Source organism: Pseudomonas sp. DTU_2021_1001937_2_SI_NGA_ILE_001, assembly GCF_032463525.1.
In the GTDB taxonomy this organism is placed as follows: domain Bacteria; phylum Pseudomonadota; class Gammaproteobacteria; order Pseudomonadales; family Pseudomonadaceae; genus Aquipseudomonas.
In genome coordinates, this window is the sequence record NZ_CP135971.1 from 2859684 (window position 1) to 2917354 (window position 57671).

At 65.7% G+C, this 57671-nt stretch carries 39 protein-coding genes (2 of these 39 cut by a window edge); 14 read left to right on the forward strand and 25 right to left on the reverse strand.

Going from position 1 to position 57671, the window contains the following annotated elements; translation table 11 throughout:
- The 5 genes from RRX38_RS12195 to RRX38_RS12215 all read right to left on the reverse strand — a co-directional run.
- Positions 1 to 6413 carry the 5' portion of a non-ribosomal peptide synthetase gene (locus RRX38_RS12195; protein WP_315959436.1) on the reverse strand. Its footprint begins 4639 nt before the window's first position, so only the first 6413 of its 11052 coding nucleotides appear in the window; its start codon is at positions 6411 to 6413; the stop codon falls past the left edge of the window.
- A gap of 338 nt (positions 6414 to 6751) precedes the next feature.
- Positions 6752 to 7498, reverse strand: a complete 747-nt coding sequence (locus tag RRX38_RS12200; RefSeq protein WP_315959437.1) for a thioesterase II family protein — start codon at positions 7496 to 7498, stop codon at positions 6752 to 6754.
- 10 nt (positions 7499 to 7508) lie between these two features.
- Positions 7509 to 7751 (reverse strand): MbtH family protein, encoded by a 243-nt coding sequence (locus RRX38_RS12205; protein WP_315959438.1) that lies wholly within the window; start codon positions 7749 to 7751, stop codon positions 7509 to 7511.
- Positions 7752 to 7859: 108 nt separating this feature from the next.
- Complete coding sequence (locus RRX38_RS12210) at positions 7860 to 9257, reverse strand: aspartate aminotransferase family protein (RefSeq protein ID WP_315959439.1); 1398 nt, start codon at positions 9255 to 9257, stop codon at positions 7860 to 7862.
- A 306-nt stretch (positions 9258 to 9563) separates the two neighbouring features.
- Positions 9564 to 22457: a non-ribosomal peptide synthase/polyketide synthase gene (locus tag RRX38_RS12215; RefSeq protein ID WP_315959440.1), complete on the reverse strand. Its 12894-nt coding sequence runs from the start codon at positions 22455 to 22457 to the stop codon at positions 9564 to 9566.
- Positions 22458 to 22719: 262 nt separating this feature from the next.
- Between RRX38_RS12215 and RRX38_RS12220 the strand changes: the two genes are divergently transcribed.
- Positions 22720 to 23262, forward strand: a complete 543-nt coding sequence (locus RRX38_RS12220; RefSeq protein ID WP_315959441.1) for an RNA polymerase factor sigma-70 — start codon at positions 22720 to 22722, stop codon at positions 23260 to 23262.
- Between the two features lie 16 nt (positions 23263 to 23278).
- Here RRX38_RS12220 and RRX38_RS12225 read toward each other — a convergent pair whose 3' ends face one another.
- The 6 genes from RRX38_RS12225 to RRX38_RS12250 all read right to left on the reverse strand — a co-directional run bounded on the left by RRX38_RS12225 (position 23279) and on the right by RRX38_RS12250 (position 31159).
- Positions 23279 to 24205, reverse strand: a complete 927-nt coding sequence (locus RRX38_RS12225; protein WP_315959442.1) for a cation diffusion facilitator family transporter — start codon at positions 24203 to 24205, stop codon at positions 23279 to 23281.
- Between the two features lie 3 nt (positions 24206 to 24208).
- Positions 24209 to 25726 (reverse strand): APC family permease, encoded by a 1518-nt coding sequence (locus RRX38_RS12230; RefSeq protein ID WP_315959443.1) that lies wholly within the window; start codon positions 25724 to 25726, stop codon positions 24209 to 24211.
- A 281-nt stretch (positions 25727 to 26007) separates the two neighbouring features.
- The gene (locus RRX38_RS12235) at positions 26008 to 26763 is read right to left on the reverse strand and encodes a gamma-glutamyl-gamma-aminobutyrate hydrolase family protein (RefSeq protein WP_295473033.1); all 756 of its coding nucleotides are present in this window, start codon (positions 26761 to 26763) and stop codon (positions 26008 to 26010) included.
- Between the two features lie 112 nt (positions 26764 to 26875).
- Positions 26876 to 28153, reverse strand: a complete 1278-nt coding sequence (locus tag RRX38_RS12240; protein WP_295473035.1) for an NAD(P)/FAD-dependent oxidoreductase — start codon at positions 28151 to 28153, stop codon at positions 26876 to 26878.
- Between the two features lie 21 nt (positions 28154 to 28174).
- Positions 28175 to 29668 carry an aldehyde dehydrogenase gene (locus RRX38_RS12245; RefSeq protein ID WP_315959444.1) on the reverse strand — a complete coding sequence of 498 codons (1494 nt, stop codon included), beginning with the start codon at positions 29666 to 29668 and terminating at the stop codon, positions 28175 to 28177.
- A gap of 108 nt (positions 29669 to 29776) precedes the next feature.
- Positions 29777 to 31159: a glutamine synthetase family protein gene (locus tag RRX38_RS12250; RefSeq protein ID WP_315959445.1), complete on the reverse strand. Its 1383-nt coding sequence runs from the start codon at positions 31157 to 31159 to the stop codon at positions 29777 to 29779.
- 232 nt (positions 31160 to 31391) lie between these two features.
- On the opposite strand from RRX38_RS12250, the gene RRX38_RS12255 reads away from it, so the two are divergent.
- On the forward strand, positions 31392 to 32264 hold the full coding sequence (locus tag RRX38_RS12255; RefSeq protein ID WP_315959446.1) for a LysR family transcriptional regulator: 873 nt from the start codon (positions 31392 to 31394) through the stop codon (positions 32262 to 32264).
- A 514-nt stretch (positions 32265 to 32778) separates the two neighbouring features.
- Here the strand turns inward: RRX38_RS12255 and RRX38_RS12260 are convergent.
- The 4 genes from RRX38_RS12260 to RRX38_RS12275 form a co-directional block, all read right to left on the reverse strand.
- A complete protein-coding gene (locus RRX38_RS12260; RefSeq protein WP_315959447.1) occupies positions 32779 to 33942 on the reverse strand; it encodes an MFS transporter in 1164 nt (387 codons plus the stop codon).
- A gap of 82 nt (positions 33943 to 34024) precedes the next feature.
- Positions 34025 to 34507: a DUF3237 domain-containing protein gene (locus tag RRX38_RS12265; protein WP_315959448.1), complete on the reverse strand. Its 483-nt coding sequence runs from the start codon at positions 34505 to 34507 to the stop codon at positions 34025 to 34027.
- A 26-nt stretch (positions 34508 to 34533) separates the two neighbouring features.
- The gene (locus tag RRX38_RS12270; protein WP_315962673.1) at positions 34534 to 35865 is read right to left on the reverse strand and encodes an alginate export family protein; all 1332 of its coding nucleotides are present in this window, start codon (positions 35863 to 35865) and stop codon (positions 34534 to 34536) included.
- A gap of 133 nt (positions 35866 to 35998) precedes the next feature.
- A complete protein-coding gene (locus RRX38_RS12275; RefSeq protein WP_410524823.1) occupies positions 35999 to 37258 on the reverse strand; it encodes a serine hydrolase domain-containing protein in 1260 nt (419 codons plus the stop codon).
- 145 nt (positions 37259 to 37403) lie between these two features.
- Here RRX38_RS12275 and RRX38_RS12280 point away from each other — a divergent pair, with 145 nt between their 5' ends.
- From RRX38_RS12280 to RRX38_RS12315, 8 genes are all read left to right on the forward strand, one after another.
- The gene (locus RRX38_RS12280) at positions 37404 to 38027 is read left to right on the forward strand and encodes a TetR/AcrR family transcriptional regulator (RefSeq protein ID WP_315959449.1); all 624 of its coding nucleotides are present in this window, start codon (positions 37404 to 37406) and stop codon (positions 38025 to 38027) included.
- A 544-nt stretch (positions 38028 to 38571) separates the two neighbouring features.
- On the forward strand, positions 38572 to 39810 hold the full coding sequence (locus RRX38_RS12285) for an OprD family porin (protein WP_295473048.1): 1239 nt from the start codon (positions 38572 to 38574) through the stop codon (positions 39808 to 39810).
- A 98-nt stretch (positions 39811 to 39908) separates the two neighbouring features.
- Positions 39909 to 40715, forward strand: a complete 807-nt coding sequence (locus RRX38_RS12290; protein ID WP_315959450.1) for an NAD(P)-dependent oxidoreductase — start codon at positions 39909 to 39911, stop codon at positions 40713 to 40715.
- A 24-nt stretch (positions 40716 to 40739) separates the two neighbouring features.
- Entirely contained in the window at positions 40740 to 41633 is an 894-nt protein-coding gene (locus tag RRX38_RS12295; RefSeq protein WP_315959451.1) for a glucurono-1,5-lactonase, read from the forward strand.
- A gap of 58 nt (positions 41634 to 41691) precedes the next feature.
- A complete protein-coding gene (locus RRX38_RS12300; RefSeq protein WP_315959452.1) occupies positions 41692 to 42663 on the forward strand; it encodes a TRAP transporter substrate-binding protein in 972 nt (323 codons plus the stop codon).
- 64 nt (positions 42664 to 42727) lie between these two features.
- Positions 42728 to 43255, forward strand: a complete 528-nt coding sequence (locus RRX38_RS12305) for a TRAP transporter small permease (protein ID WP_315959453.1) — start codon at positions 42728 to 42730, stop codon at positions 43253 to 43255.
- Entirely contained in the window at positions 43256 to 44536 is a 1281-nt protein-coding gene (locus tag RRX38_RS12310; RefSeq protein WP_315959454.1) for a TRAP transporter large permease, read from the forward strand. It abuts the gene before it with no gap.
- 58 nt (positions 44537 to 44594) lie between these two features.
- Positions 44595 to 45515: a DMT family transporter gene (locus tag RRX38_RS12315; protein WP_315959455.1), complete on the forward strand. Its 921-nt coding sequence runs from the start codon at positions 44595 to 44597 to the stop codon at positions 45513 to 45515.
- A 50-nt stretch (positions 45516 to 45565) separates the two neighbouring features.
- On the opposite strand, the gene RRX38_RS12320 is transcribed toward RRX38_RS12315, so the two are convergent.
- Both RRX38_RS12320 and RRX38_RS12325 read right to left on the reverse strand, forming a co-directional pair.
- On the reverse strand, positions 45566 to 46870 hold the full coding sequence (locus RRX38_RS12320) for an MFS transporter (protein ID WP_295473061.1): 1305 nt from the start codon (positions 46868 to 46870) through the stop codon (positions 45566 to 45568).
- A gap of 306 nt (positions 46871 to 47176) precedes the next feature.
- A complete protein-coding gene (locus RRX38_RS12325) occupies positions 47177 to 47542 on the reverse strand; it encodes a general stress protein (protein WP_315962675.1) in 366 nt (121 codons plus the stop codon).
- 248 nt (positions 47543 to 47790) lie between these two features.
- On the opposite strand from RRX38_RS12325, the gene RRX38_RS12330 reads away from it, so the two are divergent.
- Together RRX38_RS12330 and RRX38_RS12335 are read left to right on the forward strand one after the other, a co-directional pair.
- Positions 47791 to 48576, forward strand: a complete 786-nt coding sequence (locus RRX38_RS12330; protein ID WP_315959457.1) for a sulfite exporter TauE/SafE family protein — start codon at positions 47791 to 47793, stop codon at positions 48574 to 48576.
- Positions 48577 to 48757: 181 nt separating this feature from the next.
- Positions 48758 to 48955, forward strand: a complete 198-nt coding sequence (locus RRX38_RS12335; protein WP_315959458.1) for a hypothetical protein — start codon at positions 48758 to 48760, stop codon at positions 48953 to 48955.
- A gap of 129 nt (positions 48956 to 49084) precedes the next feature.
- Here RRX38_RS12335 and RRX38_RS12340 read toward each other — a convergent pair whose 3' ends face one another.
- Complete coding sequence (locus RRX38_RS12340) at positions 49085 to 49279, reverse strand: hypothetical protein (protein WP_315959459.1); 195 nt, start codon at positions 49277 to 49279, stop codon at positions 49085 to 49087.
- A gap of 167 nt (positions 49280 to 49446) precedes the next feature.
- Between RRX38_RS12340 and RRX38_RS12345 the strand changes: the two genes are divergently transcribed.
- Complete coding sequence (locus tag RRX38_RS12345; protein WP_315959460.1) at positions 49447 to 49824, forward strand: termination factor Rho; 378 nt, start codon at positions 49447 to 49449, stop codon at positions 49822 to 49824.
- 45 nt (positions 49825 to 49869) lie between these two features.
- Here the strand turns inward: RRX38_RS12345 and RRX38_RS12350 are convergent, their stop codons facing one another.
- Positions 49870 to 50085 (reverse strand): PLD nuclease N-terminal domain-containing protein, encoded by a 216-nt coding sequence (locus RRX38_RS12350; RefSeq protein WP_295473070.1) that lies wholly within the window; start codon positions 50083 to 50085, stop codon positions 49870 to 49872.
- A gap of 200 nt (positions 50086 to 50285) precedes the next feature.
- On the opposite strand from RRX38_RS12350, the gene RRX38_RS12355 reads away from it, so the two are divergent.
- On the forward strand, positions 50286 to 50906 hold the full coding sequence (locus tag RRX38_RS12355) for a Yip1 family protein (RefSeq protein ID WP_315959461.1): 621 nt from the start codon (positions 50286 to 50288) through the stop codon (positions 50904 to 50906).
- A 214-nt stretch (positions 50907 to 51120) separates the two neighbouring features.
- On the opposite strand, the gene garD is transcribed toward RRX38_RS12355, so the two are convergent.
- The 6 genes from garD to RRX38_RS12385 all read right to left on the reverse strand — a co-directional run.
- Positions 51121 to 52674, reverse strand: coding sequence for a galactarate dehydratase (garD, locus tag RRX38_RS12360; protein ID WP_295473074.1), 1554 nt, complete (start codon positions 52672 to 52674; stop codon positions 51121 to 51123).
- A 16-nt stretch (positions 52675 to 52690) separates the two neighbouring features.
- The gene (locus RRX38_RS12365; RefSeq protein ID WP_295473077.1) at positions 52691 to 54064 is read right to left on the reverse strand and encodes an MFS transporter; all 1374 of its coding nucleotides are present in this window, start codon (positions 54062 to 54064) and stop codon (positions 52691 to 52693) included.
- A gap of 160 nt (positions 54065 to 54224) precedes the next feature.
- Positions 54225 to 55136 (reverse strand): 5-dehydro-4-deoxyglucarate dehydratase, encoded by a 912-nt coding sequence (gene kdgD / locus RRX38_RS12370; protein ID WP_295473078.1) that lies wholly within the window; start codon positions 55134 to 55136, stop codon positions 54225 to 54227.
- Positions 55137 to 56159: 1023 nt separating this feature from the next.
- Entirely contained in the window at positions 56160 to 56909 is a 750-nt protein-coding gene (locus tag RRX38_RS12375; RefSeq protein WP_315959462.1) for a FadR/GntR family transcriptional regulator, read from the reverse strand.
- Between the two features lie 187 nt (positions 56910 to 57096).
- Positions 57097 to 57666 carry a response regulator transcription factor gene (locus RRX38_RS12380; RefSeq protein ID WP_315959463.1) on the reverse strand — a complete coding sequence of 190 codons (570 nt, stop codon included), beginning with the start codon at positions 57664 to 57666 and terminating at the stop codon, positions 57097 to 57099.
- Positions 57663 to 57671 carry the final stretch of an ATP-binding protein gene (locus tag RRX38_RS12385; RefSeq protein WP_295473084.1) on the reverse strand. 1251 nt of this gene lie beyond the right edge of the window, so the window shows 9 of its 1260 coding nt (coding positions 1252–1260); its start codon lies beyond the right edge, outside the window; it ends in the stop codon at positions 57663 to 57665. Before RRX38_RS12385 ends, RRX38_RS12380 begins: the two co-directional genes overlap by 4 nt.

The window sequence follows — 57671 nt, forward strand, 5'->3', positions numbered from 1 at the left end:
ACGCTGGCCAGGCTGGCGATGGTCTGGTGCTGGAACAGATGCTTGGCGGTGAAGCGCAGGCCGGCCTGCCGCGCGCGGCTGACCACCTGGATGGAGGTAATCGAATCACCGCCCAGTTCGAAGAAGTTGTCTGCCACGCCGACCCGTTCGAGCTTGAGCACATCGGCCCAGATCTGCGCCAGGCAACGCTCCCGGTCATTGCCTGGCGACTGGTAGGTAACCTGCGCGACGCTGGCGTCAGGGGCTGGCAGCCGCTGGCGATCGAGCTTGCCATTGAGGGTCAGCGGCAGGCTGTCGAGCAGCAGGATGTGCGCCGGCACCATGTAGTCCGGCAGGCCGGCCTTGAGCCCGGCGCGCAGGCTGTCGCGCCAGGCGGCCTGGGCCTGCGGGTCGGCCAGCAACCCGGTGGCCTCGGGCACCACATAGCCCACCAGCTGCTTGCTGCCGCCGGTCTCCAGCGCCAGCACCACGGCGTGGCGTACACCGGGCTGTTGCTGCAGCAGCGACTCGACCTCACCCAGTTCGATACGGAAGCCGCGAATCTTCACCTGATGGTCGATACGGCCACGGTATTCCAGCACGCCCTGTGCATCGAAGCGCGCCAGGTCGCCGCTGCGGTAGAGTCGGCCACCCCCTGTGGTACTGCTGTCGAAGGGGTCGGGAATGAACCGCTCGGCGGTGAGTGCCGGACGGTTGAAGTAACCCCGCGCCAGGCAGGCCGGGCCACCGATCAGCAGCTCGCTCTCGACGCCCACCGGAGCCTGTTGCAGGCCCTGGTCACAGACCTGCACACGGCGCCCGCCCAGCGGCTTGCCGATCGGCATGTTGCCCTGCGCCAGGCTGCCCGCGTCGACCTCGGCGCAGTCGAACACCGTGGTCACCACGGTCGCCTCGGTGGGCCCGTAGGTATTGAGCAGGCGTACATGGCCCAGCCCCGACGCCAGCCAGTCGCTCAAGCCTTCCGGCGGCAGCGCTTCGCCGCCGACATGCACCTGGCGCAGGCTCGGGCAGGCGCCGGCTGGCCAGCGTTCGGCGGCCAACAGGCGCCAGTAGGCGGTCGGCAGGTCCGCCACGGTCACGCCGTGGGCTTCGATGCGCTCCCGGAGGGTGGCGATGTCCCAGACTTCCTGACCGCGCATCACCACCTGGGCGCCGTGGCAAAGCGCCGGGTACAACTGTTCGACGAAACCGTCGAAGCTCACCGTGGCGAACTGCAGCACTCGGTCTTGCGGCGACAGCCGCGAGTAATCGGCGGCCACCTGGCTGAACGCGGCCAGCTCGGCGTGGGCGATAGCCACGCCCTTGGGCCGGCCGGTGCTGCCAGAGGTGTAGATCACGTAGGCCAGGCTGGTCGGCAGCAGCGGCGTGGCGAGGTCGCTGTCGGGGTAGCCGGACCACTGCGGGTCGCCGACTTCCAGCACCGCGCAGTCCGGCGCCAACGGCAGGCGTTCGCGCAGGCCAGCCTGGGTCAGCAGTACTCGAATACCGCTGTCATCGAGCATGTAGGCCAGGCGCTCGCGCGGGTAGTCCGGGTCCAGCGGCACGTAAGCACCGCCGGCCTTGAGCACCGCCAGCAGCGCCACGATCAATTGCAGGTCCCGTTCCAGGGCGATGCCGACCCGCACTTCCGGCCCCACGCCGCGCTCGCGCAGGGCATGCGCCAGGCGGTTGGCGCGGCGCTCGAGTTCGCCATAGCTCAGGCGCTGCTCGCCGAGCACCAGGGCGATGGTATCGGGGCGCTCACGCGCCTGACGGGCGAACTGCAGGTGCACCGCCAGTGGCGCATCGGCCCGCTGCCAGGCCGGATTCCAGTCCTGCGACATGCGCTGCGCGTCGCTGGCCGGCAGAATCGGCAGCTCGCCCACGGCCTGCTCGACGTCTTCGGCCAGGCCATGCAAGGCCTGCAACCAGTGTTCGGCCAAGGCCTGGATGCGCGGCGCCAAGAACAGATCGGTGGCGTAGGTGAACGAGGCCGTTACCCCGTTGCTGCGCTCCAGGGTGTCGAGCGCCAGGTCGAACTGGGCGGTGCGCTCGCCGAGTTCGATCTCTTCGGCGCGCACGCCCTGCACGGCATCAGTGCCGATCTGCTCGCCCACGTCGCGCAGATGGTTGTACATCACCTGGAACAGCGGGTTGTGACCCAGCGCCCGCTCGGGCTTGAGCGCGTCGACCACCGCATCGAACGGCACGTCCTTGTTGGCCTGGGCCTGCAAGGTGGTTTCCCTGACCGCCGCCAGCAGCGCGTCGCCACGCTGTGCCGGGTCGATGGTGATACGCGCCACCAGGGTGTTGACGAAAAAGCCGATCAGGCCTTCCAGTTCCTCGCGGTTGCGGTTGGTGACCGGTATGCCGACATTGACCTTGTCCTGTCCGCTGTGACGGGCCAGCACCAGGGCGAAGCCGGCGAGGAATACATGAAACAGCGTGGCATTGGCTTGCACGGCGCGTTGTCGCAGGCGCGCCGTAAGGGCCGCGGGCAGGTGCAGGTCGATGCGCGCGCCACGGTAGCTCTGCACCGGCGGGCGCGGATGGTCGCTGGGCAGGGCCAGCACGCTGAAGTCATCTTCCAGCGCGCGGCGCCAGTAGGCCAGTTGCTGCTCGGCCAGGCCGTCGGCCAGGCGCTGGCGTTGCCAGGCGGCGTAGTCGGCGTATTGCACCGCCAAGGCCGGCGTGGCCTCGGTGCGCTGGGCGGCATGGGCGTTGTAGACGGCAGCCAGCTCACGGACCATCACGCTCATCGACCAGCCGTCGGACACGATGTGATGCAGCACCAGGCACAGCACATGCGCCTGCGCAGCCGTCTTGAACAGGGTGATGCGCAGCAGCGGGCCGTGTTCCAGATCGAAGGGCTGGCCGACCTGCTCCTGGATCCGCGCGTCGAGGGCACTGTCGTCAGCCCCCAGCAGGTCGACGAAATCAATTTCGATACCGCTGGCCGGCAGGATGCGCTGCCAGGGCTGGCCGTCACGCTCGACGAACACACTGCGCAGGGTTTCATGCCGCGCCAGCAGGGCATCGAAGGTCGCCTGCAGGGCCTGGCGATCCAGCTCGCCGTGCAGGCGCACCGCCAGGGGCGTGTTGTACGCCGTGCTTGCCGGGTTGAGCTTCCAGAACAACCACTGCCGATGCTGGGCGTGCGACACCGGCAGCGGCTGGCTGCGATCCACCGGCCTGATGCTGTCGTCCTGCACCGCCTCGACCGCCGCCAGCGCCTGACAGAAGCCTTCCAGGTCGGCGCTGTCGAAAAGCGCCCGCAACGGCACCTCCAGATGCAGCTGCCGGCGCAGCCGCGACACCACCTGGGTGGCCAGCAGGGAGTGGCCGCCCAGGGCAAAGAAATTGTCGTCCAGGCCGACCCGCTCGACCCGCAGGACCGCGGCCCAGATGGCCGCCACGCTGATTTGCAGCGGGGTCTGCGCGGCGCGGTGGCTGGCCTGCATATGCATCGGTGCCGGCAAGGCCCGGACATCCAGCTTGCCGTTGGCGGTCACCGGCAGACGCTCCAGCACCTGCCAGTGCAACGGCAGCTGATGCTCGGCCAGCGCGTGCCGCAGCGCCTCGCGCACGCACAGCACCAGGCCCTGGCGCGCCGTGTCGTCCGCCAGCGCACCGCTCGGCACCAGCCAGGCCGCCAGGTATCGGTCACCCTCCTCGCCCAATACGCGAACCACAGCCTGCGCGATACCCGGCACCTGCAGGATGTGCTGTTCGATCTCGGCCAATTCGATGCGGTGGCCGCGAATCTTCACCTGGCCATCCATGCGCCCACCGAACGCCAGCAGACCGTCGGAATTACGCCGCACCCAGTCGCCCGAGCGGTACAGGCGCGCGCCCGCCGCCCCGTACGGATCGGGCACGAAGCGCTCGGCGGTCAACGCCGCACGGCCCAGATAACCGCGCGCCAGGGTCGTGCCACCGATGTACAGCTCGCCCCGAGCAGGGCCGGGCACCGATTGCAGGCAGGCGTCGAGCACGTGCACGCTGACGCCGGGCAGCGGGCTGCCGAGCAGCGGCTGGCCGTGCAATTCATGGGTGAGCACGCCGACCGTGGTTTCCGTCGGGCCGTAGTGATTGATCACGCGCAGGGCCGGTGCCAGTTCGGCGATCCGCTTCAGCAGCGCCGCCGGACAGGCTTCACCGCCGAGTACCAGGCAGCGCCCTGGCAAGGCCGCCGCACCGGCGGCGAGCATCGCCTGCAGGTGCGAAGGCACCATCTTCACCGCATCGATGGCGTGCTGCTGCAGGTAGGCAGCGAACCCCTCGGCGTCCAGCACGCGGTCCTTGTCCAGCAGGTGCAGGGTCTTGCCGTGGCACAACGCGCCGAACAGCAGGGTGTGGCCCAGGTCGGCGGCCGGCGTGGTGACCATCGCCAGGCTGGCCAGACCCTCGAGGTCCAGGCGCTCGACCACGCCATGCAGGTAGTGGGCCAGCGCCCCATGGGTGACGCCGACGCCCTTGGGCATGCCGGTGGTGCCGGAGGTGTAGATCACGTAGGCCAGCTGATCGGCACTCAGGTTCAGCGCCGGCGCATCCGCCTCGGGGTAGGCCGCAGCGATATCGATCGTCTCGATGCCATCGGGCAGCTCATCGGCCTGGCCCAGCACCCAGCGCACCTGGCTGTCGGCGAGCATGAAGGCCTGGCGTGCCGGTGCCTGGCCCGGCTCGATGGGCAGGTAGGCCGCGCCGCTCTTGAGCACCGCGACGATCGCCACCAGCATGTCGACGCTGCGCTCAGCCATGACCGCCACGCGCTCGTCCGGCTGTACGCCGCGCTGCAACAGAACATTCGCCAAGGCATTGGCACGCTGCTCCAACCCCTGGTAGCTCAGGCGGCCATCGGCACACACCGCCGCCAGGCGCTGCGGATGCGCCTGCGCCGCTCGTTCGATGAGGCGATGGACACAGACCTGTGGCGGGGTGATGGGCTGGGCTGGCGCCGGGGCCGGTAGATCCAGGGGCAACTCGCCGACGCGCGAATCCGGCGCGGCGGCCAGGCCAGCGAGCAGACGCAACCAGTGCCGACCCAGCTCGCCCAGGTTCGCCGGCTCGAACAGCTCCACTGCGCCGGTGAGCACCGCGTGCAGACGCCCGGCGCTTTCATAGGTATCCAGGGCCAGCTCGAAGCGCGCACTGTGGCTGCCCAGCGCCAGCTTCTCTACCCCCAGCCCGGAAGCCGTACGGATCTGCCCGGCATCGGCAACCTTCGGCTGGTGGTTGTAGAGCACCTGGAACAAGGGGTTGTGCCGCGCACTGCCCTGCAACCCCATGGCCTCGACCAGGCGTTCGAAGGGCAGCTCCTGATGCGCCTGGGCGCCCAGCGCGGTGTCCTTGACCCGCTGCAGCAGCTGGCGCACGTCCAGCAGTGGGTCGACCTCAGTGTGCAGCACCTGGGTGTTGATGAAGCAGCCGATCAGCCCTTCGACCTCCGCCCGGTTGCGGTTGGCCACCGGCACGCCGACGCGAATCGCCTGGCGACCGCTGTAGCGCTGCAGCAGCACCTTGAAGGCCGCCAGCAGCACCATGAACAGCGTCACGCCCTGCTCACGGGCCAGTTCGCGCAGGCGCTCGGCCAATGCCGGCTCGACCTCGAAGGCGTAGCGGTTGCCGCGATAACTGCGCGACAGCGGACGCGGCTGATCGGTGGGCAGCTCCAGCGGCGTGTGGTCGTCACCCAGCTTGGCACGCCAGTAGTCCAACTGGCGCTCCTGCTCGCCGGCCTCCAGCCAGCTGCGCTGCCACAGTGCATAGTCGCGGTACTGGATCGGCAACGCCGGCAGCTCGGCCGCGCCGCCGACACACGCCGCGTCGTACAGGCGGATGAATTCCTCGATCAGCACGTTATACGACCAGCCATCGGCCGCGATGTGGTGCAAGGTCAGCAACAGCACATGTTCCTGCTCGGCCAAGGCCAGCACCTGCACACGCAGCAACGGCCCATGGGCCAGGTCGAACGGCGCCAGCGCCTCGGCGTCGGCCAGGCAGCGCACTTGCGCTTCGCGCTCGTCAGCCGCCAGGGCGCTCAGGTCGTGGCGGGCGATGGCCACGGCGAACGGCGCGACGACCTGCTGGCGCACCTCGCCATCCACCTCGCGGAAGCGGCTGCGCAGGGTCTCGTGGCGCGCCACCAGGGCATCGAAGGCGTTTTGCAGCGCCTGTTCGTCAAGCGTGCCGCTCAGGCGTACGGCCATCGGCAGGTTGTAGGCGGCGCCCTGCGGATCGAGCTGCCAGAGGAACCACATGCGCTGCTGGGCGTACGACAGGCCATCACGCTCGGCCACCGGCACCTCGGCAGGAATCGGCAACAAGGCGAAGTCGACGGCCTGCTGTTGCAGGCCGGCCAGGAACAGGCGGCGCTTCTCCGGGGGCAGTTCGATGAACCGGCGGGCGAGTTTCAGTGCGTCTTGAGCGTGCATGCAATGCGTCCTTGTCGATAGGAAGCGGGGCCGAGTGGCCCGGTCGATCCCACAAGGACGAAGCAGCAGAGGGTTGATTTAGCCGCCGGCACGGCCAGGGGCAGGGGCAGGGGGCAGGGGGCAGGGGGCAGGCTGACTGACAGGTAGGGGGGATAAAGGGCAATACTGTTCGATTAGGCGCTTTGCGGCCCTGTGGGAGAGCTTGCTCGCGAAAAGCTGGCAAAGTCACTGCATCTGTTGTGAACGTGACGCCGCCTTCGCGAGCAAGCTCGCTCCCACGGACTGAACTGTATCTGGATAAAGGGCGTCGGCCGCCGGGAAAAGCGCTGCCCGAGGCTTCAGCCGGCCAGCGCGGCCCGGCGCTGGCCGCGCTGGCGGTGCAGGTCGACTTCCAGGTTCGAACGCAGAATACGCAACACCATGCCTTCGTGGTCGTGAATGAAGAAGTGCCGGCCGGGCAGCATCTCCAGGGAAAAATTGGCGTCGCTCTCCTGCTGCCAGGCGATCAACTGCTCTTGGGTGGCCTTGTCATCCTTGCCACCCAGCACATGGATCGGACAACTCAGCAACGGCCGCTGACGACGCTGATAGAGGCCGCACAGCCGGAAGTCGGCGCGCAGCACCGGCAGGGTCAGGGCCATCAGCTCTTCGTTGTCTAGCACCTCCTGCGGCGTGCCGTTGAGGTCTCGCAGCTCGGCCTTGAGCTGGGCGTCGGTCTTGGGGTCGGCAAAGCCGCGTGCGTAGTCATCACGCATCGACGGCGCTGCGGTGCCGGAGGCGAACAGTGAAACGGGCGGCGGCGCGCCCAGCTCACGCAGCACGTGGGCGATCTCGAAAGCCAGCAGCGCGCCGAGGCTATGGCCGAACAGCGCATAAGGCGTCTTCAGCGCTGGCAGGATTTCCAGTGCCAGCTGCCGCGCCAGCGCTGGCATGTCGGTCTGCAGCGCCTCGCCCAGGCGCGCACCGCGCCCGGGGATTTCCACCGGCTGCACCTGCAACCACTGCGGCAGGTGGCGCCGCCAGCGGCTGAACACCATGGCGCTGGCGCCCGAGTAAGGCAGGCAAAACAGTTGCACGGTTGCCATAGCGTAGACCTCAGTGGTTGGCTGGCGCCTGCTGCAGACGCGCCTGTTCTTCCATGTGCTTGCGCAGGCTCAACGGGCGCATGTCGGTCCACACCTCTTCGATGTAGGCCAGGCATTCCTTCTTGAAGCCGCTCTTGCCAACGGTGCGCCAGCCGTTGGGCACTTCCTTGTAGTCCGGCCAGATGGAGTACTGCTCCTCGTGGTTGACCACCACCTGGAAGAGGATGTCGTCGCGATCGAATATTGAGGTCATGCTTTGCTCCCTGATAAGGCTGAAGTCGTGGGCAGCGGCCAGGCCGCTGCAGGAATGAACGATTGGCCGGTGGAAAAATTAACCACTGCGGCGCGACTGAAAGCATGCCTAGCGCTGGACGATGGCCGACTCTACGGCCCTGGCGAAGATCCGCGCCACCTGATCGACCTGCTCGGCCGTGATGATCAGCGGCGGCAGGAAGCGCACCACACTGCTGTGCCGTCCACCCAGTTCGAGGATCAGCCCGCGCTTGAGGCATTCGCGCTGGATGCGGCTGGCCAGGGCACCGTCATGCGGGGCATGGCCCTGCACGTCCGGCTGGCCGGCCGGGTCGACCACTTCCACACCGAGCATCAGGCCCAGGCCACGCACGTCACCCAGTTGCGGGGTGCGCTGTTGCAGCGCCAGCAAATGCGAACGCAGGCGCTGGCCCATCTCGGCAGCGTGCTGGACCAGATGGTGCGCTTCGATGTAGCGGATCACCGCCGAGCCGGCGGCCATGGCCATCTGGTTGCCACGGAAGGTGCCGGCATGCGCACCGGGCTGCCAGGTGTCGAGCCAGTCCTGATAGACCATGACCGCCAGTGGCAGGCTGCCGCCGATGGCCTTGGACATCACCACCACGTCCGGCACGATGCCGGCATGCTCGAAGGCGAACAGCTTGCCGGTGCGGGCAAAGCCGGTCTGGATCTCGTCGACGATCAGCGGAATGCGATGCCGCGCGGTGATTTCGCGCAGGCCCTGCAGCCAGGTGCTGGCCGCCGGAATCACCCCGCCCTCGCCCTGCACCACTTCGACGATGATCCCGGCTGGCGGCTGGACACCGCTTTCCGGGTCGCTGAGCAGGTTGTCCAGGTAATGCAGGTTGGCCCGCACACCGGCCTCGCCGCCCAGGCCGAACGGGCAGCGGTAGTCATAGGGGAACGGCATGAACTGCACGGCCTGGCTGAGCAGCGCGCCCAGCGGCGTCTTGGCCTTGAGGTTGCCCATCAGGCTCAGAGCGCCCTGGCTCATGCCGTGGTAGCCGCCGTGGAAGGCCAGCACCGTGCTGCGCCCGGTGGCGATGCGCACCAGCTTGAGCGCCGCTTCCACCGCGTCGGTGCCGGTGGGGCCGGTGAACTGGATGCGCGCCTTGGCCGACAGGGCCGGCGGCAGCACGGCGAACAGGTCCTGGACGAAGCGGTCCTTGACCGGCGTGCTGAGGTCGAGGGTGTGCAGCGGCAGTTCGTCGTCGAGCACCTGGCGAATCGCGTCGGTGACCACCGGGTGGTTGTGCCCCAGGGCCAGGGTCCCGGCACCGGCCAGGCAGTCGATGAACACCCGGCCTTCGACGTCTTCGACATGGATGCCACGGGCCCGCTTGAGCGCCAGCGGAATGCGCCGCGGGTAGCTGCGGGCATTGGACTCCTGCTGCTTCTGCCGGGCCAGGATGGGATGGTCTTCAAAGCGGTAGTGCTGGTCTTCGTCCTGGGCCTTGATCGGGCTTTCGGCAAACGCTGTGCTCATGGTTGCGCTCCTGAATGAGATGAAAAGCCGTGAGTCCTGGGCAATAGACGAAGAGGATGGGAGCGGCTTTAGCCACGAAAGCGCCAGAAAATTCAGTGCATCTGCTGTGAACAGGCGATTGCTTCGCGGCTGAAGCCGCTCCTACCCGGCCTTTAGCCACAATACTGCCCCGGTGGGAGCGGCTTTAGCCGCGAAAGCGCCAGGAAATTCAGTGCATCTGCTGTGAACAGGCGGTCGCTTCGCGGCTGAAGCCGCTCCTACCCAGTAGTGGCTTCAGCCGCGAAAGCGTCTACCGCGTCGCCTTTGCTACAACGCCTCCAGCTGCGCCATCAGGTCGTCGAGGGCGCTGACTTTCTGTTCGGTGAGCGCCGCGCCGTCGAGTGTTCCGATGTACTGCGCCAGCTCGCGCACCGTGCTGCACTCGAACATCGCCCGCAGCGGCACGCTGCGTTGCAGGGTCTGCTGTACCCGCGAGGCGATCTGCGTGGCCAGCAGCGAGTGGCCGCCGAGGTCGAAGAAGTTGTCGGTGACCCCGACCTGATCCACGCCCAGCACCTCGCCCCAGATCCGCGCCAGGGTGCCTTCCAGTTCACTGGCCGGCGCCTGGTAGTCGCGGCCGGCGTTGAAGTCCAGCGCCGGCAGGGCCTTGCGGTCGAGCTTGCCATTGGGGTTGAGCGGCAGCTTGTCCAGCACCTGCCAATGGCGCGGCACCATGTACTCCGGAAGGCCCTGGGCGAGGTGCGCCTTGATGGCCTCGACGTCCAGCTGCGCCGCCTGCGCCACCACGTAGCCGACCAGGTACTGGCCGCTGGTGGTGCTCTGCACGGCCACGGCCGCGTCACGCACCTGTGGCCACTGGCGCAGGCGGGCTTCGATCTCGCCCAGTTCGATGCGGTAGCCACGGATCTTCACCTGGTGATCGACCCGGCCGACGTACTCCAGCACCCCGTCGTCGCGGCGCCTCGCCAGGTCGCCGCTGCGGTACAGCCGCTCACCCGGCGCCCCGTAGGGGTTGGGCAGGTAGCTGGCGGCGGTGCGCTGCGGGTCGTTGAGGTAGCCGCGCCCGACCCCGGTGCCGGCGATGAACAGCTCGCCCTGGGCCAGGGCCGCCACCGGCTGCAGTTCGTCGTCCAGCACATAAAGGCGGTTGTTGTCGGTCGGCGTACCGATCGGCAGGTAGCTGCCGACCACGGCAGCGGCATCCACCGCGAACAGCGCCACGTCGTCGGAGCACTCGGCCGGCCCGTAGGCGTTGACCAGAGTGATCTGTGGATAACGCTGCAACCACTGCGCGGCCAGGGCCGGCGGCATGGCTTCACCGGTGGGCAGCAGCCAGCGCAGACCCTCGAGTTCGGCCGGCGGCTCGGCCAGCAGGCCCTGGATCAGCGACGGTACGCTTTCCAGCACGCTGATGCCGGTGTCGCGAACATGCCGTAGCAAGGCGGCCGGGTCGTGGGCGATCAGGTCGGGGACGATCTCGACCCGTGCGCCGCACAGCCCGGCAGCGAGGAACTGCCACACCGAGATGTCGAAGCTCTGCGAGGCGGTCTGGGCGATCACCGAATGCTCGTTGAGACCGAAGTAAGGCACCTTGCTCAACTGGTTGTTGAGCATGCCGGCCTGGTGCACCGCCACGCCCTTGGGCACGCCAGTGGAACCGGAGGTGTAGATCACGTAGGCCAGGTGCTGGCCGCTCACCGCGATGCGCGGTGCGCGTTCAGGTGCTTGGCCTTGCTGAACCTCATCCCAGACCAGCAGGCGTGGCCGGGCAGTGGCGCAGCCCAGCTCTTCGAGCAGTTGCAGGGCCTGCTCGCGGCAGGCGGCGTTGCACACCAGCAGCGGCGCGGCACTGCTATCCAGGATCTGCGCCAGGCGCTGCGGCGGATGCGCCGGGTCCAGCGGCAGGTAGCCGGCACCGGCCTTGAGGGTGCCGTGGATCATGCCCAGCAGCGCCAGGCTGCGCTCGGCGAGCAAGGCCACCGGCTGGTCCGGCTGCACGCCGGCGGCGAGCAAGGCATGCGCCAGGCGGTTGGCACGCACGTCCAGCTCGGCATAGCGCCAGTGCTCGCCCAGGCAGGTCGCGGCGATGCGCTGCGGGTGCGCGGCCACCGTGGCTTCGAACAGCGCTACGTAGCCCTGCTGCAGCGGGTAGTCCCGGGCGCTGCGGTTGCAGCGTTCGAGCAGCCACTCGCGTTCCTGCGCGGCCACCAGTTCCAGGCTGGCGAAGTCCTGTTCGAAGGCCTCGGCGATGGCCAGCAGCAGCCGCTGGAAATCGCCCAGCAGGCGCTGCACGGTCGGCTCGTCGAAGAAACGCCGGTCGTAGGACAGGTGCAGCCCCAGGTCATCGCCGGGGTAGCAGACCACGGTCAGCGGGTAGTTGGTGTGCGTGCGCCCCGAACCGGAGCGCGCCTTCAGCCCTGCGGCGCCCTGCAACACGCTGGCGTCCACTGGCGCGTTCTCGAACACGAACAAGCTGTCGAACAGCGGCTGGCCCTTGGGCAGTTCGCTGCATTCCTGGATGGCCACCAGCGGCAGGTGCTCGTGCTCGCGCAGCTCCAGGTTGCGCTCGAACAGCTGCTGCAGCCACTGGCGCACACTCAGGCGCTCACCGGCCGCTGGCATCGGCACGCGCAGGGCCACGCTGTTGATGAACAGGCCCACGCAGTGCTGCATCTGCGGCAGGCTGGCCGGGCGACCCGCCACCGTGACGCCAAACAGCACGTCGCGCTCGCCGCTGTAGCGGCGCAAGACCAGGGCCCAGGCGGCCTGGGCGAAGGTGTTGACGGTCAGCTGGTGCTGCTGCGCCAGCTCGCGCAGGCGCGCGCCCTGCTCGGGCAGCAGGCGGCTGTATAAATCGCCGACCTGCATGCCGCCGTTGTCGTGGAGGATCGGCCGGTCGCTGGGGATCAGCGTCGGCCGCTCGAAGCCGGCCAGGGCCTGGCGCCAGTAGGCACGCGCCTGTTCCAGGCCCTGGTGGTGCAGCCAGGCGATGAATTCGCGGTAGCGCGGCGGCGTTGGCAAAGCCGCTTCGCGGCCCTCGCCGAGGGCCTGATAGAGGGCCAGGAAATCGCCCATCATGATCGAGCGGCACCAGGCATCGATGAGGATGTGATGGTTGCTCATGATGAACCAGTGCCGGTCACTGGCCAGGCAAATCAGGCGCAGGCGCAGCGGTGGTCGCTCCAGCAGCGCGAAGCCGGCCAGGCGTTCGTCTTCCAGCAGCTGTTGCAGGCGCGCCTCATGCGCGTCTTGCGGCAGCGCGCTCCAGTCGAGGAATTCGACGCCGTCACCGTCGCCACGGTGGATGATCTGCAGCATCTGCTCGCCGGTGTTCCACACGAACGAGGCACGCAGCGCCTCGTGGCGGGCCACCACCTGGCGCCAGGCACGGTCGAAGCGCGCCACGTCCAGTTCGCTGTCAATGCTGTAGCGGTCCTGCATGAAGTAGATGCCGGTGCCGGATTCGAGCAGGGTGTGCAGCAGCATGCCTTCCTGCATCGGGGTCAGCGGGAACACGTCGTCGATGGCCGCGAACGGCAGCGGCAAGGCATCCAGTTGCGCCTGGTCGAGACGCGCCAGGGGGAAGTCCGAGGGCGTCACGCCACCGGCCTCGGGGGCCAGGCAATGGGCGATCAGCGCCTGCAGCTCGGCCTGGTAAGCCGCCGCCAGGCGTTCGATGGTCTCGGGGTGGAACAGCCGCTCGCTGAAGGTCCAGTGCAGGGTCAACTGCCCGCCATACACCTGACCATCGACGCTGAGCCAGTTCGGCAGCGCCGCATCGCGGGCGTGCTGGGCACCACCGGCTTCGTCCAGCGGTCGCCATGGGCTGTCTGCGGCGAAGCCCTGGTCGAACTGCCCCAGGTAGTTGAAGGTGATGCGCGCCTCGGGCAGCGCCGCCATGGCCTGGCGTGTCGGGGCATCGGCCAGGTAGCGCAGCACGCCATGGCCCAGACCCTTGTGCGGCACCTCGCGCAGTTGCTCCTTGATGGCCTTGAGGCTGGCGCCCGGCTCGCTGGCCGGTTGCAGGCGCAGCGGGTAAGCGCTGGTGAACCAGCCCACGGTGCGGCTCAGGTCGATGTCGTCGAACAGCTCTTCACGGCCATGGCCTTCCAGTTGCACCAGGAGCGAATCCTGCCCGGTCCAGGCGCACAGGGTACGCGCCAGGGCGGTGAGCAGCAGGTCGTCGATGCGCGCCCGATAGGCTTGCGGCGCCTGCTGCAACAGCTGGCGGGTGGTCGCCGCATCCAGGGTCAGGCTGACGCGCCGGGCATCACGCTCCAGGTTGGTCTGGTCGCAGCCATCGAGCGGCAGATCACCCGACGGCCCTTGCAGGCGGCCTTGCCACCAGCGCAGTTCCTCGCGCAGCGACTCGCTGCCGGCATAGGCCTGCAGGCGTGTGGCCCAGTCGCGCAGCGAACTGGTCTTGGCCGGCAAGCGCACGGCCTGGCGGTTTTCCAGATGGGTGTAGAGCGTCTGCAGATCTTCCAGCAGCACTCGCCAGGACACGCCGTCGACGGCCAGATGGTGCACGACGATCAGCAGTCGCTCGGGCGTACCGGGCAGCAGCAGCGCACGCAACAGCGGACCCTGTTGCAGGTCGAGGCTCTGCTGCGCCTGTTCGAACCACGCCTGACGCTGCTCGGGCGTGTCGGCCTGACCGACCCAGAGCAGCTCCTGGCCCGCTGGGTGCGGCACGAACTGCGCACGGCCGTCGGCAGCGAAGCGCAGGCGCAGCGCGTCGTGGTGGGCCACCAACGCGTGCAGCGCCTGCTCCAGCAACGCCGCCTGCACGGGGTGGCTGGTTTGCAGCAGCAGCGACTGGTTCCAGTGCTGCGGCTGGGCGTGGCGCTGGGCGAAGAACCAGTGCTGGATCGGCGTCAGCGGCGTCTCGCCCACGACCGGCCCCTGGTCGATGCTCAGCCGCTCGCTCTGCCGTGCGGCCGCGGCCAGGGTGCGTACGCTCTGGTGCAGGAACAGGTCCTTGGCACTGAAATGCACCCCGGCCTGGCGAGCACGGCTGACCACCTGGATGGACAGGATCGAGTCGCCGCCCAGGGCAAAGAAGTTGTCGTCGATGCCCACCTGGGGCACGCCCAGCACTGTCTGCCAGACTTCGACCAGACGCTGTTCCAGCCCATTGCGCGGTGCCTGGTAGGCGCTTTGCGCAGCACTCAGGTCCGGCTGCGGCAGCGCACGGCGGTCGAGCTTGCCATTGGCGGTCAGCGGCAAGGCGTCGAGCAGCATCAGGTGCGCGGGCACCATGTGCTCGGGCAATGCCGACTGCAATTGCGCCTTGAGCTGTTCTACCAGCAGACCGCCCTCTGTGCCCGCCTCGGCCAACAGATAGCCGACCAGTTGCTTGCCCGACGGCCCGTCGACGGCCAGCACCGCCGCTTCGCGCACCTGTTCATGGGCCAGCAGGCAGGCCTCGATTTCGCCCAGTTCGATGCGGAAGCCGCGCACCTTGACCTGCTGGTCGATACGCCCCAGGTATTCCAGTTGGCCGTCGTGGCCCTGGCGCACCAGGTCGCCGGTGCGGTACATGCGCCCGCCGTCGGCGGCGAACGGATCGGCGACGAAACGCTCGGCGCTCAGCCCGGCGCGCTCCAGGTAGCCACGCGCCAGGCCCTGGCCGCCGATGTACAACTCACCCGGCGTACCGGCCGGCAACAGCGCCAGGTCGGCATCCAGCACGTACAGGCGACGGCTGCCGACCACCCGGCCGATCGGCACACTGCCCAGCCCCACCGGCAGCACCTGCGGGGCAGCGCAGGCCGTGGGCATCACCACGGTTTCGGTCGGCCCGTAGGCGTTGAACACCGTCTGCGGGGTGAAGCTTTCGCGCAGCGTGTGCAGATGTTCAGCCGTCAGCGCCTCGCCACCGGTGATGATCAGCCGCACCGGCAGCTGTTCGCCCTGGCTGCGCAGCCACTGCGCCAGTTGCCCGCCGTAGCTGGGGGTGAAACCCAGCACGTTGATGCCGTGGGCGCGGATCAGCCCGCACACCGACTCGGCATCCCACTGCCCCTGCTCGCGCAGCACCACTTCGGCACCGAACAGCAGCGGCACCAACAGGCGCTCGCTGGCCGCGTCGAAGTTGATCGAATAGAAGTGCAGCTCACAGTCTGCCGGGGTGCTGCCGAACAGCTCACCGACCGCCTGCAGGTGCATGGCCAGCGGCCCCTGGCTTACCGCCACGCCCTTGGGCAGGCCGGTGGAACCCGAGGTGTAGATGACATAGGCCAGGTGCTCGGGCTGGCTGCGCTCGGCAGGGTCGACGCTCGGATATGCGCCCAGTGCCGGGCCGTCCTGCTCCAGGCTCCAGGCCTGCACAGCCGCCGGTAGAGGGGCCAGTTGCGCAAACAGCGCGTCGTGGCCGAGCAGCACCTGAATGCCGCTGTCTTCGACCATGTAGCGCAGGCGCTGCTGCGGGTATTCCGGGTCCAGCGGAACGTAGGCACCGCCGGCCTTGAGCACCGCCAGCAGGCCGACCACCAGGTCCAGCGAACGACGCAGGGCCAGGCCGACGCGTACTTCAGGGCCGACGCCCAGCTCGATCAGGCGGTGGGCCAGGCGGTTGGCGCGGGCGTTGAGTTCGGCATAGGTCAGCGACTGGCCGGCACAGGTCACCGCCCGGCCCTGCGGCGTCGCCTGGGCCTGGGCCTGGAACAGCGCCTGCACGCTGCGCGGCGCGGTGTCGGCCAGCGCTCCACGACCGCTGTCCAGCAGGCGCTGGCATTCGGCCTGGCCGAGCAGCGGCAGTTCGCTCAGGCGGCAATCCGGGTCGGCGAGCATGCCGCGCAGCAGTTGCTGCCAGTGCCCGGCCATGGCTTCGATGCGCCGGGCATCGAACAGGTCGGTGCTGTAGGTCAGGCAGCAGCGCAGCTGGGCGTCGAAGTCGGTGACCTCCAGGTTGAGGTCGAACTTGGTCGCCCGGGCATCGTTGACCAGGTAATCCACCTGCACGCCACCGGCCAGCTCGCGCTGCTGCTGGAACTCCCAGCGCTGCACGTTGCACATCACCTGGAACAGCGGGTTGAACGCGGCACTGCGCTGCGGCTGCAAGGCCTCGACCAGTTGGTCGAAGGGAATGTCCTGGTGCGACTGGCCGTCGATGGCCACCTGGCGAACCTGTTCGAGCAGTTCGCTGACCCGCATCTGCCCATGCGGCTGGATACGCAGCACCTGGGTATTGAGGAAGGCACCGATCAGCCCTTCGCTTTCCGGGCGAATACGGTTGGCCAGCGGCACGCCGATGCGCAGGTCGTGCTGGCCACCGTAGCGGTACAGCAAGGTGGCCAGCGCGGCGGTCATGGTCATGAACAGGGTCAGGCCGCGCTCGCGGTTGAAGCGGCTCACCTGCTCGGCCAGGGGCGCGTCGAGGTCGAAGCGGTGCAGTTCGCCGCGATGGCTCTGCAGCGCCGGGCGTGGCCGGTCGCTGGGCAGGGTCAGCAACGGCTGTTCGCCACCCAGCTGGGCCTTCCAGTAGTCGAGCTGGCGCTGCATCTCGCCGCCCTCCAGCCACTGGCGATGCCAGGCGCTGTAGTCGAGGTACTGCACCGGCAGCGGCGCCAGGGAGGCTTCGCGTTCGGCGACGAAGTCGGCGTACAGCGCCGACAGCTCGCGGGCGAAGATGTCCATGGCCCAGCCCTCGGTGACGATGTGGTGCAGGGTGATCAGCAGGTGATGCTCCTGCTCGCCACTGCGCACCAGGCACACGCGCAGCAGCGGGCCGCTTTCCAGGTCGAACGGTGCATGGGCCTGCTGGTCGGCCAGGCGCTCGATCTGCGCCTGGCGCTCGCCGGGCGGCTGCGCGGCAATGTCCAGGTGCTGCATCGGCACCTGCGAGGTGGCCGCAACGCGCTGCCAGGGCTTGCCGCCCTCGCTGGGGAAGGTGGTGCGCAGGCTCTCATGGCGTTGAATCAGCGCCTGCAGGGCCTGTTCGAACGCCTCTACATTCAGCGCGCCGCGCAGGCGGGCCATGCCGCCGACGTTGTAGGCCGGGCTGCTCGGGTCCATCTGCCAGAGGAACCACATGCGCTGCTGCGAATACGACAGCGGCACACGCTGGCTGCGGTCGACCCGAGCAATCGCGCCCTGGCTGTCGACCCGACCTTCGGCCTGGGCGCGGGCGACCCAGGTGGCGAACGCCTCCAGGCTGCGCGACTCGAACAGGCTGCGCAGCGGCAGCTCGACGCCCAGGGCCTGGCGCGCTCGCGAGACGATGCGCGTGGCCAGCAGCGAGTGGCCGCCAAGTTCGAAGAAATCATCGTCCAGGCCGACCTGCGGCACGCCGAGGACCTCGCCCCAGATCGCCGCCAGGGTCTGCTCCACGGCATTGCGTGGGGCGCGGTAGTCGCGCTGCGCCGCCTGCGGTGGCGGCAGGGCACGGCGGTCGAGCTTGCCGGCCGGGGTCAGCGGGAAGGCCTCGAGACGCAGCACATGCGCCGGAATCATCGGCTCCGGCAGGCACAGGCGCAGCGCCTCGCGAATACGTTCGGCCAGCGCCTGCGGCGCCTCGGCGCCATCAGCCACCAGATAGGCGAGCAGTTGCCCACCCTCGCGGCCTTCACCGAGCAGCACCAGGGCCTGGCGCACGCCGGGCTGCTGCAGAATGGCCTGGCGAATCTCGTCCAGCTCGATGCGCACGCCGCGCAATTTCACCTGTTCATCCAGCCGCCCCAAGTATTCCAGCGCACCGTCCTGGCGCCAGCGCGCCAGGTCGCCGCTGCGGTACAGCCGCGTGCCGCCTTCACCGGGCAGGAAGCGGCTGGCGGTCAGCGCCGGCTGGCCCAGATAGCCACGCGCCAGGCCATTGCCGCCCAACAGCAGTTCGCCACGCGCACCTGCAGGAGCCAGCGCCCAGTCGCTGTCGCGGATCTCGGTGAGCACATTGCTCAGGGGGCGACCGATCGGCACACGCACGCCGGCTTCTTCGCCACAGCGCCAATGAGTGACGTTGATCGCGGTTTCGGTCGGCCCGTAGCGGTTGTGCAGGGTCACCGACGGCAGGCGCGCCTGGATGCGCCGACACAGCTCGACCGGCAGCGCTTCCCCGCCGGAGAACAGATGGCGCAGGCTGGTGCACTGGCTGAAGCCGTCTTCATCGGCAAACAGTTGTAGCAGCGGCGGCACGAAATGCAGCAGGGTCACGCCGTGCTCGCGCACGCGCTGCACCAGGCAGCGCGGGTCACGGTGTTCGCCGTCGCCGGCCAGCACCAGGCGGGCACCGCTGACCAGGGGCAGGAAGCACTCCCACAGCGACACGTCGAAGCTCAGCGGGGCCTTTTGCAGGAATACGTCATCGGGCCCCACCTGGTACTCGGCCTGCATCCAGGCCAGGCGTTCGACCAGCGCGCCATAGCTGTTGCCCACCGCCTTGGGCCGGCCGGTGGAGCCGGAGGTGTAGATGATGTAGGCGAGGTTGTGCGGATGCACGCTGACCGTCGGCGGCGCCTCGGCACCCGGCCCGTGGGCGACCCCGTCGAGGGCCAGGGTGGCGAGGCCTGCGGGCAGTTCGAAGGCGTCGAGCAGTGCCGCCTGCCCCAACAGCAGGCTGGCCTGGCTGTCGGCGAGCATGTGCTGGAGGCGCTCGCGTGGGTAATCCGGGTCCAGCGGCAGGTACACGCCGCCGGCCTTGACGATGGCCAGCGCGGCAACCATCAGTTCCAGGGAGCGCTCGGCCAATACGCCGACGCGCACCTCCGGCGCCACGCCTTGGGCGTGCAAACGCAGCGCCAGGTGATTGGCCTGGCGATCCAGCTCGGCATAGCTCAGCGAACGCTCGCCGGCCACCAACGCGGTGCGCGGCGCGGCGCTCGCGGCCTGTTCGGCCAGGCGCTGGGCAAGCATCCACTGCGGTTGTGCCTGCGGGTTGCGCCCCCAGCTCTGCACAGCATCAAGCTCGGTAGCGCTCAGCAACGGCAGATCACCCAGCGCCTGCTGCGGCTGCGCACACACCTGCTGCAAAAGGCTGACGAAGTGCCCGGCCAGGCGCTGCACGGTGGCCGCATCGAACAGCGCCACGGCGTAATCGAACGACAGGCGGATACGCCCCTGGGCGTCTTCTTCGCTGTGCAGTTGCAGGTCGCACTTGGCCTCGCGGCTGTGCCACGGCAGCTCTTCGGCAAGCAGGCCGGGCAGGCGCTTGAGGGCCTCGGTATTGCGCTGCTGGTGGTTGAACATCACCTCGAAGGCGGCGGCATCACCCAGCGCGGCACTGACCTGTTGGTAATCGATGGCCTGGTGCAGCTGCGCCGCCTGCACGCTGGCACTGACCCGCGCCAGCAGGCTGAGGAAGCTTTCCCGTGAGTCGATGCGAGTGCGCAACACCTGGGTGTTGATGAAGAAACCGATCAGCCCCTGGGTTTCCAGCAAGGGGCGGTTGGCATTGGGCACGCCGACGCGGATGTCCGCCTGCCCGGTGTAGCGTTGCAGCAGGCTCTGGAAGGCCGCCAGCAACAGGCTGAAACTGCTGGTCTGGGCACTGCGCGCCAGCGCCTGCAGGCGCTCGCACAGGGTTTTGTCCAGGCGCAGGCTCAAGCGCTGCGCGGCCGAAGCCGCTGCGCTGCGTGGACGGTCGAGCGGCAGTGCCAGCGCTTCGCGCTCACCCTCCAGGGTGTTGCGCCAATAGTCGAGCTGGCGCTGCTGTTCGGTGGCATCGAGCTGTTCGCGTTGCCAGGCGGCGTAATCGGCATACCCCACTCCCAGCGGCGCCAGGGTCAGATCCTGGCCCTGGCTGTAGGCGGCATACAGGCGGGCGAATTCGTCGAGCAGGATGCCCAGCGACCAGCCGTCGGCCACGATGTGCTGCAGGGTCACCAGCAACAGGTGGTCGTCTTCGTCGAGACGTACCAGGCGGATGCGCAGCAGCGGGCCCCGTTGCAAGTCGAAAACGCTGCGCGCCTCGTCTTCCTGGAGCTGCCGGGCACGCGATTCGCGCTCGGCTTCGGGGTATTCACCGAGGTCATCACGCTGCACCTGGACCGGCGCGTGGTCGAGGATGCGTTGCAGTGCCACGCCGTCCTGTTCCAGGAAGCGTGTGCGCAAGGCTTCATGGCGCTGCACAAGCGTGTCGAAGGCACGCTGCAGGGCCGCTTCGTCCAGTTCGCCACGCAGGCGCAGGCCACCGGGAATGTTGTAGGCGACGCTGTCGGGCTGCAATTGCCAGAGGAACCACAGGCGGCTCTGCGCGACCGACTGCGCCAGCAGGCCGCTGCGTGGCAGGCGCGCAATGGCGCCGGACGCAGCGGCGCGGCCTTCGACCGCCGCGATGAACTGCGCCAGGGTCGGCGCTTCGTAGAGGGTGCGCAGTTGCACATCCAGGCCCAGCTCATCGCGCAGCTCGGCGATCATCTGGATGGCCTGGATCGAGTTGCCACCCAGGCCGAAGAAATGGGCCTCGGCGGCCAGGGTTTCGGTCTTCAGGCAGGCGCACCACAGCCGTTCGATGCGTTGCGCCAGGCTCGCGGCCAGCGCAGCCGGCGCAGGGGCCAGGTGCTCGCCCTGGCGCCACAGGCACACCGCTGCCAGGCTGCCGTCGGCCAGCTGCGCGGCACAGGCGGAACGCTGCAGTTTGCCGCTGGAGGTCTTGGGCAGGCTGCCGGGGTCGAGCAGTGCCACCCACGCGGGTGCCTCGCGATGCACGTCGGCCACCGCGTCGCGGATCTGCGCGATCAGTTGCTCCAGCGGCTGCTGGTGCTGCGCCCGCCGTCCCACCTCGGCGGCCACACCGAACGACTCCACGCCCTGATGCAGCACCGGGAACACCGAGACCCGGCCTTTGCGCACCGCCTCCACGCGGGTCTCGACGGTGCGTTCGATGTCCTGTGGATAAAGATTCTGGCCACGGATGATCAGCATGTCCTTGATGCGCCCGCTGACATACAACTGGCCGTCCTGCATGAAGCCCAGGTCGCCGGTGCGCAGCCAGCGTTCGCCGTCGCGCTCGAAGAAAGCCTTGGCGGTGGCCGCGGGGTTGCGCCAGTAGCCTTGGGCAATGCTCGGCCCGCCGCAGCAGATCTCGCCAACCTGCCCCTCGTCCAACGCCTGAGCGCTGTCCGGGTCGAGGATCAGCAACGGGTGCTGCGCTTGCGGCCAGCCGCAACTGGCCAGGATCGCGCCCTGCCCTGGCTGTGCCTGGTGGCGACCCAGCGCGTCGGCGTCCAGGTGCAGGATGTCGATGCCCTGCCCCGGCCGGCTGCCGGTGACGAACAGCGTCGCTTCGGCCAGGCCGTAGCTGGCCAGGTAGCTGCCGGCCTGGAAACCACAGCCGGCGAAGCGCTCGGCGAAGGCCTGCAGGCTGTCCTGGCGAATCGGCTCGGAGCCGGAAAACGCCACCCGCCAGTGCTGCAGGTCGAGGTCGGCCAGCTTATTGTCGTGGATGCGCTCGCAGCACAGCCGGTAGGCGAAGTCCGGGCCACCGCTGATGGTGCCGCCGAAGCGGCTGATCGCCTCCAGCCAGCGCACCGGGCGTTCGAGGAAATGCTGCGGTGACATCAGCACCACCTGGACACCGCTGTAGATGCCTTGCAGCAGGCCGCCGATCAGCCCCATGTCGTGGTACAGCGGCAGCCAGCTGACGATCACGTCGTCGGCACCGATGCCATAGCCCTGGCGGATCAGCCAGGCGTTGGCCTCCAGGTTGGCGTTGCTGACCTGCACGCCCTTGGGGGTCGAAGTCGAGCCGGAGGTGTACTGCAGAAAAGCGATATCGTCGGCTGCCGGTGCATGGGCCGTCCAAGGCCCTTGGCAGTCACCGACCAGGGCGTCGACCGCCAGCATCGGCGTGTGCCGAGCGTCGCTGTCCTGCAAGCCCGGCAGCACCTGCGCGGTGGTGAGAATCAGGCTGGGCTGGGCATCGTCGATGATCGCCAGCAGACGCTGAAGGTGTTGCGAACGGGTCGACTCCGGCGGATAGGCCGGCACGGCAATCACCCCGCTGTACAGGCAGGCGAAGAACGCGGCGACATACTCGGGGCCGCTGGTCAGCAACAGCAGGGCACGGTCGCCGGGCCGGCAACGCTGCATCAGGGCCGTGGCGATGATCTGCGCCCGGGCATCGAGTTCGCGCCAACTCAGAACCTGCCCCGCCTCGTGCCGAGCGTCGAGAAAGCGCAGGGCCGGCTGGTCGCCATGCGACGCCGCCTGACGCATCAGTGCGTGCGCGAGAGATGCCGGGCGCTCGAAGAAATTTGCCATCGCTGTACCTGTCCTCAATCCATGCATGGGGCCTGACGCTGCGTCGTAGAGCGCCGCGTTCACATAGATCGGGAGACGGGTGGCGATGAAAAAAAATTAGCTTGACGCCCTCGATGATGGCGTCATGCCGCTACCTTAATGACAATCTATCGCAGGTATAAAAAATAATGATTATCATTTGACACATTCAGTAACGGCCTCTAACTTGTGCTGCGCCCCAGGGAAATCGACTTTTCACAACCTTCGTCGCATAGGCAGAATCATGCAGGAATATGGATCCGTACAGCACAATGACCAGCGTTCGACGCCGACACTCCTGGAAGCTCTACTGGATAACCGTAATACCCTGGTCAAGACCGCAGCACGTATCACCGGCTGTCACAGCCGGGCCGAAGACGTGGTACAGGACGCCTTCCTGAGACTGTCCAAGACGCCGCGCATGACCCTGCCCCTCAAGGCGCACATCAGTTACGTGTTCCGTATCGTGCGCAACCTGGCCATCGACCACTACCGCAAGCAGGCCATGGAGCAGAAGTACTCCGGCAGCGAGGAGGAAGGGTTGAACGTCGCCATTCAGGGTGCCACCCCCGAAAGCCAGAACCTCGATCATGAAACCCTGATGATCATCGATGCTGCGCTCAACCAGCTGCCCCCGCGCACGCGCTACGCCTTCGAGAGCTATCGCCTGCACGGCGTCGCGCAGAAAGACATCGCCAAGGAACTGGGTGTCTCGCCGACCCTGGTCAACTTCATGATCCGCGATGCCATGGTGCATTGCCGCAAGGTGCTGGCCGAGCAGGCCTGACCCTCGTCACCCGCGCTCAACGGGTCCATTGCGGGTCGGTGGTGAAGGCGATGGTCAGCCAGCGGTTCGGCCCTTCCCCGCCGATGGCCTCGCCCACTTCGTCACGCACCGCATCCCACTGCGCCAGGGTCCAGGCCGGCCAGTCGGCGGGCACGATGAAGTACAGCTCGATCTGCCGCGCCCGGCCGACCTTGGCCACGTAGGCCTGCCAGGTGATGAAGCCGTGCCGCTCGACCACCTGGGCGGCGACCGAGTCGACCTGCTGCTTGAGCGCCGGTGGCGTGACCATCAGCACGTCCGACAGCGCCTGGCGGATGGTGCGTATCGGCATGGGGATGATGATCAGGCAGATGACCGCCAGCACCGCCGGGTCGATGTAGGGGCCCAGCCAGGCCTGCTCGGTGCGCTCCAGCAGCGCGCCAAGCATGAAGGCGATCAGCAACGCCAGGGAGATGCTGCCGGACATGACCCAGGCCTTGGCGTCCAGCGCCACGAAGTCCGAGCGGATCTGCCGGTTGGCGCGAAACTCCAGGGCCGCCAGACCAAAGCAGGCCAGGCTGGTGAGCACGGCATAGACGATGGCGAAGCCGAACTCCAGGTGCCGACCGCCGCTGAGCAGGCTGCCGATGGCGTTGATCAGCGCATACAGCGACACCCCGCACAGCAGCGTGCCGTTGATGCCCAGCACCATTGGCTCCAGGTGCCAGAAGCCCATGTTGAAACGCTCGGCCAGACGCCGGCTGGCCTCGCCTTCGGCGGTATGGCGGCGAATCAGCGTGGCGACGATCAGTGCCAGCACGCTCATGCTCGCATCGGCCAGCGAATACACGCCGTCGAAGACGATGGAGAACGAGCCCGACAACAGCCCAAAGACGATCCCGAAGCCGGCCACCACGACGGTGACCAGGATCGACAGGCGCAACACGGCGCGTTCGTCACGCATCGCTCACACTCCGGCCGACAGCGCTTGCGGGGCCTGACGCTGCAAGGTGTGGCCGGCGAAGTACGCCGGGGTCAGCCAGCGGAACAGCACCATCAGCGCCACGCCCAGCAGCAGGATGACCATGGCGATGATGAACACCAGGCCCAGGCCGCCAATGTGCGAGCCGCTGCCGAACGCCGGCGAGGCACTGTCGATGGCGGTCTGCACGAAGATCACTGCCAGCGCCGCACCGCCGAGCAGCGGGCACAGGCCGCGCAGCAACAGGTGACGCAGGCTGTCGAACAGGCTGTGGCGGAAGAACCACACACAGGCGAAGGCGGTCAGCGAATAGTAGAAGCAGATCATCATGCCCAGCGCGGTGATGGTGTCGGCCAGCACGTTCTCGCTGAGCAGGCGCATGCTCACGTAGAACAGCGCCGCACCGCCGCCAGCGCACAGGGTGGCGAAACGCGGTGCCAGCGAGCGTGGGCAGATACTCGCGAAGCGCTTGGGCAGGGCCTGGTAGTAACCCATGGCGAACAGCGTGCGCGCCGGGGAAATGAAGGTCGACTGCAGCGAGGCGGCGGTGCTGGCCAGCACGGCGATGGACATCAGGATCGCCAGTGGCCCCATCACCGGCCCGGCCAGGTGGGCGAAGACGTTCTCCTGAATGGTCGGGTTGCCCAGCCCCAGACCGTCTTCGGCCACGCCGGCGAAGCGCAGCGTGGCGATGGCGGTTACCAGGTACAGGCCGAGGATCAGCAGGACGGTGAGCGCTGCTGCGCGACCGGGCACGGCGTGGCTGCTGACCGACTCTTCGCTGACCGTGAGGCACACGTCCCAGCCCCAGAAAATGAAGATCGACAGCGACAGCCCGGCGGCGAACGACGAAAACGAGCCGATGCTCCAGGGGTTGAACCAGTTGCTGTCGAACGCCAGCGCCGGCCCCTGCGGTGCATCGCCGAAGGCGGCGATGCAGAAGCCCAGCAGCACGAACAGTTGCAGGGCCACCAGCACGTACTGCACGCCCATGGTGGTGCCGATGCCACGGCAGCAGATCCACACGGCAATGCCGATGAACACGCAGCAGGTGAGGATGTTGACCCAGACCTTGTCGCTGAGGGCGATGATGTCTTCCCGGCCGCTGAGCTGGCCGAGGAACAAATAGAAGAAGTCCACCGCCACCCCGGCCAGGTTGGACAACACGATGGTGGTCGCGGCCACCAGCCCCCAGCCACCGATCCAGCCCATCATCGGCCCGAAGGCCCGTGCCGACCAGGTGAAGGAGGTGCCGCTGTCCGGGTCGGCGGCGTTGAGTTCACGGTAGCCCAGGGCGACCAGCAACATGGGAATGAAACCGACCAGGAAGATCGCCGGCAGGTGCGCGCCGACCTCACGGACCGTGGGGCCGAGGGCGCCGGTGAGGGTGTACACCGGGGCGATGGTGGAGATGCCCAGTACCACGCAGGCCAGCAGGCCCAGGCTGCCGCTGGCCAGCCCCTTGGAACTGGTGCGCGCACGCGTTTCGCTGTGTTGACTCATTCAGGGTCCGCCGTTTTCTTGGAGTTATGGCTGATGGACGAGGCTGAGGCCTGGCGCGGTGGCCGGCGCGCCGGATGGGACCGGCTTCAGCCGCAATACGGGTCAGTTAGGCCGGGTAGCAGCGGCTTCAGCCGCGAAGCGACCGCATGTTCACAACAGATGCAGTGATTTCCTCGCGCTTTCGCGGCTAAAGCCGCTCCCACCGAGCCCCATCACGACTGACTGAACTGCATTGGCTTCAGCCGGGCTTGCCCTTCGCGGCTGAAACCAGGCCTACCGATCTACGCGCTCTGGCGTGCCTTGGCGTACGCCTGGCAGGCGTCGCGGAAGGCGTCGAACAGGCGCAGCGACACCGGGTTTTCGGCGAAGCGCCATTCGGGGTGCCATTGCACGCCCAGCACGAAACCGCGCGCGCCCGGCAGCGATACCGCCTCGATCAGGCCGTCCGGCGCCAGTGCTTCGGCACGCAGGCCAGGCGCCAGGCGGTCTATGCCCTGGCTGTGCAGCGAGTTGACCTGGAACTCGGTGTCCAGGCCCAGACTGTGCAGGACACCGCCGTCCTGCACCTTCACGCCATGCACCGGCGCGTACTGCTCGGCCAGCGACTCGGTCTTCGGCTCGCGGTGGTCGAGGTAACCGGGCAGGTCCTGCACGCGCTGGTGCAGGGTGCCGCCGAGGCTCACGTTGAGTTCCTGGAAGCCGCGGCAGATGCACAACACCGGTACGCCCTGATCGATGGCCGCGCGCAGCAGCGGCAGAGTCAGGCGATCACGGTCGGGGTCGTGCTGGGTGCCCTCGACACTGGCGGCACCCTGGTAATGGTAGGGCTCGACGTTGGACGGCGAGCCGGTGAACAGGATGCCGTCGAGCGATTGCAACAGCTGGCGCGGGTCGCTGGGCGTCGACAGCGCCGGCAACACCACCGGCACGCCGGCATGTGCGGCGGCCTCGACATATTTGTCGCCCACCGTGTGGGACGAGTATTTGCCCAGCATCTGCCGGCATGCGGTGACGCCGATCAGGGGAAGACGAGACATGGTGGAACCTCTCATCGAAATTCGAATGAATACCTGTGGGACCGGCTTGAGCCGGGAAAGCGGTTGCCCCTCCCTGCGCGGCTGAAGCCGCGCCTACCGGGAGGGGGATGCCTCACACGCCCAGGCGATCACGCAGCTGGTAGTACGAGGCGCCCAGCGCCGTGAACGGCACGCGGAACAACCGCCCGCCCGGGAACGGGTAGTGCGGCAGGCCAGCGAAGGCGTCGAAGCGCTCGGCCTGGCCACGCAGGGCCTCGGCCAGCACCTTGCCGGCCAGGTGCGTGTAGGTCACGCCATGGCCACTGCAGCCCTGGGAGTAATAGATGTTGTCGCCCAGGCGTCCGACCTGCGGCAGGCGCGACAGGGTCAGCAGGAAGTTGCCGGTCCAGGTGTAGTCGATCTTCACGTTTTGCAGCTGCGGGAACACCTTGAGCAGCTTGGGCCGGATGATCGCTTCGATGTCCGCCGGGTCGCGGGCGCCGTACACCACGCCGCCTCCGAAGATCAGGCGCTTGTCGGCGGTCAGGCGGTAGTAGTCGAGCAGGTAGTTGCAGTCCTCGACGCAGTAGTCCTGGGGCAGCAGGCTGCGCGCCAGTTCATCACCCAGGGGTTCGGTGGTGATCACCTGAGTGCCGCAGGGCATGGACTTGGCGGCCAGCTCCGGCACCAGGTTGCCCAGGTAGGCGTTGCCCGCCACCACGACGAACTTGGCTCGTACCTGACCCAGCGGTGTATGCACCACCGGGTTGGGACCGCGGTCGATGCGCGTGGCCGGGCTCTGCTCATGAATGCGCCCGCCCAGGCTGGCCACCGCAGCGGCCTCGCCCAGCGCCAGGTTCAGCGGGTGGATGTGCCCGCCGCTCATGTCCAGCATGCCGCCGATGTAGCGGTCGCTGTCGACCACCTCGCGGATGCCCTGCTCATCGAGCAGTTGCAACTGGTCATGGCCGAAGCGCTGCCAGAGTTTCTGCTGCGCCTCCAGGTGGCCCATCTGCTTGGCGTTGAGCGCGGCGAACACGCCGCCGTCCTTCAGGTCGCACTGGATGCCGTATTTGGCCACCCGCTCACGGATGATGCGCCCGCCTTCGAAGGCCATCTCGCCCATCAGCCGCGCATTGTGCGGGTCGACGGTCTTCTCGATGACATCGATGTCGCGGCTGTAGCTGTTGACGATCTGCCCGCCGTTGCGCCCGGAGGCACCGAAGCCGACCTTGGCGGCTTCCAGCACGGTCACGGAAAAGCCGTGTTCGAGCAGGAACAGCGCGGTGGACAGTCCGGTGTAGCCGGCGCCGATGATGCACACATCGGTCTCGACCGCGTCGCTGAGCACCGGGTATTCGTCATGCCGGTTGCGCGAGGCGGCGTAATAGCTTTGAACGTGTTGCTGCATGGTGTTTTCCTCCGCCTGACGTTACAGCTTGATCCAGGTCGCCTTGAGTTCGGTGTACTTGTCGAAGGCATGCAGGGACTTGTCCCGGCCATTGCCCGACTGCTTGAAGCCGCCGAATGGCGCGGTCATGTCACCGCCGTCGTACTGGTTGACCCACACGCTGCCGGCGCGCAGCGCCTTGGCGGTGCGGTGGGCCTTGGACAGGTCGGCGGTCCAGACACCGGCGGCCAGGCCATACACGGTGTCGTTGGCGATGCGGATCGCCTCTTCGGCGCTGTCGAAGGCGATCACCGACAGCACCGGGCCGAAGATTTCCTCACGGGCGATGCGCATGGCATTGTCGACCCCGTCGAACAGCGTCGGCTCCACGTAGAAGCCGCCACTTTCCTGCAGGGTGCGCTGGCCGCCACACAGCAGCTGCGCGCCGTCGCCGTGCCCGGCCTCGATGTAACCCAGCACGGTGTTCATCTGGGTGTCGTCCACCAGGGCACCGACACGGGTCTCGGGGTCCAGCGCATGCCCGGGTTTCCAGGCCTTGAGTGCTTCGACCACCATGGGCACGAAGCGATCCTTGATGGAACGCTCCACCAGCAGGCGCGAGCCGGCGGTGCAGACTTCGCCCTGGTTGAAGGCGATGGCGCTGGCCGCCGCCTGGGCCGCCGCTTCGAGGTCCGGGGCGTCGGCAAAGACGATGTTCGGGCTCTTGCCACCGGCCTCCAGCCAGACGCGCTTCATGTTCGACTCGCCGGCGTAGACCATCAGCTGCTTGGCGATGCGGGTCGAGCCGGTGAACACCAGGGTGTCGACGTCCATGTGCAGCGCCAGGGCCTTGCCGGCGGTGTGGCCGAAGCCCGGCAGCACGTTGAACACGCCAGCCGGAATACCGGCCTCCAGGGCCAGGGCAGCCACACGAATGGCGGTGAGCGGCGATTTTTCCGAAGGTTTGAGGATCACCGAGTTGCCGCTGGCCAGGGCCGGGCCCAGTTTCCAGCTGGCCATCAGCAGCGGGAAGTTCCACGGCACGATGGCGGCGACCACGCCCACAGCCTCGCGGGTCACCAGGCCAAGCTGGTCGTGCGGGGTGGCGGCGACTTCGTCGTACAGTTTGTCGATGGCCTCGGCGCTCCAGCGAATGGCATTGGCCGCACCGGGAATGTCGATTTGCCGCGAATCACTGATGGGCTTGCCCATGTCCAGGGTTTCCAGCAGCGCCAGCTCGTCGGCGTTGGCCAGCAGCAGTTCGGCAAAGCGGATCAGGGTGCGCTTGCGCTCGGCCGGGGCCTTGCGCGACCACACGCCACTGTCGAAACGTTCGCGGGCCACGCTGACCGCATGGTTGACGTCTTCCAGGTCGCAACTGGCGACCTGCGCCAACAGGCGGCCGTCGACCGGGCTGAGGCAGTCGAAGGTGGCATCGCAGACCGCTGGCAGGTACTGCCCGTCGATGAACGCGCGACCTTCGATCTTGAGGTTCTGGAACAGCTGTTCCCAGTAATCACGTTGCGGGATGTTCATGGTCTTCTCTTCTCGGCTGTTCACCAGGCCTGTGGGAGCGAGCTTGCTCGCGAAAGGGCATTCGCGAGCAAGCTCGCTCCCACAGGCCCGGCAATGCATTGCCTGGGTTCAGACGGTATGCAGGTACCAGTTGTATTCGAGGTCGGAGATCGAGGCTTCGAACTCGGCCAGTTCGCTCTCCTTGCAGGCCACGAAAATGTCGATGTAATCAGGGCTGATGTACTGGTTCATGATCTCGCTGTCGTCCAGCTCGCGCAGGGCATCGCGCAGGTTGTTCGGCAGGCTCTGCTCCAGTTGCTCGTAGGAGTTGCCCTCGATCGGCTCGCCGGGCTCCAGCTTGTGGGTCAAGCCGTGATGAATACCGGCGAGGATCGCCGCCATCATCAGGTAAGGGTTGGCATCGGCGCCGGCCACTCGGTGTTCGATACGGATCGCGTTGTCGGCACCGGTGGGTACGCGCACCGCTACGGTGCGGTTGTCCAGGCCCCAGCTCGGCGCGTTGGGCACGTAGAACTGCGCGCCGAAGCGGCGATACGAGTTGACGTTCGGGCACAGGAAGGCCATCGACGCCGGCATGGTTTCCAGCACCCCGGCAATCGCATGGCGCAGCTCGGCATGCTCCTGCGGCGCGTCGGTGGCGAAGATGTTCTCGCCGGTGGCCTTGTCGATCAGCGAGATATGCACGTGCAGGCCATTGCCCGCCTGGCCCGGATAAGGCTTGGCCATGAAGGTGGTGTCCATTTCATGGTCGTAGGCGATGTTCTTGATCAGGCGCTTGAGCAGCACCGCATAGTCGCAGGCCAGCATGGCGTCTTCGACGTGGTGCAGGTTGACCTCGAACTGCGCCGGGGCACTTTCCTTGACGATGGCGTCGGCGGGAATGCCCTGCTCCTTGGCCGCTTCGAGGATGTCCTGCAGGCAGTCGGCGTATTCGTCCAGATCGTCGATCAGGTAGACCTGGGTGGAGTGCGGGCGCTTGCCGGAAATCGGCGAGCGCGGTGGCTGTGGCCGGCCGTTCACGTTCTCCTGGTCGATCAGGTAGAACTCCAGCTCGAACGCCGCGCAGATGCGCAGGCCCATTTCGTCGAAGCGCGCCACCACCTGGCGCAGCACTTCACGCGGGTCGGCGAAGAACGGCTGGCCGTCCAGTTCGTGCATGGTCATCAGCAATTGCGCGGTGGGGCGCTTCTGCCAGGGCTCGTAGGCCAGGGTGCCGGGGATCGGGTAGCAGACCCGGTCCGAGTCGCCGATGTCCAGGCCCAGGCCGGTGCTTTCCACGGTGGAGCCATTGATGTCCAGGGCGAACAGCGAGGCCGGCAGGTTGATGCCACGCTCGTAGACCTTGTGCAGGCTGGGGCGCTCGATGCGCTTGCCGCGCACCACACCGTTCATATCGGAAATCAGCAAGTCGACGAACTGGGTCTCGGGGTGAGCCTGCAGGAACTCACTGACTTCATTGGAGACAATGGCGCGCGGGGATACCGACGACATGATTGAACACCTTCTGGTTTTTGTGGGACGTCAGAGGTGGCAGGAAGAACAAGCAGGCGGCGCGTTGAAGAGTCGGCGGCATTCTTGATTTTTTTCTGCCATTCGCCCCGAAAAGTTACGTTTTTACGGCTTTCTCGCCGTGACCGCCGATTTGTGCTTGGCAGTGCAGGCTCACTGTAAATTACAATCCCTGCAATAAACATTGGCGTTTTGGCAATACGAGTTTGCATCCATGCAATATGAAATCAACCACAACGACCTCAGCCTGGTCCTTGCCCTGGTGCGCGGGCGCTCCCTGGCGCGGGCCGCCGAATTGCTGCAGGTGGACATTTCCACGGTGTTCCGCTCGATCCGCCGCCTGGAGAGTGCTCTGGGCAATGCGCTGTTCGAAAAGAGCCGGCGCGGCTATGTGCCCACCGATGCCGCGCAGGCCATCGCCGAGCAGGCCGAACGCGCCGAACAGGCCTTGGGCGCGGCGCGCATGGCGCTGCGCCAGGGCGAACAGGTGGTCAGCGGCACGGTGCGCCTGACCTGTACCGAGGCGGTGCTGCACAGCCTGATGCTGCCGGCGCTGGCGCGCTTCATGCCGAACTACCCGGCGCTGAACCTGGAGCTGGCGACCTCCAACAACTTCGCCAACCTCAGCCGCCGCGATGCCGACATCGCCCTACGCCTGACCGACACCCCGCCCGAGCACCTGGTGGGCCGCCATCTGGGCGACACTGCCTATGTCATCTGTGGGCGTCCGGATTTTCGCCAGGCGCTGGAGAAGGAGCCGACTTCGGTGCCCTGGGTCGCCCCGGACGACTCCATGCCCGATCACGTTTCGGTGATCTGGCGCGAGCGCACCTGGCCCAGCATCGTGCCGCGCTATCGCTGCAGCAGCATGTCGGCGGTCTCGGAACTGGTCAGTGCCGGCCTGGGCGTGGCCGCCCTCACCGACTTCACCGCCCGCGACCTGCAAGGTGTGGAAGCCTTGAGTGCGCCGCTGGAAGGCTGCAACACCGGCGTGTGGCTGCTGACCCGCCCCGACTGCCGCGCCCTGCGCTCGGTGCAGACGCTGTTCGACGAGCTGACTCCGCTGCTGCGCGAAGCGCTGCAATGAACAGGATGCGCCCCTAGCGGTCCGGCGCGGCTGAATCTTCAGCCTGGAGGGCTTCAGCCGCCATACAGTTCAGTTAGGTTGTGGGAGCGAGCTTGCTCGCGAATAGCAGGCTATCTGGATCGGGTACACCCGCCGCAGCATCAGTGCCCTTGAGTCACCTTTCCGCCTTTACGGCGGGTTACTTTTGGTTTCCAGGTGCCCTGCGCGCCAAAAGTAACCAAAAGGCATTGCTCCTGGCTTGGGTCTGCCCTGCGGGCAGACTTCCCTTCTTCCGGCGCCATTCCAGGGGGCCGGCGCAATGGGCCGTCCCTGGCCCAGTGCGCCTAAGCCGGCTTCCCTGCCGGCTTACCCCCTTCCATGACACCTCCACTCGGCCTGCACCGAAGTCGCGTTTTGCGGCGTCTGTGAGAACGGTGCTTGAAAAGCAAAAGCGACGCCAGATCAGATTGCTCTGGTCTAGAAGATCAGTATTGCGACTGAAGCCGGTCCTACCGATCCGGTGCGGCTGATTCCTCTACAGCGACAGGTTCACCGGCGTAGGCCCCGGTGTGTGCCGCGAGCCGGCGCCCATCACCAGCACCAACGCACAGCCCAGCAGGATGGCCACGGATGACACCACGAAGATGGTCTGCCGCCCGTCGCCCTGCAGCAACAGCGCCAGCAGCGTCGGCGCGGAGGCGGCGGCCGATACCTGCACCACCCCGACCAGACGGGTCAGGCGCCCACTGGGGTCGTGGGTGACCACCGAGGACATGTAGTACGACAGCGCCAGGTTCCAGCCCAGGTTCATCAGGAACACCGCCAGCGCCAGGTCGGTGATGTCATGGATGCGCGCGGCCAGCAGGTAGATCGACAGCAGCACCACCAGCGAACCGATGAGGATCATCGGCAGGCGCCCCAGGCGATGCCCCAGCAGGCTGGGCAGCGCCGCACCCGGCAGGCCGCCGAGCAGGCCGATGCTGATCGCCCAGCCGATGTCCACCGGGGCGATGCCGACGTCGGCGCCGATGCCCTCGACGAAGCCCCACAGCGAATAGATCGCCACCTGCAGCAACAGCATGCCCAGCAAGGCACAGACGCCCAGCAGGGTCAGCCCTTCGCCACGCGGTGCACGCACCACCGGTGTTTCTTCCAGTTGCGCGGCGGGCAGGCACAGGCAGGCCAGGCAGACCAGGGCGAACCAGGCCGCGAGAAAGCCCATCGCCGCACCGAAGCCCAGGCGCTCGGCGATTATCGGCAGCACCGCCGCGCTGAAGGCGAACAGCGCGGTCTGCAGGAACAGCAGGATGCCGAACGAGCGATCCGGCCCGCTCATGCGGCCCAGGCAGTAGATGGCGTAGGAATACAGCAGGCCCGAGGCGAGGCCAGAGCCGAAGCGCAGCACCAACAGGTGGTCGAACTGCCCGACCCAGGCGGTCAGGCCATTGCACAGCAACAGCAGCAGCCCGCTGCTCAGGCCGATGGAGCGCGCCCCCAGGTAGCGGATCATGGGCAGGCACAGCAAGGTGCCGACGATCGAGGCGCACATTTCTGCCGACATGGTCCAGCTCTGCTGCACCAGGGTCAGGCCCAGGCGTTCGGTGAGCAGGCCGATGAAGATCGGCTGTACGCCGATGGCGAGAATCGAGGCAGCGGCAATGAAGATGCACGCGGCGCGCACGGCAAATGACTGGTTCATTTCAGTACCCATCCTGTCTGGCCGCCCTGAGGGCGATGATGCCAGCGTCAACGAAGCGATTGAATGTGTGCCGTACGCCGATTCAGGCCTGGCGATAGCAATCGATGACCACGCGGGTTTCCCCGGGGTAGGTCACCCGTCCAATGAAGGTGTCCTGGGTCAGCCAGGCGAGCCGGCCGGCCGCCTGGAATACCGGGGTGCAGGTACAGCGGTACTCGGAGACCGGAATGGGCCAGATGCCGTCGGCCTCCAGCTGCTTGCCGCGTTCGGTGAGCAGCAGCAGGCCACGGTTATGAATGTTGATCAGCTCACCCTGGTCGCTGCGCAGGCTGTAGCGGGCGTCCAGGTCGCCGACGCCGTCGTGGCGCAGCAGGAAGAAATCCGCGCCACCCGGCAGTACCTCGCCGTGTAGCTGCGGTCCTTCGAAACGCCCGCCGAGGATTCGGTAATTACTGCGCAGCCCATCGCCACAGCGCCCCAGCGCATCGCCCGGCGCGATCTCGACGTCCAGGCGCATGACCGGCAGCAGCCGGGGTGTTGCACAGACGTCATCAAGATTCGTCATGTTCGCTCTCCCGTAAGTGCCGCCGCTCAGTAGCGGTAGGTGAAGTACAGTTCCAGGGCATCGAAGCGCTGGTCGTTACCGAACACCTGCCTGGCGGCGGCCTGGGGCCTGACCCTGTTGTAGGACAGCGAGGCATACCAGCGCGGGGTCGGTGTCCAGTCCAGGTAGACGGCGGTTTCGTCGGCGAAACGCCGGTCACTGACCGCCGCGCCCTGGAAGTTCTTTTCGTCGAGCCAGAACTGGTAGTGGATAACCCCCAGGGTGAAGGCTTCGTTGAGACGGTTCTTGATGGAGAACTGCTGCACCCGCTCGTTGCTGTTGAACAGCAGGTAGTTGCCCACCACGTCGCCGACCAGCCAGGTGCTCCAGTCGACGAAGCCCTTGGCCAGCGGATCCCAGGCTTTCTGGCGATTGTCGGCAAGGTTGTCGTCGCCGGAGAACACCGCGTAGCGGTAGCCAAGGCTCGGGGTGAACGGCAGTTGCTGAAAGCTGTAGTCGGCCTGGGCGTACCAGGCGCTGGCGTCGTAGTCCACGCCTTCGCCGCTGCCGCGCTCCACGGCATATTCGGCGTTGAGGGTCAGGTCCGGCACGCCAGGCAGCTTGCCGTTGAGCGCACGCAGGTTATAGACCTGCATGCCATCGCGCCGCGCCGTGGTACCACGGCGGCCCAGTGCATCGACTTTCAGCGCGGTGGCACCGAGGGTCACCTGCTGCTGCAGGTCGTAGTCGAGGTTGACACCGTTGAGGCGGAAGTCGCCCATGTGGTCGTCGACCCGCAGGCTGAAGGCCTGGGCCTGCAGCGGGCCGTGGTTCCAGGCGAGGATCGCCGAGTCCCTGAATGCAGTGCGCGGGCCCAGCCAGTAGGCGCCGTCGCCGAAGGCGTCGAGGTTGCCGTCCATGACGATGAAGCCGGTGCCGATCTTGTAGTTCTGCCGCCCGGCGGTGAACTTCCACTCACCGGCACGAAAGCCGGCGTACAGCTCTTCGGTGGTGGTGTTGCCGTCGGAGCTGCGGGTGAAGCCCCCGGCATCGCCATCGCCCAGGGTCTTGGAGGCCACCAGCGAACCACCCGCCAGCAGGCTGAAGTCGTCGCTCAGTGAATAGTCCAGGGTGATGCCCGGTTTGAGGTAGAACTCTTGCCAGCCGATCTTGCTGCCGTCGCGCCGACCATTACGCAGGTCGACCCGGCCAGCGCCGAAGTTCACCCCGCGGGTGGTGACGGTGGCCGCGCCGCCGGTGAAGTTCAGCTCCCCCTTGAGGTTGCCGTCTTCGAAGGTCTCGCCAGCTTCGACCGTTGCGCTGGCCACGGGCAGGCCGAGCGCGAACAGCACGCAGGAAACACGCGTTCTTGCAGACATCATGTAAAGCTCCTGTGCGGTTATTTTTGTACTACAGGGCAGTTGAGAGGCGACCAGTCGGCCACCAAGCCCGCCAAGGCAGGCAGAGACGCAGCCAGGCTGCGTCCGCAATCTTGTTATGCGTCAGTGCACCTCAGGCCTGGTCCAGGTGGGCAGTGATGGTGCGCAGCATGCGCACGACATCGACGTCGATGTCCGTCACCGCCACTGGCGTGGACGATTGCTTGACGATCACGGTGCCCGAGGGCCGGTCGACGAACAGGTATTGGCCATGGATGCCGCTGGCCATCAGCACCTGGCTGTGGTCGTTGAACACGTACCACTGGCTGCGGTACGAGGCCCCGGGCGTCCACGCTGCGAACTCTTCGTTGTTGCGGGCGTAGACCGCTGGGTCATTGCCCTGGGCAACCGCTTCGATCGCTTCCTTGGCGATGACCTGGCGCCCGTCGACCACGCCGTCGTTGGCCAGCATCAGGCCGAAACGCGCCATGTCGCGCAGGGTCGCGTTGAAACCGGCACCGGCCACGCTGCGCCCCCAAGGGTCGGCCATGAAGTAGCCGTCACGCTCACAGCCCAGTTGCGACCAGACGCCTTGCAGCAGCTCATGGCAGGACACGCCCGAAGCACGTTCCATCACCCAGGCCAGAGCCTCGGTGGTGGCGGTTACGTAATGGAACAAGCCGCCGTGCTCGCCGCGCTTCTGCAGGCTGGGCAGGTACTGGTACAGCGACTGGTAGCGGGCGTACTCGGCCGGGGCCGGCTTGAAACCGCAGGCATAGCCGTACTGCGAGCTTTCCGAGTCGGGGTCTTCGTAGACCTCGCTGTAGTGAACGCCCACCGCCATGTCGAACAGCTGGCGCACCGTGGCGTCGCCGAAGGCGCTGCCGCGCAGCTCTGGCACGTAGTCCTGGGCCAGGGCCTGCTCGTTCAACTTGCCTTCGTGCACCAGTTGCTCGCCGAGCAAGCCGATCAGCGACTTGGTGGTGGAGAACATGATGTGCCGGTCGCTGGGGTTCTGGCCGTTGAAGTAGCGCTCGTACACCACCTTGCCCTGACGCATGACCAGAAAGGCATCGGTGTAGCTGGTGGCCAGGCACTGGCTGACACTCACCGAAGCCCCGCTCAGGCTGTCGAAGCGCAGGTGCTCCAGCGCCTGGGGCGCTTGCGGCAATACGCTGGCCGGCTTGGATCCGCTCGCCACGTCGATGCTCGGCCGCAGGCGCGCCAGGTGGCGAAACCCCCAGCGGTTGAACGGCGGGTTCATCCAGTTATGCCAGGTGACGCGGGCTGCGGGGGCGGCGGGAAAGCCTTGCATCAGCGTCGGGCCAGGGGCGCTGGCCTCACCGAGCTGCCGGTACTGCGCGGCGAGGGGGTGTTCGAACATCTCATTCATGGGGTTAATCCTGAGAAGTGGCTCTGCGTGCGAGCAGATGTGACAAAACAATTAAACCTGTAAAAAGTTTTAGTCAATAAAATATTTGCCCGAAAAAATCTTTGCGGCCTATGATCGCCCCCTGACTACAGGCCCAGGAGCCACAGTGAGCGGATTACGGGAGCGTCAAAAGGAGCTGCGCAAGCAGGCCATTGCCAAGGCGGCCATCGAGTTGTTCCAGCGCCAGGGATTCCAGGACACCACCGTCGAGCAGATCGCCGCCCAGGCCGGCGTCTCGGCGCCTACGGTGTTCAAGTACTTCGGCAGCAAGCAGGAGATGCTCCTGGAGATGATCCGCGAGGCTGATCGCCGCGCCGTAGAAGATGTGCACACCCAGTTGCCGGAGTACGACGACCCGGTCGACACCCTTTGCCACTTGGAGAGTCTGCTGGTGGGGCGCAGCCTGGAGATGCTCCCGGCTGCGCTGTGGAAAGAACTGCTGCCGCTGGTGCTGACCGGCAACACCGACTTGCCCGAGACCTACCGGCAACTGAACGCCACCCTGCAGGCCGAGATCGCCAGCGTGCTGGGCAAGCTGCAACAGGCCGGCAAGCTGCGACCCGACCTGGACCTGAAACTGGCCGCGTTCATGCTCAACGACTACGCCCAGTTGCAATTGCTGCGCCTGACCAGCAGCGACACCCCGGACCTCCAGACGCACCGCGACAACGTGCGGGCGACCACGCGATTCATGTTCGAAGGCATGCGCAACCCGCCGGTGAATAGCTGAGCCTGAAACCGCACCGGTAGGCGCGGCTTCAGCCGCGAGGCGTCCTCATGTTCACCGCAGATGTACTGGACCTGCTCGCCCTGTCGCGGCTGAAGCCGCTCCCGCCTCGTCACACGCCCAACTGACCCGTATTGGCTTGACCAGGAACAATGTCTCGCTGAAGCCGCTCCCAGCCATGCAAATTGCAGTCAATGACAGCGCCGCTCTGGCACGGGGCGTTACGGGCGTTTGCGACCAAAGTCGCAGAGGCGAGTGTCGGCGCGAGCGTTGACAGCGGCTTTTCGCGCCGCTAATAATTTCCGAGTCGTACGATAACGCACAACAAAAACAACAAACGGTGAACCGACTCCATGACGACTCCAGCCCCATTGATCCGCGCCCTCCCTCCCGATCATTCCTTTGCGAAGACCCGCGACGCTTCCGGTACTGCCGGCTAGCCCTCGCCTCGCTCTGCATCGCTGGCCACCAGGCCAGGTCATTCGCTTGCCACCGCCCTGCATCGCTGACAGGCGGTAGGCCGTTCCTGCTCGGGAGTAACACATCCATGAAGATCCATCAGACCCTGCCCTTCGCTCTGCTCGGCGCCGGCCTGCTCGGAGGTCTGCCCACCGGCGCCTCGGCCGCCGGCTTTACCGACGACGCCAAGGCCAGCCTCAACCTGCGCAACTTCTACATCAACCGCAACATGGTCGACCCGAGCAACCCGCAGAGCAAAGCCGAGGAATGGACGCAGAGCTTCATCCTCGATGCCCGCTCCGGCTTCACCGAAGGCCCGATCGGCTTCGGTGTCGATGTGCTCGGTCTGTGGTCGGTCAAGCTCGACGGCGGCGGCGGCACCTATGGCACTGGCCTGCTACCGCGCCACAGCGACGGTCGCCCTGCCGACGACTTCGGCCGCCTGGGCGTGGCGGCCAAGGCGCGCATTTCCAAGACCGAACTGAAGGTCGGTGAGTGGATGCCGGTACTGCCGATCCTGCGCGCCGACGACGGCCGCTCGCTGCCACAGACCCTGCGCGGGGCGCAGATCACCTCCAACGAGTTCGACGGCCTGACGCTCTACGGCGGGCAGTTCCGCGCCAACAGCCCGCGCAACGACGCGAGCATGGAAGACATGACCTACGGTCGTGGCGCATCCGACCGCTTCAACTTCGTCGGCGGCGAGTACAAGTTCAACCAGAACCGCACCCTGGTCGGCCTGTGGAATGCCGAGCTGAAAGACGTCTATCAGCAGCAGTACCTGCAGTTGAGCCACACCCAGCCAGTCGGTGACTGGACCTTCGGCGCCAACCTCGGCTACTTCCAGGGTGACGACGACGGCGCAAGGCTGGCCGGCAAGCTGGACAACAAGACCTACTCGGGCATGTTCTCGGCGAAGATCGCCGGCAACACCTTCTTCGTCGGCCTGCAGAAAGTCGATGGCGATACCTGGATGCGGGTCAACGGCACCAGCGGCGGCACCCTGGCCAACGACAGCTACAATTCCAGCTTCGACAACGCCAACGAGCGCTCCTGGCAGCTGCGCCACGACCTGGACTTCAGCGTACTGGGCATTCCCGGCCTGAGCCTGATGAACCGCTATATCAGCGGAGACAATGTTCACACCGGGGCGATCACCGACGGCAAGGAATGGATTCGCGAATCCGAACTGGCCTACGTGATCCAGAGCGGCACCTTCAAGAGCCTCAGCCTGCGCTGGCGCAACTCGAGCATCCGCCGCGATTTCAGCAACAACGAGTTCGACGAGAACCGCCTGATCATCAACTACCCGCTGTCGATCCTCTGACCGAGGGCGAATTGACAGGCGCGAGGATCGGTGTCGATAATCGCGCCAAGTCATACGACAACACACAACACTCATAACAGTTTCAGGTAACCCTGGCCATGACGACTCCCCGCTTCAATCGCCTGCTGCTCACCGGAGCCGCCGGCGGACTGGGCACTATCCTGCGTGAACGCCTCAAGGGCTGCGCCGAGATCCTGCGTCTTTCCGACATCAGCCCCATGGCTCCCGCCGCTGGCCCGCATGAAGAAGTGGTGACCTGCGACCTGGCCGACAAGGCTGCCGTGCATGAACTGGTGGCCGGCGTAGATGCCATCGTGCATTTCGGCGGGGTGTCCACCGAGCATTCCTTCGAGGCCATCCTCGGCCCGAACATCTGCGGCGTGTTCCACATCTACGAGGCGGCGCGCAAGCACGGCGTCAAGCGGGTGATCTTCGCCAGTTCCAACCACACCATCGGTTTCTACCGCCAGGACGAGCGCATCGATGCCCACTCGCCGCGCCGTCCGGACAGCTACTACGGCCTGTCGAAGTGCTACGGCGAAGACATGGCCAGCTTCTATTTCGACCGCTACGGCATCGAAACCGTGAGCATCCGCATCGGCTCCTCGTTTCCCGAGCCGAACAACCGGCGCATGCTCTGCACCTGGCTGAGCTACGACGACTTGGTGCAGCTCATCGAGCGCGGCCTGTTCACCCCGGATGTCGGCCACACCATCGTCTACGGTGCTTCGGACAACACCCCGCAGTGGTGGGACAACCGCCATGCCGCGCACCTGGGCTATACGCCCAAGGACAGTTCCGAGCCGTTCCGCGCCAAGGTCGAAGCCCAGCCGGCACCGCCAGCCGATGATCCTTCGATGGTCTACCAGGGCGGAGCCTTCGCAGCCGCCGGCCCCTTCGACTGAACCCACGGCGCAAGGAGGCCAGCCATGCAAAGCGAATTGCTCATCGATGCACGTAACGCCACCGGCGAAAGCCCGGTCTGGCACCCTGAAGAACAGGCGCTTTATTGGGTGGACATTCCCGCCCGCCAGCTGCACCGCTGGCAACTCGCCGACGGTGCGCACCGCCTCTGGGAAGGCGATGAAATGCTTGCCTGCATCGCCCGCTGCGCCAGCCCCGAGCAGGGCTGGATCGCTGGCATGCAGAGCGGCCTCTTTCATATTCGCGCCAATGCCCAGGGCGGCCTGGACAAACGTCTGATCAGCACGGTGGAACATGCCCGGCCCGGCATGCGCTTCAACGACGGCCGCTGCGACCGCCAAGGGCGCTTCTGGGCCGGCACCATGCTGATGGACATCCAGGCTGCCGCTGCAGTGGGGGCACTGTACCGCCAGGACGCTGACGGCCAGCCCCTGCACCTGCAGCAGCACGGCATGATCGTGCCCAACGGCCTGGCCTTCAGCCCCGATGGCACGCGCATGTACCTCTCCGACTCGCACCCTGACATCCAGACCATCTGGGTCTTCGATTACGACGTCGACAGCGGCACGCCCTACAACCAGCGGGTGTTCGTCGACATGCACCAGCACCCCGGCCGCCCGGACGGTGCCGCCATCGACCAGGACGGCTGTTACTGGATCTGCGGCAACGATGCCGGGCAGATCCATCGCTTTACCCCCGACGGGCGCCTGGACCGCACGCTCCACGTCCCGGTGAAGAAACCGGCGATGTGCGCCTTCGGCGGGGCCAACCTGGACACCCTGTTCGTCACCTCGATCCGCCCTGCGGGTGTCGACCTCGCCGACCAGCCTCTGGCCGGCGGCGTCTTCGCCCTCAATCCCGGAACCAAGGGCCTGGAAGAGCCCGCCTGGCGGCCTTGACGCCGCCACCTACCATTGCGCCAACGAAACCAGACAATAACAACATCGGAGTTTCATCATGACCTTCAAACGCAAGTTGCTCCTTGCCGTCCTTCCGTTCGCCATCGGCCTGTCCGGCACCGCTTCGGCACTGGACATCAAGTTCGCCGAGATCCACCCGGCCGGCTACCCGACCGTGGTGGCCGAACAGAACATGGGCAAGAAGATCGAACAGGCCAGTAACGGCAAGATCACCTTCAAGATGTTCGCCGGCGGCGTCCTGGGTTCGGAAAAGGAAGTCATCGAGCAGGTGCAGATCGGCGCCGTGCAGATGACCCGCGTCAGTCTGGGTATCGTCGGCCCGGTGGTGCCCGACGTGAACGTGTTCAACATGCCGTTCGTGTTCCGTGACCACGAGCACATGCGCAAGATCATCGATGGCGAGATCGGCCAGGAGATCCTCGACAAGATCACCCAGTCGGAATTCAACATGGTCGCCCTGGCCTGGATGGATGGCGGCACCCGCAACATCTACACCAAGAAGCCGGTGCGCAGCATCGCCGACCTCAAGGGCATGAAGATCCGTGTACAGGGCAACCCGATCTTCATCGACATGATGAACGCCATGGGTGGCAACGGCATCGCCATGGACACCGGCGAGATCTTCAGCGCCTTGCAGACCGGCGTCATCGACGGCGCCGAGAACAACCCGCCGACCCTGCTTGAACACAACCACTACCAGAACGCCAAGTACTACACCCTCACCGGCCACCTGATCCTCCCCGAGCCGGTGGTGATCTCCAAGACCACCTGGAACAAGCTCACTCCCGAGCAACAGGAACTGGTCAAGAAGGTCGCCCGCGAGGCGCAGATGGAAGAGCGCACCCTGTGGGACGCCAAGTCGGCCGCCAGCGAAGAGAAGCTCAAGGCCGCCGGCGTGGAATTCATCACCGTCGACAAGAAGCCGTTCTTCGATGCCACCGCGCCGGTGCGCGAGAAATACGGTGCGCCGTTCGCCGACCTGATGAAACGCATCGCCGCAGTCCAGTAACCATCCCCTTCACTGCTGCTGCCCGCAGTGCGGCCCTCGCCGCCTGCGGGCCTGGATGTGCCTTATGAAAACACTCGTACTGCGTGTGAACGACGCGCTGTACAGCGCCTGCATCTGGATCGCGGGCCTGTCGATCCTGGCCATGTCGCTGATCATCCCCTGGGGGATTTTCGCTCGCTACGTATTGGGCACTGGCTCCAGCTGGCCGGAGCCGGTGGCGATTCTGCTGATGGTGGTGTTCACCTTCGTCGGCGCGGCCGCCAGCTATCGCGCTGGTGCACACATGGCGGTGGCCATGGTCACCGACCGCCTGGAGCCCGGCTTGCGTCACGCCACGGCGTTGCTGGTGCAGCTGCTGATGCTGGGCGTGTGCCTGTACATGACCTACTACGGCACACGGCTGTGCATGACCACCTGGAACCAGTTTCTGGCCTCGCTGCCAGGCGTGCGCGTGGGCATGACCTACGCACCGATTCCGATCGGCGGCGTGCTGACGCTGATCTTCGTACTGGAAAAACTCATCCTCGGCGATCAGAGCCAGCGCAAAGTGGTGCGCTTCGACCTGGTCGAAGAAAACGAAGGAGCGGCATAAATGGATGCCTTCATTCTGCTGGGCAGTTTCATTCTGCTCATTCTGCTGGGCATGCCGGTGGCCTATGCCCTGGGCCTGTCGGCGCTGATCGGCGCCTGGTGGATCGACATCCCGCTGCAGGCGATGATGATTCAGGTCGCCGCCGGGGTGAACAAGTTCTCCCTGCTGGCCATTCCATTCTTCGTGCTGGCCGGGGCGATCATGGCCGAAGGTGGCATGTCACGCCGCCTGGTGGCCTTCGCCGGGGTGCTGGTGGGCTTCGTGCGTGGCGGCCTGTCGCTGGTCAACATCATGGCCTCGACCTTCTTCGGCGCCATTTCCGGCTCGTCGGTGGCTGACACCGCGTCGGTGGGTTCGGTGCTGATTCCGGAGATGGAACGCAAGGGTTACCCGCGTGAGTTCTCCACGGCGGTCACGGTCAGCGGCTCGGTGCAGGCGCTGCTCACCCCGCCCAGCCACAACTCGGTGCTTTACTCGCTGGCCGCTGGCGGCACGGTGTCGATCGCCTCGCTGTTCATGGCCGGGGTGATGCCGGGGCTGCTGCTCAGCGCGGTGATGATGGGCCTGTGCCTGATCTTCGCCAAGAAGCGCAACTACCCCAAGGGCGAAGTGATTCCGCTGCGCCAGGCATTGAAGATCGCCGGCGAGGCACTCTGGGGCCTGATGGCCATGGTCATCATCCTCGGCGGTATCCTGTCGGGCGTGTTCACCGCCACCGAGTCGGCGGCCGTAGCGGTGGTGTGGTCGTTCTTCGTGACCATGTTCATCTACCGCGACTACAAATGGCGCGACCTGCCCAAGCTGATGCACCGCACGGTGCGGACCATCTCCATCGTGATGATCCTCATCGGCTTCGCTGCCAGCTTCGGCTACGTGATGACCCTGATGCAGATCCCGTCGAAGATCACCACCGCGTTCCTGACCCTGTCGGACAACCGCTACGTGATCCTCATGTGCATCAACTTCATGCTGTTGCTGCTGGGCACGGTAATGGACATGGCGCCGCTGATCCTGATCCTCACGCCAATCCTGCTGCCGGTCATCGAGGGTATCGGCGTCGACCCGGTGCATTTCGGCATGATCATGCTGGTCAACCTGGGCATCGGGCTGATAACCCCGCCAGTGGGGGCGGTGCTGTTCGTCGGCTCGGCAATCGGCAAGGTCAGCATCGAGGCCACGGTCAAGGCGCTGCTGCCGTTCTACCTGGCGCTGTTCCTGGTGCTGATGGCCGTCACCTACATTCCGGCCATTTCCCTGTGGCTGCCTAGCGTGGTGCTGTAACCCTCCCAGACGGGCCGGACCTCACCGGTCCGTCCCTTTCTGCGAATGGACCCTGCACATGGCTGCCTCCCCCGCTGCACCGCTGTTCCCCCGCAAACTGGCCGTGGCGCTGCTCGCGCTACTGGCCTGCTGCTTCGCCGGCAACCACATTGCCGCGCGCATCGCTTTCGACAACGACACCGGCGTGTTGCTGGCGATTCTGTGCCGCTCCGGCCTGACCTTGCTCGCCCTCGCCGCCCTGCTGGCCTGGCAACGCCAACCGCTGAGCCTGCCGGCCGGTACGCGCGGCTGGCAGGTGCTGCTCGGGCTGCTGATCGCCACCCAGAGCCTGTGCCTGTATTCGGCGGTGGCGCGCATTCCCGTGGCCCTGGCGCTGCTGGTGGGCAATACCTTTCCGATCTTGCTGGCGCTGCTCGGCTGGGCCTTGGGCGGACCACGGCCGACCCGCCGCACCGCACTGCTGATGGGGCTGATTCTCTGTGGCCTGGCGCTGGCCCTGGACGTTCCGGCACGCCTGCGCGGCGGTGGCGCCGACGAGCCGGCCTGGGCCCTGGGCATCGCCCTGGCGTTCGGCGCGGCCTGCGTATTCGCCTGTGCGCTGTGGATAACCGATCACAAGCTGGCCGAGGTACGCGGGCCGGTGCGCAGCCTGCTGACCCTGGCGATCGTGTTCAGCAGCATGCTGGTGGCGGGGCTGAGCGGGGTGATGCCGGCCGGGCTGTCAGTGCCGGGCAGCAGCAGCGGCTGGCTGGCGCTGGCCAGTCTGGTGCTGCTCTATGGCGTGGCCTTCACCTTGCTGTTCGTCTGCGTGCCGCGTTTGAACATGGCCCAGAACGCACCGGTGATGAACATCGAGCCGATTGCCACGCTGGTACTGGGCTGGGCCCTGCTCGGCCAGCAGCTCAGCGCCATGCAGTTGCTCGGTGGCGCCCTGGTGATCGGCGCCATCGTGTTGCTGACCTATCGCAAGAAAGGCTGAAGCCCCGCAACAGCGAGGCTTCAGCCAATGGCATCCGAATCCGGCGGGGATCAATGCCCGGGGGTGAGTGCTCCGGCATTGGTCACTGCTGGCTCATGGACCGGAACGCTGCGGATCTCCCGTGCGACCTTCCACACCAGCACCGCGGCGACGATGTCGAACGCTGCCAGCACCACGAACAGCGGGCTGTAGCCGATCTGCGTGACCAGGATGCCGAACACCAGGGTAAAGACCGCCGCCCCCAGGTAACCGAACATGCCGCCCATGCCGGTGGCGGTAGCCACCTGGTCCTTGTTGAACGAGTCAGAGGTGATGGCATACAGCGCGCCGGACAGGGTCTGGTGCGCGAAGCCGCCAATGCACAGCAGCATGATCGCGGTGTAGGGGCTTTCCACCAGGCCGATGCAGGCCGGGCCGATCATGCAGCTGGCACCGAATACCAGCACCATCTTGCGCGAGGTGAACAGCGAGACCTTGAAGTGACGGTGGAAGAACGGGCTCAGGTAACCGCCCAGTACGCAGCCGATATCGGCGGCAAGGAACGGCAGCCAGGCGAACATCGCCACTTCCTTGATGTTCATGTGCCGCTCGGTCATCAGGTACAGCGGAATCCAGGCGTTGAAGGTCTGCCAGGCCGGTTCGGAGAGGATGCGCGCCGAAGCGATGGCGTAGAAGTTGCGTTCCTTGAAGATGCGCTTCCAGGCGCCCTTCTCGCGCTTCTCGACTTTGAAGTGGGCTTCCTGGCCGGCCAGGATGTAGTCGCGCTCGCTGTCGCTGAGCAGTTTCTGGTCGCGCGGGTGCTTGTACAGCAGCATCCACGCCAGGGTCCATACCACGCCAGAGCCACCGACGATGAGGAAGGCCAGTTGCCAGCCGCTGTGCAGGATCGCCCAGACCACCAGCGGTGGTGCCAGCAATGCGCCCAGAGAGGAACCGATGTTGAACCAGCCGATGGCCACCGAGCGCTCCTTGGCCGGGAACCATTCGGTGGTGGCCTTGACGCCAGCGGGCAGGCCGGCCGCTTCGGTGATGCCCAACAGGCCGCGCATGAAGGCCATGCTCTGCCAGCCGCTGGCCAAGGCCGCACCCGCACAGGCCACCGACCAGGCCAGGGCGAAGACCGCGAAGCCCAGCTTGGTGCCGATGAAGTCGATGATCCAGCCAGCCACAGGCTGCATGAAGGCGTAACACAGCTGCCAGGCCGCAACGATCTTGGCGTACTGCTCGGTGGTGATCGACAGGTCGGTCATCAGCGTAGGCGCGGCCACGGACAGGGTATTGCGGGCGAGATAGTTGACTACAAGGCCAGCCGTCACAAGGCTGACCATCCACCACCGGATGCCTTTGATTCTCATTTTTTCACCTGATTATTTTTAGATTGCTGGTGAGTGCCCCGTTGTCTTCAAGCGGGTCGAGGCAACTTGTTTCAAAATGATTCTGACATGTCATAGGTCGTCGTACAACACCTTTTCAGCGTCGTGACTTTCGACCAAAGGCTTATATAACGGAGGCTTTACCGATAGATGGCGAAACGATTTCAGCGCGGAGATCACGCCTTTCACGGGGGGAGTTGTACGACCAGTTCAGGCGATTTTCAGTGGCCGGCTCACCCACCTTTCGAAGCAAGGGGAGCATGGCTCCCCTTGTCTTACCCGGCAGGCTTAACGCTCAGGCTGCTCGTCTTCACCACTGCGTTCGCTGACCTGCTCCCGCCCGCCACTGTCTTCACCCTGCTGGTGGGATGCCTGGCCACCTTTGCGGCCTGCTTCGGCGGCACGTTCAGGGTCATTGGCGAAGTTACCGCCCGATACCTGCCCGCCTTTCTTGCCAGCCTCGGAGGCCCGCTCGGGATCGTTGGCGAAATTGCCTCCCGACGCCTGGCCACCTTTCTTGCCTGCTTCGGAAGCACGTTCGGGGTCATTGGCGAAATTGCCCCCCGAAGCCTGGCCGCCCTTCTTACCGGCCTCGGAGGCCCGTTCAGGATCGTTGGCGAAATTGCCCGGATTGTTGTTACCGGTATTGGCCATTTGCATATCCTCCTCAAATGCACACCGCGTGAGCACGGCTGCACTGTCTAGGAGTGTGGCCAGCATCGGCGATGATCCCCGCAGGCGACCAATGGCGTTCGTGCGGGTCCCGAGGGTTGGTGATTCATAGCCCTTCGAAAATGGTTATAACGTTAGAACATATCCCTCTAACCCTCTAAGAACATAAATCGCTATGCTGCCCGCCACTTTTTACCTGACAACAGATAACAGTAATTCAGGGTTCGATAATGGATGTGGGCGGTTTCGGTTTTACGGTCGCCGGCCTGGTGGTCGGTTTCATAGTCGGCATGACCGGCGTGGGTGGCGGTTCGCTGATGACGCCGATCCTGCTGTGGTTCGGCATCAACCCGGCCACGGCGGTGGGCACCGACCTGCTCTACGCCGCAGTGACCAAGGCCGGCGGCGTGTACGTTCACAAGAAGAACGACAACATCGACTGGAAGATCACCGGCTGGCTGACCCTGGGCAGCGTACCGGCGGTGCTGCTGACGTTGTGGTTCCTCGGTAATCTGGGCCATAAACCGGAGGCCCTGAACGCCATCATCAAGCAGGCACTGGGCTTCGTGCTGCTGCTCACCGCCCTGGCGATCCTGTTCAAGAATCGCTTGCTGGCCTTTTCCCATAGCCGCGTGGAAGGTCACTCGCTGTTCAAGGGTTCCAGCCTCAATGTGCTCACGGTGGTCACCGGGCTGATCCTCGGCACCATGGTCGCGCTGACCTCGATCGGTGCCGGCGCACTGGGCACCGTGGCGCTGTTCATCCTCTATCCGCTGCTGCCCACGCGGCGCCTGGTCGGCACCGAGATCGCCCACGCCGTGCCGCTGACCCTGGTAGCCGGCATCGGCCATGCCAGCATGGGCAACATGAACTGGGAACTGCTGGGCTTCCTGCTGATGGGTTCGCTGCCGGGCATATATCTGGGTAGCCACATGGCCGGTCGGGTGCCCGACGGCCTGCTGCGCCCCTTCCTGGCCGTGATGCTCGGCGTGATCGGCTTCAAACTGGCGTTCTGAAGCCTTCGACACCAGCCGCCAGAACACAGCCCTGCCCCGCCGTACGTTGACCGGCGGCAGGGCATTCATCGATTCATGCAAATAGCACTGGCGCCCATCGGCATAGAAGCGCAGGATTTTCGGCGCGATTACCCGTGCCGGTCATCCGGCTCCGTTCACCTTGCCTGATGGAGATTGCGTCATGCTCATCCAGATAGAAGAAGGGTTCAGTGCCAACCAGTGGATCGTGAAACTCGATGACTACCCGGTGACCTGCCGCAGCCGGGAGGAAGCCCACGCCTTCGCCCAGCGCATGCAGGAACGCCTGGACGCACCGCACCCCCTGCCCGATATCAGCGCCACGGCCCCTCAGGAAGCGCTCACCGCTACCGCACACTGAGCGGCGAAGTTTCCGTTTCGTCTACATCCATTTCACATCCTCTTCACCTGAGGAGTCCTAAAGTTACATCACTCCTTTGATGAATCCCCTTGGCTCGCCGCCCCGCGAGCCATTTTTTTTGCCCGCGATTCAGCGGCTCTGCGCAGCGTCAGCCTCTCGCGAAACCGCGGCGGTCATGGGTGTGTTCAGCACCTGCAACTGCGCCAGCCGCTCGCTGCTGGTACCGCTCACGACCTGCCCACTCCAGTGGCCGACAATGCTGGCCAGCCAGGCGAACAGAAACAGCACCAGCAGTTGCAATGCCCATTTGCCAATTGTCGCCATGATCGATACTCCCCTGTGCGTTTGCATGCCCGGCATCTAACCACCGCACTGTTGCAAGGGCATTGCAGGCGGCCGCTGATCCATTGCCAGGAACTCCTATCAAGCGTAGCGCTTCCATACCTGAACGGCGCACAAATGGCGTGGCGCCAGCAAACGGAGGATGGGACATGCCGGTCGGAGACAAGAAACGCTACACCGCCAAGCAGAAGCGCAAGGCCGCGGCCATCGAGCAAAGCTATGAAGACCAGGGTGTGCCCAGGCAAGAGGCCGAAGCCAGGGCTTGGGCGACGGTCAACAAACAGTCCGGAGGTGGCGAACGTCAGGGCGGCTCCGGCACCCGCAAGTCAGAGGCTGCCAAACGCCGGGACCGTGAGGATTCCGCGCAGCGTGCCGCCCAGACCCGGCGCGGCGTGGTGCACAGTGACCGCCCGTTGCAAGGGCAGACCAAGGCAGAGCTGCTGCACCGGGCGCGTACGCAGAAGATCGCCGGGCGTTCGAGCATGAACAAGCAGCAGTTGATCGAGGCGTTGAGCAACGCCTCCTGAGCAGACAGCACCCGCAGGACAGCCCTGCGGGTGCCAGGTCGAAGGTTAGTAACGCGCAGTGTCGGGCGCGTGGCGCGGTCCGGCGACGATCCACGCCAGTACGCCAATGATGGGCACCGCAACGATGCCGATGATCCACATCGCCTTGTTCGAGGCGCTGGTACGGCTTTTACGAACCCGCATGACCGCCCACAGGTCCGACAGGATGATGAGGGCGACCAGCAAGGTGCTGGTCCACAAACCCAGTTCTGATAGTGGCATCTGAAACCTCCCCGACATGCTTGTCTACGGCACCCGATGCGGCGCGCCTTCCATAGAAGAGGCCAGCACGCCGCGTAAAGTTCAGAGTAGTAGGAAAACTCGGCGTTTTTTCCACTCCGGCGCGACTGCCGGTCCGTTTCAGCACGGCTCATCGTCCAAGCTTGGGGTCTGCGCAGCGCTGCCCCCAAGGAGAACCGAGCATGAACGTGCCCCTGTTCAAACTGTTGATCCATCCGCACGAGGCCTGGCAGGAAATGCACGGCCAGGAAGCCGCCGCCCCACGACAGTTTCTCGGCCACCTGGTGCTGCTGGCGCTGCTGCCGGCGGTGTGCCTGTTCATCGGCACCAGCCAGACCGGCTGGCCCCTCAGCGACCAGGAACGCGTATGGCTGGCCACCGGCAGCGCGCTGCAGCTGTGCATGCTGCTGTATCTGGCGATGCTGGTCTCGGTGTGGGTGGTAAGCCTGCTGATCCAGTGGCTATCCGGACGCTTCGGCCCGCGTCCTGGCTACAACCATTGCATCGGTTTCGTGACCTATGCCGCCGCCCCCTTCTTCATCGCTGGCATCGTGATGCTTTATCCCAACCGCTGGCTGACCGGGCTGGCGCTGATCGTCGCGGCGCTGTGGTCGAGCTGGCTGTTGCTGGTGGGTGCACCGGGCTTCATGCGCACGCCGGCGGGCAAGGCATTGCCCTATGCGCTGCTGGTCTGGGTGCTGGCCATTGCGGTGACACTGCTGACGCTGTGGCTGGCGATGAACCTGTGGCAGGCGCTGGGGCCGGAGTACGTGCTGGAAACGCTGGGAGAGGTGGTGCCGTGACGGCAGTTGGATGACCCGACAGAAGCGGTTTCAGCCGCGAACAGCGTCACGGCTGAAACCAATGCCGGGTAGGAGCGGCTTCAGCCGCGAAGCGAACGCCTGTTCACAGCAGATGCAGTGAATTTCCTGGCGCTTTCGCGGCTAAAGCCGCTCCCACCGGCCCACATGCCGCTTAATCGAACGGTATTGCCGCTGAAACCGTTCCTGACAGCAGTCAGGTCACCGGCGCCGGGTTGAACAGTGCCAGGTCGTTGTGCAGGCGGTAGTGTTCGGTCCAGGTCTTTTTCTTACCGCTGGCCACGTCCAGGTAGTAGTGGAACAGCTCCCAGCCCAGTTCTTCGATGCTTGCCCGGCCAGTCGCGATGCGCCCGGCGTCGACGTCGATCAGGTCCGGCCAGCGCCGTGCCAGTTCGGTGCGGGTCGAGACCTTGACCACCGGCGCCATGGCCAGCCCGTAAGGCGTGCCGCGACCGGTGGTGAACACGTGCAGGTTCATGCCGGCGGCCAGTTGCAGGGTGCCACAGATGAAATCGCTGGCCGGGGTGGCGCAGAAGATCAGGCCCTTGCCCTTGACCCGCTCGCCAGGACCGAGCACGCCGTTGATGGCGCTGTTGCCCGACTTGACGATGGAGCCCAGGGATTTCTCGACGATGTTCGACAGCCCGCCCTTCTTGTTGCCAGGCGTGGTGTTGGCACTGCGGTCGGCCTCGCCCTTGGCCAGGTAGCGGTCGTACCAGTCCATCTCGCGCACCAGTTCGCTGGCCACCTGCTCGTCCTGCGCACGCGAGGTGAGCAGGTAGATGGCGTCACGCACTTCGGTGACTTCCGAGAACATCACCGTGGCGCCAGCCCGCAGCAGCAGGTCCGAGGCATAGCCCAGCGCCGGGTTGGCGGTGATGCCCGAGAAGGCATCGCTGCCGCCGCACTGCATGCCCAGGATCAGCTCGGAGGCCGGCACGGTCTCGCGACGGCGCTGGTCGAGCTTCTTGAGGCGCACCTCGGCCAATTCCATGATCTGCTCGATCATTTCGTTGAAGCCATTGCCTGCGTCCTGCAGGCGGTACAGCCACTCATCGCTGAGGTCCACCGAGGGGTCGTTCTCGTGCATCACCTGCCCGGCCTGCAATTTCTCGCAGCCCAGACTGATGACCAGCGCTTCGCCGCCCAGGTTGGGGTTGCGTGCCAGGTTGCGCACGGTACGGATCGGGATGTACGCATCGGTGGCGGTGATCGCCACGCCACAGCCGTAGGTGTGGGTCAGCGCCACCACGTCGTCGACGTTGGGGTATTTGGGCAGCAGCTCGTCGCGAATACGCTTGACCGCATGTTCGAGTACGCCAGCCACGCACTGCACGGTAGTGGTGATGCCCAGGATATTGCGCGTGCCTACGGTGCCGTCGGCGTTGCGATAGCCTTCGAAGGTGTAGCCCTCCAGCGGCTGCTCCTTCTCCGGCACGGCGTCGGACATCGGCAGGCTGTCCAGCGCCGGGGCCGCTGGCATGCGCAGCAGGTCTTCACGCACCCAACTGCCACGCGGGATCGGCTGCAAGGCATAGCCGATGGTCTGCCCGTAACGGATCACGGCATCGCCTTCGGCAAGGTCCACCGTGTTGATCTTGTGGCTTTGCGGCACGTTCTCGACGGTTTCCAGACCATCCTCGAAGCGGGTACCGGCAGCGATACCCTGGTCGTTGACCACCACGACCACATTGTCCCGCGGGTGCAGGCGGATGTAGCGCGGTGAATCGGCGTGTTGGATCAGGCTCATCACGGTTACCTCAGGTTTAGGCTTTGGAAAGGTCGCTGCTTGGCTGATTCAGCGATGACCCCTTGCTTGGGGGCTCTTTCAATTCCACACGCTTGATCTCACCGACGATGAACAGGTAGCTGAACACCGCCAGCAGGGCGTTGGCGCCCACGTAGACCAGGGCCCACTTGAACGAGCCGGTGGTGCTGATGATGTAGCCGATGACGATCGGGGTGGTGATCGATGCCAGGTTACCGAAGGTGTTGAACAGGCCGCCACTCAGACCGGCGATCTGCTTTGGCGAAACGTCGGACATCACGGCCCAGCCCAGCGCGCCCACGCCCTTGCCGAAGAACGCCAGAGCCATGAAGCCCACGACCATCCACTCGATATCGACGTAGTTGCAGGTGACGATGGTGGTGGAGAGCATCAGGCCGCCGATGATCGGTGCCTTGCGCGCGAAGGTCAGCGTGTGGCCACGACGCAGCAGGTAGTCGGAAATCACCCCGCCCAGCACGCCACCGATGAAGCCGCAGATGGCCGGCAAGGAGGCGATGAAACCGGCCTTGAGGATGGTCATGCCGCGTTCCTGCACCAGGTACACCGGGAACCAGGTGAGGAAGAAGTAGGTGATGGCGTTGATGCAGTATTGGCTGAGATAGATACCCAGCATCATGCGGTTGGTCAGCAGCTGGCGGATGTAGTCCCATTTCGGACCGGCCTTGGCGGCGCCGTTGTCCTTAGCCTTCTCATCCATGTCGACCATGCCGCCATTGTTGGCGATGTGCTCGAGTTCGGCCTGGTTGATCATCGGGTGCTGACGCGGGCTGTAGATGACTTTCAGCCAGATACCCGAGAACACGATACCGGCTGCGCCCATGACCACGAACACGTGCTGCCAGCCGAAGCGATAGACGATCCAGCCCATCAGCGGAGCGAACAGCACGGTGGCGAAGTATTGCGCGGAGTTGAAGATCGCCGAGGCGGTGCCGCGCTCGGAGGTGGGGAACCAGGCCGCGACGATGCGCGCGTTACCGGGGAAGGATGGCGCTTCGGCCAGGCCGACCAGGAACCGCAGCATGAACAGCGCGACAACCGCGGTGGAGAGGCCGAACTCACCCACATAGCCTTGCAGCAGGGTGAACAGCGACCAGGTGAAAATGCTCAGGGCGTAGATTTTCTTCGAGCCGAAGCGGTCAAGCAGCCAGCCGCCGGGAATCTGCCCGGCCACGTAGGCCCAGCCGAAGGCGGAGAAGATGAAACCGAGGGTTACGGCATCGATGCCGAGGTCTTTCTGCAGGCTGGAGCCGGCAATGGCGATGGTGGCCCGGTCGGCATAGTTGATGGTGGTGACCAGGAACAGCATCAACAGGATCAAATAGCGGACGTGGGTCGGCTTGGACGTTTGCATTGGTAGAACTCCCACTCATTATTTTTTTACGCGGGTTAATGCTGTTTTTTAGGTTGCCCGACCGGCCCCTTGGTCACATCGTCGACAACGACACGTCCACCGGCCGGGCCCGCAACGACCAAGGCCGCTGAAGGTTCAGCGGCCTGGGTCCCTGGCGGTCTTACTGCTTGCCTTGCTTGTCCATCAGCGCGGCGAGCATTTCGAACTCTTCGCCGGTCAGGTCGGTCAGTGGTGCGCGCACCGGGCCTGCATCGTAGCCGGCGATCTTGGCGCCGGCCTTGACGATACTCACGGCATAGCCGGCCTTGCGGTTACGGATGTCCAGGTATGGCAGGAAGAAGTCGTCGATGTACTTGCCGACGGTGGCGTGATCGTCGCGGGCGATGGCGTGGTAGAAGTCCATGGCCAGCTTCGGTACGAAGTTGAACACCGCCGAGGAGTAGACCGGTACGCCCAGCGCCTTGTAGGCAGCGGCGTAGACTTCGGCGGTCGGCAGACCACCCAGGTACGAGAAGCGGTCGCCCAGGCGGCGGCGGATCGACACCATCAGTTCGATGTCACCCAGGCCGTCCTTGTAGCCGATCAGGTTCGGGCAGCGCTCGGCCAGTTTTTCCAGCAGCGACGCGTTCAGGCGGCAAACGTTGCGGTTGTAAACCACCACACCGATTTTCACCGACTTGCACACAGCTTCGACGTGGGCGGCGACGCCGTCCTGGCTGGCTTCGGTCAGGTAGTGCGGCAGCAGCAGCAGGCCCTTGGCGCCCAGGCGCTCGGCTTCCTGAGCCATCTCGATAGCCTGACGGGTCGCGCCACCTACACCGGCGAGGATCGGTACGCTTTTTTCGCAGGTATCGACGGCAGTCTTGATGATCTGCGAGTACTCGCTGGACGACAGCGAGAAGAATTCACCGGTGCCGCCAGCGGCAAACAGCGCGCTGGCGCCGTACGGGGCCAGCCACTCCAGGCGCTTGATATAGCCTTCGCGGTGGAAATCGCCCTGGGCATTGAAGTCGGTAACGGGGAAAGACAGCAAACCGTGGGAGAGGATGGACTTGAGTTCTTGTGGAGTCATTATTCGAACACCCTGGGGACATGAAGAGGAAAAGTCATCTGGCTGATTGCCGATGTCGTAAGTCATCGTACAACTGAAAGATGAATGCCACAACAGGGATTTGCGGTTTTTTCCGCAAACGGCCGTTTGAGCCGCTACAGGGCTTTATTTCCGCGGGCTGTGCGGGGACCAGCGTGCGACTTTAGTCATATGACCTCCGCCTTTCGATTGCTCAGCAAATGGTATTGAAGCAGAGACGACCGGCTTCAGCCGTAAGGCGTTTTCGCGACTGAAGCCGCTTCTGGCGGGTGACAGGGCCGGCAGAAAAAATAAGGACGTCTGGCACGGGTAGGACCGGCTTCAGCCGCAATACAGGTTCAGACCGTGGGAGCGAGCTTGCTCGCGATAGCTGCGTCACGTTCACAGCAGATGCATGGAGTTTGCTGACCTGTGCGCGAGCAAGCTCCAACAAAAGCCGAAGAGCTCTTAACTGACCAGTATTGGGCCTAGAACCAATACTGATCTTTTAGACCAGAGCAATCTGATTTGGCGTCGCTTTTGCTTTTCGAGCACCGCTCTCACAGACGCCGCAAAACGCGACTTCGGTGCAGGCCGAGTGGAGGTGTCATGGAAGGGGGTAAGCCGGCAGGGAAGCCGGCTTAGGCGCACTGGGCCAGGGACGGCCCATTGCGCCGGCCCCCTGGAATGGCGCCGGAAGGAGGGAAGTCTGCCCGCAGGGCAGACCCAAGCCAGGAGCAATGGCTTTTGGTTACTTTTGGCGCGCAGGGCACCTGGAAACCAAAAGTAACCCGCCGTAAAGGCGGAAAGGTGACTAAAGGGCACTGATGCTGCGGCGGGTGTACCCGATCCAGATAGCCTGCCATTCGCGAGCAAGCTCCAATGGTCTAACTGACCAGTATTGGCTCTAGTCGCAATAAGGTTCAGTTAGGCCCAAAGCGCTTGATCGAACAGTATGGGCTTCAGCCGGAAAGCGTCCCGACCGAAGTCCTTGCAGAGGCGGGCTGGCGGCTGAGCAACGATCGCTCAGCGGGTTTGAGCAGCGGCTTCTTCGTGGGCCTGGCGCAGCCGCTCGCGGCTGTTGGTCAGGTGCAGGCGCATGGCCGCACGGGCGGCTTCGGTGTCCTGGCGCTCGATGGCTTCGTAGATCTGCTCGTGTTCGCGGCTCAGGCGCACCATGTAATGCTGCTGGTCATCATGCGCCAGACGCGCGGAGTTCAGCCGGGTGCGCGGAATGATGCTCGCCCCCAGATGGGTCATGATGTCGGTGAAGTAGCGGTTGCCGGTGGACAGGGCGATCTGCAGGTGAAACTGGAAGTCCATGGCCACCGCGTCGCTGGCATGCGCAGCGCTTTCATTCAAGGCATCGAGGGCCTCGCGCATCGCCTGCAGTTGCTCGGGGGTACGGCGTTGCGCGGCCAGCCCTGCCGTCTCGACCTCCAGGCTGATGCGCAGTTCCAGGATCGCCAGCACATCGCGCAAGGTGACGATGGTCGCGGGGTCGATGCGAAAACCGCTGGGGCTTGGCAGGTCCAGCACGAAGGTGCCGATGCCGTGGCGGGTTTCCACCAGGCCTGAGGCCTGCAGACGGGAAATGGCCTCGCGCACCACGGTGCGGCTCACGCCCTGCTCTTCCATGATGGCCGACTCGGTGGGCAACTTGTCGCCGCGCTTGAGCTGGCCGGAACGGATACGCTCAGAGAGTTCGGTGACCAATTCCTGAGCGAGACTGCGGTGTTTCCGGCGGGCGCGGGGCGGGTTGCTTTGAGTGTCCATATCCAACTTGAGTCTTCTAGATAAGCGGCGAAGGTCAATCATAACGCAGCGGTTATCTGATCACACCTGTGAATAACTCCCGCCAGACCACGCCAGCCGCTGCCCGCAGGGCCCGTGAGCAGTTTCTGAATCGTGCACGGCGGCGCGAGCGCTCAAGCCCGAGGCCTGGCGTCGCTGGCCGGGCCGCTCAGCGGCGTACCGGGCGCTTCTGCAATTTGCGCTGCAAGGTCCGCCGATGCATGCCCAGGGCCCGCGCGGTAGCCGAGATATTGCCCTCGTGCTCGGTCAGCACGCGCTGGATGTGCTCCCACTGCAGGCGATCGACCGACATCGGGTTCTCGGGCACCAGGGTTTCCAGATTGGCATGCTCGGAGAGCAGCGCCGCCAGTACGTCATCGGCATCGGCCGGCTTGCACAGGTAGTTGCAGGCACCGCGCTTGATGGCTTCGACGGCGGTGGCGATGCTGGAGTAGCCGGTGAGGATCACCACGCGCATCTCCGGGTCCAGTTCCAGCAGCTTGGGCAGCAGCACCAGGCCGGAATCGCCATCCATCTTCAGGTCCAGCGCGGCGTACTCGGGCAGGTCCTGCTGGGCCAGGATCAGGCCCTCTTCGGCAGAGCCGGCGGTGCTCACGCGAAAGCCGCGGCGGCTCATGGCACGCGCCATGACCCGGGTGAAGGTCGCGTCGTCATCGACCAGCAGCAGGTGCGGCAGCTCTTCGCCGTCGGCCTGATCGACCTGGTTTTCATCGCTCATGCTTG

Coding starts and splice junctions, on each gene's coding strand:
- RRX38_RS12200 (WP_315959437.1), bottom strand. CDS start 7,498: ATGGCAACCGTGCAACTGTTTTGCCTGCCTTACTCGGGCGCCAGCGCC.
- RRX38_RS12205 (WP_315959438.1), bottom strand. CDS start 7,751: ATGACCTCAATATTCGATCGCGACGACATCCTCTTCCAGGTGGTGGTC.
- RRX38_RS12210 (WP_315959439.1), bottom strand. CDS start 9,257: ATGAGCACAGCGTTTGCCGAAAGCCCGATCAAGGCCCAGGACGAAGAC.
- RRX38_RS12215 (WP_315959440.1), bottom strand. CDS start 22,457: ATGGCAAATTTCTTCGAGCGCCCGGCATCTCTCGCGCACGCACTGATG.
- RRX38_RS12220 (WP_315959441.1), top strand. CDS start 22,720: ATGCAGGAATATGGATCCGTACAGCACAATGACCAGCGTTCGACGCCG.
- RRX38_RS12225 (WP_315959442.1), bottom strand. CDS start 24,205: ATGCGTGACGAACGCGCCGTGTTGCGCCTGTCGATCCTGGTCACCGTC.
- RRX38_RS12230 (WP_315959443.1), bottom strand. CDS start 25,726: ATGAGTCAACACAGCGAAACGCGTGCGCGCACCAGTTCCAAGGGGCTG.
- RRX38_RS12235 (WP_295473033.1), bottom strand. CDS start 26,763: ATGTCTCGTCTTCCCCTGATCGGCGTCACCGCATGCCGGCAGATGCTG.
- RRX38_RS12240 (WP_295473035.1), bottom strand. CDS start 28,153: ATGCAGCAACACGTTCAAAGCTATTACGCCGCCTCGCGCAACCGGCAT.
- RRX38_RS12245 (WP_315959444.1), bottom strand. CDS start 29,668: ATGAACATCCCGCAACGTGATTACTGGGAACAGCTGTTCCAGAACCTC.
- RRX38_RS12250 (WP_315959445.1), bottom strand. CDS start 31,159: ATGTCGTCGGTATCCCCGCGCGCCATTGTCTCCAATGAAGTCAGTGAG.
- RRX38_RS12255 (WP_315959446.1), top strand. CDS start 31,392: ATGCAATATGAAATCAACCACAACGACCTCAGCCTGGTCCTTGCCCTG.
- RRX38_RS12260 (WP_315959447.1), bottom strand. CDS start 33,942: ATGAACCAGTCATTTGCCGTGCGCGCCGCGTGCATCTTCATTGCCGCT.
- RRX38_RS12265 (WP_315959448.1), bottom strand. CDS start 34,507: ATGACGAATCTTGATGACGTCTGTGCAACACCCCGGCTGCTGCCGGTC.
- RRX38_RS12270 (WP_315962673.1), bottom strand. CDS start 35,865: ATGTCTGCAAGAACGCGTGTTTCCTGCGTGCTGTTCGCGCTCGGCCTG.
- RRX38_RS12275 (WP_410524823.1), bottom strand. CDS start 37,258: ATGAATGAGATGTTCGAACACCCCCTCGCCGCGCAGTACCGGCAGCTC.
- RRX38_RS12285 (WP_295473048.1), top strand. CDS start 38,572: ATGAAGATCCATCAGACCCTGCCCTTCGCTCTGCTCGGCGCCGGCCTG.
- RRX38_RS12290 (WP_315959450.1), top strand. CDS start 39,909: ATGACGACTCCCCGCTTCAATCGCCTGCTGCTCACCGGAGCCGCCGGC.
- RRX38_RS12295 (WP_315959451.1), top strand. CDS start 40,740: ATGCAAAGCGAATTGCTCATCGATGCACGTAACGCCACCGGCGAAAGC.
- RRX38_RS12300 (WP_315959452.1), top strand. CDS start 41,692: ATGACCTTCAAACGCAAGTTGCTCCTTGCCGTCCTTCCGTTCGCCATC.
- RRX38_RS12305 (WP_315959453.1), top strand. CDS start 42,728: ATGAAAACACTCGTACTGCGTGTGAACGACGCGCTGTACAGCGCCTGC.
- RRX38_RS12310 (WP_315959454.1), top strand. CDS start 43,256: ATGGATGCCTTCATTCTGCTGGGCAGTTTCATTCTGCTCATTCTGCTG.
- RRX38_RS12315 (WP_315959455.1), top strand. CDS start 44,595: ATGGCTGCCTCCCCCGCTGCACCGCTGTTCCCCCGCAAACTGGCCGTG.
- RRX38_RS12320 (WP_295473061.1), bottom strand. CDS start 46,870: ATGAGAATCAAAGGCATCCGGTGGTGGATGGTCAGCCTTGTGACGGCT.
- RRX38_RS12325 (WP_315962675.1), bottom strand. CDS start 47,542: ATGGCCAATACCGGTAACAACAATCCGGGCAATTTCGCCAACGATCCT.
- RRX38_RS12330 (WP_315959457.1), top strand. CDS start 47,791: ATGGATGTGGGCGGTTTCGGTTTTACGGTCGCCGGCCTGGTGGTCGGT.
- RRX38_RS12335 (WP_315959458.1), top strand. CDS start 48,758: ATGCTCATCCAGATAGAAGAAGGGTTCAGTGCCAACCAGTGGATCGTG.
- RRX38_RS12340 (WP_315959459.1), bottom strand. CDS start 49,279: ATGGCGACAATTGGCAAATGGGCATTGCAACTGCTGGTGCTGTTTCTG.
- RRX38_RS12345 (WP_315959460.1), top strand. CDS start 49,447: ATGCCGGTCGGAGACAAGAAACGCTACACCGCCAAGCAGAAGCGCAAG.
- RRX38_RS12350 (WP_295473070.1), bottom strand. CDS start 50,085: ATGCCACTATCAGAACTGGGTTTGTGGACCAGCACCTTGCTGGTCGCC.
- RRX38_RS12355 (WP_315959461.1), top strand. CDS start 50,286: ATGAACGTGCCCCTGTTCAAACTGTTGATCCATCCGCACGAGGCCTGG.
- garD (WP_295473074.1), bottom strand. CDS start 52,674: ATGAGCCTGATCCAACACGCCGATTCACCGCGCTACATCCGCCTGCAC.
- RRX38_RS12365 (WP_295473077.1), bottom strand. CDS start 54,064: ATGCAAACGTCCAAGCCGACCCACGTCCGCTATTTGATCCTGTTGATG.
- kdgD (WP_295473078.1), bottom strand. CDS start 55,136: ATGACTCCACAAGAACTCAAGTCCATCCTCTCCCACGGTTTGCTGTCT.
- RRX38_RS12375 (WP_315959462.1), bottom strand. CDS start 56,909: ATGGACACTCAAAGCAACCCGCCCCGCGCCCGCCGGAAACACCGCAGT.
- RRX38_RS12380 (WP_315959463.1), bottom strand. CDS start 57,666: ATGAGCGATGAAAACCAGGTCGATCAGGCCGACGGCGAAGAGCTGCCG.